The 56,152-nt window shown below is 71.5% G+C and carries 50 protein-coding genes, 7 tRNA genes and 3 pseudogenes (1 of these 60 cut by a window edge); 42 read left to right on the forward strand and 18 right to left on the reverse strand.

Annotated elements, in window-relative coordinates:
• Positions 1–94 (forward strand): annotated as a pseudogene (locus tag ABZ154_RS23515) (NADH-quinone oxidoreductase subunit H); the annotation flags it as partial.
• 10 nt (positions 95–104) lie between these two features.
• On the opposite strand, the pseudogene ABZ154_RS23520 reads toward ABZ154_RS23515, so the two are convergent.
• A pseudogene (locus tag ABZ154_RS23520) lies at positions 105–1,094 on the reverse strand (serine/threonine-protein kinase); the annotation flags it as partial.
• A 594-nt stretch (positions 1,095–1,688) separates the two neighbouring features.
• Between ABZ154_RS23520 and ABZ154_RS23525 the strand changes: the two are divergent.
• From ABZ154_RS23525 to ABZ154_RS23535, 3 genes are all read left to right on the forward strand, one after another.
• Complete coding sequence (locus ABZ154_RS23525; protein ID WP_015607417.1) at positions 1,689–1,895, forward strand: hypothetical protein; 207 nt, start codon at positions 1,689–1,691, stop codon at positions 1,893–1,895.
• Between the two features lie 314 nt (positions 1,896–2,209).
• The gene (locus tag ABZ154_RS23530; RefSeq protein ID WP_356835623.1) at positions 2,210–3,409 is read left to right on the forward strand and encodes a phosphotransferase; all 1,200 of its coding nucleotides are present in this window, start codon (positions 2,210–2,212) and stop codon (positions 3,407–3,409) included.
• A gap of 66 nt (positions 3,410–3,475) precedes the next feature.
• A complete protein-coding gene (locus ABZ154_RS23535; RefSeq protein WP_356835626.1) occupies positions 3,476–3,781 on the forward strand; it encodes a zf-TFIIB domain-containing protein in 306 nt (101 codons plus the stop codon).
• Between the two features lie 53 nt (positions 3,782–3,834).
• Here the strand turns inward: ABZ154_RS23535 and ABZ154_RS23540 are convergent.
• The 5 genes from ABZ154_RS23540 to ABZ154_RS23560 form a co-directional block, all read right to left on the reverse strand.
• A tRNA-Val gene (locus ABZ154_RS23540) sits at positions 3,835–3,909 on the reverse strand.
• Positions 3,910–3,963: 54 nt separating this feature from the next.
• Positions 3,964–4,035: transfer RNA gene (locus tag ABZ154_RS23545), tRNA-Val, on the reverse strand.
• A 19-nt stretch (positions 4,036–4,054) separates the two neighbouring features.
• Positions 4,055–4,126 (reverse strand) — tRNA-Val (locus ABZ154_RS23550).
• 1 nt (position 4,127) lies between these two features.
• A tRNA-Cys gene (locus tag ABZ154_RS23555) sits at positions 4,128–4,201 on the reverse strand.
• 37 nt (positions 4,202–4,238) lie between these two features.
• A tRNA-Gly gene (locus ABZ154_RS23560) sits at positions 4,239–4,311 on the reverse strand.
• Positions 4,312–4,485: 174 nt separating this feature from the next.
• On the opposite strand from ABZ154_RS23560, the gene ABZ154_RS23565 reads away from it, so the two are divergent.
• From ABZ154_RS23565 to ABZ154_RS23575, 3 genes are all read left to right on the forward strand, one after another.
• Positions 4,486–5,538 (forward strand): chorismate-binding protein, encoded by a 1,053-nt coding sequence (locus tag ABZ154_RS23565; RefSeq protein WP_356835725.1) that lies wholly within the window; start codon positions 4,486–4,488, stop codon positions 5,536–5,538.
• Positions 5,535–6,356, forward strand: coding sequence for an aminodeoxychorismate lyase (locus ABZ154_RS23570; RefSeq protein WP_356835628.1), 822 nt, complete (start codon positions 5,535–5,537; stop codon positions 6,354–6,356). The genes ABZ154_RS23565 and ABZ154_RS23570 overlap by 4 nt, the downstream gene beginning before the upstream one ends.
• Before the next feature lie 63 nt (positions 6,357–6,419).
• Positions 6,420–7,256 carry a GNAT family N-acetyltransferase gene (locus ABZ154_RS23575; protein ID WP_356835630.1) on the forward strand — a complete coding sequence of 279 codons (837 nt, stop codon included), beginning with the start codon at positions 6,420–6,422 and terminating at the stop codon, positions 7,254–7,256.
• Positions 7,257–7,283: 27 nt separating this feature from the next.
• On the opposite strand, the gene ABZ154_RS23580 is transcribed toward ABZ154_RS23575, so the two are convergent.
• Complete coding sequence (locus tag ABZ154_RS23580; protein WP_356835631.1) at positions 7,284–7,799, reverse strand: DsbA family protein; 516 nt, start codon at positions 7,797–7,799, stop codon at positions 7,284–7,286.
• Between the two features lie 180 nt (positions 7,800–7,979).
• Between ABZ154_RS23580 and ABZ154_RS23585 the strand changes: the two genes are divergently transcribed.
• Complete coding sequence (locus ABZ154_RS23585) at positions 7,980–8,447, forward strand: hypothetical protein (protein WP_356835634.1); 468 nt, start codon at positions 7,980–7,982, stop codon at positions 8,445–8,447.
• 196 nt (positions 8,448–8,643) lie between these two features.
• A complete protein-coding gene (locus ABZ154_RS23590; RefSeq protein WP_192806729.1) occupies positions 8,644–8,799 on the forward strand; it encodes a hypothetical protein in 156 nt (51 codons plus the stop codon).
• Positions 8,800–8,846: 47 nt separating this feature from the next.
• On the opposite strand, the gene ABZ154_RS23595 is transcribed toward ABZ154_RS23590, so the two are convergent.
• Both ABZ154_RS23595 and ABZ154_RS23600 read right to left on the reverse strand, forming a co-directional pair.
• Positions 8,847–9,443 carry a CGNR zinc finger domain-containing protein gene (locus ABZ154_RS23595; RefSeq protein WP_356835636.1) on the reverse strand — a complete coding sequence of 199 codons (597 nt, stop codon included), beginning with the start codon at positions 9,441–9,443 and terminating at the stop codon, positions 8,847–8,849.
• A gap of 267 nt (positions 9,444–9,710) precedes the next feature.
• The gene (locus tag ABZ154_RS23600; RefSeq protein ID WP_356835638.1) at positions 9,711–10,124 is read right to left on the reverse strand and encodes an SsgA family sporulation/cell division regulator; all 414 of its coding nucleotides are present in this window, start codon (positions 10,122–10,124) and stop codon (positions 9,711–9,713) included.
• A gap of 189 nt (positions 10,125–10,313) precedes the next feature.
• On the opposite strand from ABZ154_RS23600, the gene ABZ154_RS23605 reads away from it, so the two are divergent.
• Together ABZ154_RS23605 and ABZ154_RS23610 are read left to right on the forward strand one after the other, a co-directional pair.
• Entirely contained in the window at positions 10,314–10,769 is a 456-nt protein-coding gene (locus ABZ154_RS23605; RefSeq protein WP_356835640.1) for a TIGR02611 family protein, read from the forward strand.
• A gap of 78 nt (positions 10,770–10,847) precedes the next feature.
• Positions 10,848–10,919 (forward strand) — tRNA-Val (locus tag ABZ154_RS23610).
• Between the two features lie 92 nt (positions 10,920–11,011).
• Here ABZ154_RS23610 and ABZ154_RS23615 read toward each other — a convergent pair.
• Positions 11,012–13,549, reverse strand: a complete 2,538-nt coding sequence (locus ABZ154_RS23615; RefSeq protein ID WP_356835642.1) for a hypothetical protein — start codon at positions 13,547–13,549, stop codon at positions 11,012–11,014.
• A gap of 161 nt (positions 13,550–13,710) precedes the next feature.
• Between ABZ154_RS23615 and ABZ154_RS23620 the strand changes: the two genes are divergently transcribed.
• A tRNA-Val gene (locus tag ABZ154_RS23620) sits at positions 13,711–13,782 on the forward strand.
• A 66-nt stretch (positions 13,783–13,848) separates the two neighbouring features.
• Here ABZ154_RS23620 and ABZ154_RS23625 read toward each other — a convergent pair.
• Positions 13,849–14,574, reverse strand: a complete 726-nt coding sequence (locus ABZ154_RS23625) for a 3'-5' exonuclease (protein WP_356835644.1) — start codon at positions 14,572–14,574, stop codon at positions 13,849–13,851.
• Between the two features lie 194 nt (positions 14,575–14,768).
• On the opposite strand from ABZ154_RS23625, the gene ABZ154_RS23630 reads away from it, so the two are divergent.
• The 3 genes from ABZ154_RS23630 (at position 14,769) to thrS (ending at position 18,690) form a co-directional block, all read left to right on the forward strand.
• Positions 14,769–15,362: a DUF4365 domain-containing protein gene (locus ABZ154_RS23630; RefSeq protein WP_356835646.1), complete on the forward strand. Its 594-nt coding sequence runs from the start codon at positions 14,769–14,771 to the stop codon at positions 15,360–15,362.
• Positions 15,362–16,615 (forward strand): hypothetical protein, encoded by a 1,254-nt coding sequence (locus ABZ154_RS23635; RefSeq protein ID WP_356835648.1) that lies wholly within the window; start codon positions 15,362–15,364, stop codon positions 16,613–16,615. The genes ABZ154_RS23630 and ABZ154_RS23635 overlap by 1 nt, the downstream gene beginning before the upstream one ends.
• Before the next feature lie 98 nt (positions 16,616–16,713).
• Positions 16,714–18,690, forward strand: a complete 1,977-nt coding sequence (thrS, locus tag ABZ154_RS23640; RefSeq protein WP_356835650.1) for a threonine--tRNA ligase — start codon at positions 16,714–16,716, stop codon at positions 18,688–18,690.
• Between the two features lie 30 nt (positions 18,691–18,720).
• Here thrS and ABZ154_RS23645 read toward each other — a convergent pair whose 3' ends face one another.
• Positions 18,721–19,398 (reverse strand): potassium channel family protein, encoded by a 678-nt coding sequence (locus tag ABZ154_RS23645; protein ID WP_356835652.1) that lies wholly within the window; start codon positions 19,396–19,398, stop codon positions 18,721–18,723.
• A 66-nt stretch (positions 19,399–19,464) separates the two neighbouring features.
• Here ABZ154_RS23645 and ABZ154_RS23650 point away from each other — a divergent pair, with 66 nt between their 5' ends.
• Complete coding sequence (locus tag ABZ154_RS23650) at positions 19,465–20,025, forward strand: HIT domain-containing protein (protein ID WP_356176872.1); 561 nt, start codon at positions 19,465–19,467, stop codon at positions 20,023–20,025.
• A gap of 64 nt (positions 20,026–20,089) precedes the next feature.
• Here the strand turns inward: ABZ154_RS23650 and ABZ154_RS23655 are convergent, their stop codons facing one another.
• The gene (locus tag ABZ154_RS23655; RefSeq protein WP_356835654.1) at positions 20,090–21,760 is read right to left on the reverse strand and encodes a hypothetical protein; all 1,671 of its coding nucleotides are present in this window, start codon (positions 21,758–21,760) and stop codon (positions 20,090–20,092) included.
• 154 nt (positions 21,761–21,914) lie between these two features.
• Positions 21,915–24,146, reverse strand: a complete 2,232-nt coding sequence (locus ABZ154_RS23660; protein ID WP_356835656.1) for an elongation factor G-like protein EF-G2 — start codon at positions 24,144–24,146, stop codon at positions 21,915–21,917.
• Positions 24,147–24,484: 338 nt separating this feature from the next.
• Between ABZ154_RS23660 and pgsA the strand changes: the two genes are divergently transcribed.
• From pgsA to ABZ154_RS23740, 16 genes and pseudogenes are all read left to right on the forward strand, one after another.
• Positions 24,485–25,165 (forward strand): phosphatidylinositol phosphate synthase, encoded by a 681-nt coding sequence (gene pgsA / locus ABZ154_RS23665; RefSeq protein WP_356835658.1) that lies wholly within the window; start codon positions 24,485–24,487, stop codon positions 25,163–25,165.
• Positions 25,162–26,073, forward strand: a complete 912-nt coding sequence (locus ABZ154_RS23670) for a phosphatidylinositol mannoside acyltransferase (RefSeq protein ID WP_356835660.1) — start codon at positions 25,162–25,164, stop codon at positions 26,071–26,073. The genes pgsA and ABZ154_RS23670 overlap by 4 nt, the downstream gene beginning before the upstream one ends.
• Positions 26,070–27,230, forward strand: coding sequence for a glycosyltransferase family 4 protein (locus ABZ154_RS23675; RefSeq protein WP_356835662.1), 1,161 nt, complete (start codon positions 26,070–26,072; stop codon positions 27,228–27,230). The genes ABZ154_RS23670 and ABZ154_RS23675 overlap by 4 nt, the downstream gene beginning before the upstream one ends.
• 59 nt (positions 27,231–27,289) lie before the next feature.
• On the forward strand, positions 27,290–27,838 hold the full coding sequence (locus ABZ154_RS23680; protein ID WP_356835664.1) for a hypothetical protein: 549 nt from the start codon (positions 27,290–27,292) through the stop codon (positions 27,836–27,838).
• Positions 27,839–28,097: 259 nt separating this feature from the next.
• On the forward strand, positions 28,098–29,018 hold the full coding sequence (gene pdxS, locus ABZ154_RS23685) for a pyridoxal 5'-phosphate synthase lyase subunit PdxS (RefSeq protein ID WP_356835666.1): 921 nt from the start codon (positions 28,098–28,100) through the stop codon (positions 29,016–29,018).
• 6 nt (positions 29,019–29,024) lie between these two features.
• Positions 29,025–29,657 carry a pyridoxal 5'-phosphate synthase glutaminase subunit PdxT gene (gene pdxT / locus ABZ154_RS23690; RefSeq protein ID WP_356835668.1) on the forward strand — a complete coding sequence of 211 codons (633 nt, stop codon included), beginning with the start codon at positions 29,025–29,027 and terminating at the stop codon, positions 29,655–29,657.
• Positions 29,658–29,718: 61 nt separating this feature from the next.
• A complete protein-coding gene (locus ABZ154_RS23695; RefSeq protein WP_097869224.1) occupies positions 29,719–30,471 on the forward strand; it encodes a YebC/PmpR family DNA-binding transcriptional regulator in 753 nt (250 codons plus the stop codon).
• Positions 30,472–30,626: 155 nt separating this feature from the next.
• Complete coding sequence (ruvC, locus tag ABZ154_RS23700) at positions 30,627–31,250, forward strand: crossover junction endodeoxyribonuclease RuvC (RefSeq protein WP_356835669.1); 624 nt, start codon at positions 30,627–30,629, stop codon at positions 31,248–31,250.
• On the forward strand, positions 31,247–31,873 hold the full coding sequence (gene ruvA / locus ABZ154_RS23705) for a Holliday junction branch migration protein RuvA (protein WP_356835671.1): 627 nt from the start codon (positions 31,247–31,249) through the stop codon (positions 31,871–31,873). The genes ruvC and ruvA overlap by 4 nt, the downstream gene beginning before the upstream one ends.
• Positions 31,874–31,902: 29 nt before the next feature.
• Positions 31,903–32,991 (forward strand): Holliday junction branch migration DNA helicase RuvB, encoded by a 1,089-nt coding sequence (ruvB, locus tag ABZ154_RS23710; RefSeq protein ID WP_356835673.1) that lies wholly within the window; start codon positions 31,903–31,905, stop codon positions 32,989–32,991.
• A gap of 166 nt (positions 32,992–33,157) precedes the next feature.
• A complete protein-coding gene (gene yajC / locus ABZ154_RS23715; RefSeq protein WP_356835675.1) occupies positions 33,158–33,649 on the forward strand; it encodes a preprotein translocase subunit YajC in 492 nt (163 codons plus the stop codon).
• A 149-nt stretch (positions 33,650–33,798) separates the two neighbouring features.
• The gene (secD, locus tag ABZ154_RS23720; protein ID WP_356835677.1) at positions 33,799–35,559 is read left to right on the forward strand and encodes a protein translocase subunit SecD; all 1,761 of its coding nucleotides are present in this window, start codon (positions 33,799–33,801) and stop codon (positions 35,557–35,559) included.
• A gap of 1 nt (position 35,560) precedes the next feature.
• Positions 35,561–36,670: a protein translocase subunit SecF gene (gene secF, locus ABZ154_RS23725; RefSeq protein WP_356835679.1), complete on the forward strand. Its 1,110-nt coding sequence runs from the start codon at positions 35,561–35,563 to the stop codon at positions 36,668–36,670.
• Positions 36,670–37,221, forward strand: a complete 552-nt coding sequence (locus ABZ154_RS23730; RefSeq protein WP_356835681.1) for an adenine phosphoribosyltransferase — start codon at positions 36,670–36,672, stop codon at positions 37,219–37,221. The genes secF and ABZ154_RS23730 overlap by 1 nt, the downstream gene beginning before the upstream one ends.
• Before the next feature lie 148 nt (positions 37,222–37,369).
• Positions 37,370–39,976, forward strand: a complete 2,607-nt coding sequence (locus ABZ154_RS23735; RefSeq protein ID WP_356835682.1) for a bifunctional (p)ppGpp synthetase/guanosine-3',5'-bis(diphosphate) 3'-pyrophosphohydrolase — start codon at positions 37,370–37,372, stop codon at positions 39,974–39,976.
• 125 nt (positions 39,977–40,101) lie between these two features.
• Positions 40,102–40,410: pseudogene (locus ABZ154_RS23740) on the forward strand (transposase); the annotation flags it as partial.
• 76 nt (positions 40,411–40,486) lie between these two features.
• On the opposite strand, the gene ABZ154_RS23745 reads toward ABZ154_RS23740, so the two are convergent.
• Both ABZ154_RS23745 and ABZ154_RS23750 read right to left on the reverse strand, forming a co-directional pair.
• Entirely contained in the window at positions 40,487–41,716 is a 1,230-nt protein-coding gene (locus tag ABZ154_RS23745; RefSeq protein ID WP_356835684.1) for a DUF349 domain-containing protein, read from the reverse strand.
• Between the two features lie 205 nt (positions 41,717–41,921).
• Positions 41,922–42,716 carry a peptidylprolyl isomerase gene (locus ABZ154_RS23750; RefSeq protein WP_356835686.1) on the reverse strand — a complete coding sequence of 265 codons (795 nt, stop codon included), beginning with the start codon at positions 42,714–42,716 and terminating at the stop codon, positions 41,922–41,924.
• A 148-nt stretch (positions 42,717–42,864) separates the two neighbouring features.
• Between ABZ154_RS23750 and ABZ154_RS23755 the strand changes: the two genes are divergently transcribed.
• From ABZ154_RS23755 to ABZ154_RS23770, 4 genes are all read left to right on the forward strand, one after another.
• On the forward strand, positions 42,865–43,554 hold the full coding sequence (locus ABZ154_RS23755; protein WP_356835687.1) for an MBL fold metallo-hydrolase: 690 nt from the start codon (positions 42,865–42,867) through the stop codon (positions 43,552–43,554).
• Positions 43,555–43,574: 20 nt separating this feature from the next.
• Positions 43,575–44,837, forward strand: coding sequence for a histidine--tRNA ligase (hisS, locus tag ABZ154_RS23760; RefSeq protein WP_356835689.1), 1,263 nt, complete (start codon positions 43,575–43,577; stop codon positions 44,835–44,837).
• Positions 44,838–45,111: 274 nt separating this feature from the next.
• A complete protein-coding gene (locus ABZ154_RS23765) occupies positions 45,112–45,750 on the forward strand; it encodes a vitamin K epoxide reductase family protein (RefSeq protein WP_356835691.1) in 639 nt (212 codons plus the stop codon).
• 52 nt (positions 45,751–45,802) lie between these two features.
• Positions 45,803–47,167 carry a replication-associated recombination protein A gene (locus tag ABZ154_RS23770; RefSeq protein WP_356835692.1) on the forward strand — a complete coding sequence of 455 codons (1,365 nt, stop codon included), beginning with the start codon at positions 45,803–45,805 and terminating at the stop codon, positions 47,165–47,167.
• A 16-nt stretch (positions 47,168–47,183) separates the two neighbouring features.
• Here ABZ154_RS23770 and ABZ154_RS23775 read toward each other — a convergent pair whose 3' ends face one another.
• On the reverse strand, positions 47,184–47,885 hold the full coding sequence (locus ABZ154_RS23775) for a DUF2470 domain-containing protein (RefSeq protein WP_356835694.1): 702 nt from the start codon (positions 47,883–47,885) through the stop codon (positions 47,184–47,186).
• Positions 47,886–48,073: 188 nt separating this feature from the next.
• Here ABZ154_RS23775 and rpsD point away from each other — a divergent pair, with 188 nt between their 5' ends.
• On the forward strand, positions 48,074–48,688 hold the full coding sequence (gene rpsD / locus ABZ154_RS23780; RefSeq protein WP_015607373.1) for a 30S ribosomal protein S4: 615 nt from the start codon (positions 48,074–48,076) through the stop codon (positions 48,686–48,688).
• Between the two features lie 17 nt (positions 48,689–48,705).
• Here rpsD and ABZ154_RS23785 read toward each other — a convergent pair whose 3' ends face one another.
• The gene (locus ABZ154_RS23785; RefSeq protein WP_356835697.1) at positions 48,706–50,910 is read right to left on the reverse strand and encodes an AAA family ATPase; all 2,205 of its coding nucleotides are present in this window, start codon (positions 50,908–50,910) and stop codon (positions 48,706–48,708) included.
• 258 nt (positions 50,911–51,168) lie between these two features.
• Here ABZ154_RS23785 and ABZ154_RS23790 point away from each other — a divergent pair, with 258 nt between their 5' ends.
• The 5 genes from ABZ154_RS23790 to mltG all read left to right on the forward strand — a co-directional run.
• Positions 51,169–51,627 (forward strand): DUF948 domain-containing protein, encoded by a 459-nt coding sequence (locus tag ABZ154_RS23790; RefSeq protein ID WP_356835699.1) that lies wholly within the window; start codon positions 51,169–51,171, stop codon positions 51,625–51,627.
• A gap of 7 nt (positions 51,628–51,634) precedes the next feature.
• The gene (locus ABZ154_RS23795; RefSeq protein WP_356835700.1) at positions 51,635–51,997 is read left to right on the forward strand and encodes a DUF6167 family protein; all 363 of its coding nucleotides are present in this window, start codon (positions 51,635–51,637) and stop codon (positions 51,995–51,997) included.
• A complete protein-coding gene (alaS, locus tag ABZ154_RS23800; protein WP_356835702.1) occupies positions 51,997–54,666 on the forward strand; it encodes an alanine--tRNA ligase in 2,670 nt (889 codons plus the stop codon). Before ABZ154_RS23795 ends, alaS begins: the two co-directional genes overlap by 1 nt.
• Before the next feature lie 8 nt (positions 54,667–54,674).
• Positions 54,675–55,148 carry a Holliday junction resolvase RuvX gene (ruvX, locus tag ABZ154_RS23805; protein ID WP_356835704.1) on the forward strand — a complete coding sequence of 158 codons (474 nt, stop codon included), beginning with the start codon at positions 54,675–54,677 and terminating at the stop codon, positions 55,146–55,148.
• Between the two features lie 101 nt (positions 55,149–55,249).
• A protein-coding gene (mltG, locus tag ABZ154_RS23810) for an endolytic transglycosylase MltG (RefSeq protein ID WP_356835706.1) crosses the window boundary here: on the forward strand, positions 55,250–56,152 show its 5' portion. The gene runs 876 nt beyond the window's last position; 903 of the gene's 1,779 nt are visible here — the first part of the coding sequence; the start codon lies at positions 55,250–55,252; its stop codon lies beyond the right edge, outside the window.

Below are 56,152 nucleotides of genomic sequence, written 5' to 3' on the forward strand. Positions count from 1 at the left end.
CCAGCTCCTCTCCTACGAACTCCCGATGCTCCTCGCGGCCGCCTCCGTCGCCATGGCGGCCGGCACTGTCTCGCTCACCGGAATCCTCGCGGCGCGCCCCCGGCCCCCGCACGCGACGGCGCCGGACGCCGGCCCTGCTGCGGCCCGCCCGCCGAGGAAGGACCCTCCGCGCGGCGGGTGTGCTGCTCGGTGTGCGGGCCGTCGAGACGGCCGGTGGGCCGGTCCGCGTCCTGCGCCGAACGCTGGGCGGGCGGCCGGCTCTCGTGCAGACCCTGCGCCTCGCGCGCCGCGATCTCCTTGAGCCGCATGGACAGTTGCAGCGTGCTCGGCCGCTCCTCCGGATCCTTCGCCAGGCAGGCGCGGATCAGGGGGGCCAGAGCGTCGTGCACCCCGTGGAGCTGCGCCTCCTCGTGCACCACGCGGTAGAGCATCACCTCGGAACTGCCGTGCCCGAAGGGGGAGTCGGCCATCGCCGCGTACGCCAGGGTCGCACCGAGCGAGAAGACGTCCGTCGCGGGGGTCACCGCCGCGCCCCGGACCTGCTCGGGGGCGAGGAAGCCGGGCGACCCCACCGCCGTACCGACATGGGTCAGCGTGCTGGCCCCGGTCGCCCAGGCGATGCCGAAGTCGATGATCCGGGGGCCCTTGGGGGAGAGGAGGATGTTCGAAGGCTTCAGATCCCGGTGCACCACGCCCGCCTCGTGCACCGCGACCAGGCCCTCGGAGAGCGCCGCGCCGATCGAAGCCACCTCGGCCGCGGCCAGGGGGCCTTCCTCGGCGACCTTGTCGTGCAGGGACGGGCCGGGGACGTACTGCGTCGCGAACCACGGGCGGTCCGCCTCCAGATCGGCGGCCACGAGCCGGGCGGTACAGCCGCCCCGGATCCGCCGCGCGGCGGACACCTCGCGCGCGAACCGCGAACGGAACTCCTGGTCCTCCGCCAGGTCGGGGCGGATCACCTTGAGCGCCACCCGCTGACCGCGCCGGTCGGAGCCGAGGTAGACCACGCCCATGCCGCCCGCGCCGAGCCGTCGGTGCAGCCGGAACGAGCCGACGAGACGCGGGTCCTCGCGCCGGAGCCGCATCATCGCCATCGTCTGCCCATCCCCGCTGCCTGGTCCGCCTGACGAGGCACAGCTTACGTACCCCGCGCCCGGTGCGCTCAGAGGCCGCGCCCTCTCCGGGGATTCGATTGCCCGTGCACGGCGGTAGAGGTGAAGGGCGGTCAGGGGGCGGCTGTTCCGGGCCCGTCGGCCTGAGCCGGGCTGCAAAGGGCCCTCGAACATGGGGCGTTGGATCGAGCCATGATGGCCGGGACGAGTCGGTCGGGGAGAGCGCGGATACCACCCGGACGTACATGGTGACGGTCCTGAGGGGCTGTCGCGGAACGCGACGCACCCTCCTTCGGAGGGTGCGGGGAGTGAGTGAAGTCACCCGACGGCACCCTTCCCGGGGGTGGTGGCCCCCCTGTGCCCCCTCCGGGATGACCCCAAGGCCGTGTGGACCGTCTCCACCCAGGGGAGTACGCCGACCACCGACGGCTCATCCTCCGGGAGGCCCGGGATTCGGTACGCGGGCATGACGCCCCGTGCTCGCCGGTTACCTAATGTTGAGATCAAGCGGCGGGCGCAGCACTCGTCCCCCGAGGTCACACGCCCGTCGCTCCACATCAGGTCAGGAGAGGAACCATGTCGGACACGGCAACGCGGACGATGATCCGCACGCAGGGACGCAAGGCCTACGCCTCGTTCGGCGCCCGCCCGTCCGGCACCCGGCACCCCTTGGTGGCGACGGCCATGGTTCTTCCCCTGGCGGCCCTGCTCGCAGTCGCCTTCGGCGGCTGGGACGCGGTGGTCACACAGGCGTCGTCCGTGGCTGTGATGCTGGGGCGCTGAGCGGCGCCCGGGGTCCGGAAGAGCGGTCCGGGCCCAGGTATCAGGCCAACAGCCCCGTGGGGACGGGGGTGCGGCGGACGGCAGCGTTTGTCCGGTCAGCTGGGGAGCTGACCGGGCATCGCGCTGTTCGGGCCGTGTTCCGCGGGCCGCTTTCCCCGGAGGGCGCAGAAGGGGACACGCCGGTACGAACCGGGCGAGGCCAGCGCCTGCGCCCCGCCCGGCGGGCTCCACCGCCTTCCACCCCCGGCTGCGGCGTACGCTCAGCAGGGACCGGTGGCAGGGCCGGGACCGACCGCTGCCGGGAGCCGTTGCGTATGACCTCGACCTCAGTCGACCGTGAGTCACCCACTCCCGAGCCCGCAGGGCGCGCCGATCCCGAGGCCGCCGGGCCGGTCGACCCCGGGCGCGCTGCTCCCGGGCGGCCCGCTCTCGGGTCTGCCCCTGCCGGGTCGCCCGCCGCTTCCGGGCGGCCCGCATCCGGTCCTGTCACTCCCGGGTCGCCCGGTCCCGAGCGAGTCACTCCCGGGGCCGCCTCCCGCGGGCCGGTCATCCGCGAGCTGGGCGCCCTGGCCCACCGCCTCCGCCACTCGCGGGGAACCCCGCCCGGGGCCCCCTGCGCCTGCGAGCCGCCCCAGCTCCTGGCCGACCGGCCGGACGGCACCGTGGTCGGCAGCGGTCCGGTCGTGGCCAAGGCGCACGCCGCCGACATCGACCGCGACGCCCTGGCGGCCCGCCTCGCCCTGGCCTCGGCACCGGAGCTGGCCGGCATCCTCCTCCCGCCGCTCACCGCCGCGGGTCCGGCCGATACGTCGGGGGCCTTCCCCCGCCCGGTCACCTTCTGGCCGTACGGCACCCCCGTCGACCCCAGGGACCCCGACGCGGCCCCCTGGGCCGAAGCCGCCGTCCTGCTCGCCCGCCTCCACCGGACCGCCCCTCCGCTCCCCTTGCCGCTCCCGCCGATGCGCGGCCCGGTCAAGGCGGCCCGGGCGGTCGCGCGGATGGTGGCAGCCCTACCCGGCTCCGACGCGGTCGTTCCCGTACAGGCAGCCTGGTACGCCCTGCCTGACTGGGCCCGGGGCGAGGCTGCCTCCCCCGCCGCGCGGTCGGGCTTCCTCTGCCACGGGGACCTGCACCTGGGGCAGCTCGTCCGCCATCCCACCCCGGACGGGCCCTGGTTGCTCATCGATGTGGACGACGCGGGGCAGGGGGACCCTGCTTGGGACCTCGCGCGGCCCGCAGCCTGGTACGCGGCCGGAGTGCTGGCCCCGGAGGACTGGCTGCTGTTCCTGGATGCCTACCGGTCCGCCGGGGGAGCCGCGGTGCCCGCCGCGGGGGACCCCTGGCCGCAACTGGACGTCCCCGCCCGTGCGCTGACCGTCCAGACGGCGGCCGTCGCCCTCGCCAAGTGCGCCGCGGAGGGCCGGGAGCCGGACGAGATGGAGCAGCTGATGATCGATTCCTGTGCCCGAATCGCTACGTTCCCGCCCGAGTTGGCGGGCGGGTCCGCGTCGTAGGCTGAACGGACCGCGGCCGGACAGGCTTTCCGGCGGCGGCACAACGAGGGCGAGGAGCCGAGCCGAATGATGCAGTGTCCCAAGTGTCACGCGCAGATGCAGACGTACAACCGCAACGGCGTCCAGATCGAGCAGTGCAGCGGCTGCCGGGGGATATTCCTGGACTACGGCGAGCTGGAGTCGCTGACCCGCCTGGAGTCGCAGTGGGCCCAGCAGGCGCCGCCCCCGCAGCCCGCCCCACCCGCCTACCCGCAGGCGGCTCCCCCCGCCCACGCCCCCGCCTGGGGCGCCCCGCAGTACGGCCAGCAGCACGGCGGTCACTACGGTCACCGCCGCCAGAAGGGCTTCGGCCGGATGCTCTTCTCCTCCTGACAGCCGCAGGCACGAAAGAACCCCCGGTCGTGGAGACGACCGGGGGTTCTCGGTGGTGCGCGATACTGGGATTGAACCAGTGACCTCTTCCGTGTCAGGGAAGCGCTCTCCCGCTGAGCTAATCGCGCGGGGTGATCCTGCCTGTACTGCCTGTACTGCTGGGTCCTGCTGTATGTGCTACGTGCGCGATACTGGGATTGAACCAGTGACCTCTTCCGTGTCAGGGAAGCGCTCTCCCGCTGAGCTAATCGCGCGGGGATCCTTGCGGACCGGTGGACGATACTGGGATTGAACCAGTGACCTCTTCCGTGTCAGGGAAGCGCTCTCCCGCTGAGCTAATCGTCCTTGGAGGTGGAGACGGGATTTGAACCCGTGTAGACGGCTTTGCAGGCCGTTGCCTCGCCTCTCGGCCACTCCACCAGGGATGGGAGTTCGGGAAGATCCCCCACCTTCTGCGAGCGGACGACCAGGTTCGAACTGGCGACCTCAACCTTGGCAAGGTTGCGCTCTACCAACTGAGCTACGTCCGCTTGTCTTGCCCGGACCGCTTGCGTGTCCCGGCGACGTGTTGAACTCTAGCGGATTCCCGGGCCAGCACAAAAACGCGTTTGCGCAGATGGTCGCCGTAACACCGCCGTGCCGTCGCCCCGACGCAGGTCATCGTGGGCGGTTCTAGACTCGGCAGGGTGTCCCCCCTCGCTCCCATGGCCCGCTTCGGCGGCCTCGTCGCCTCCGGCCTCCAGGATGTGACCAACGACCCCTCGGCTCTCGACTCGTCCGGTTTCTGGGCGGTATGTGCCGACTTCGAAGGCCGTACGGTCTGCGCCCGCTTCTCCTCCGTACGCCGGGAGGAGGTGCCCGCTCCCGTGCCCGGAGCCTGGCTCGGGCCCGCCGCCGGAGAGTGGACGACGTCGCTGGACCGTGCGGCCTACACGGCGGGCGTGCGGCGGATCCGTGCCCACATCGCCGCGGGCGAGGTCTATCAGGCCAACCTCTGCCGGGTCCTCTCCGCACCGCTGCCGGACCCCGGCCGGGCCGACGTCGACGCCCTGACCGCCCTGCTCGCGCGTGGCAACCCGGCGCCGTACGCAGGAACGATCCGCCTGCCTGGCCACGGGGTGGAGGTCGCCACCGCGTCGCCCGAGCTGTTCCTCCGCCGGGACGGGCGGACCGTCGAATCCGGGCCGATCAAGGGGACCGGGCGAACCGAGGACGATCTGCTGGAGAAGGACCACGCGGAGAACGTCATGATCGTGGACCTGGTCCGCAACGATCTCGGCCGCGTCTGCGCGACCGGCAGCGTCACCGTCCCCGACCTCTGTGTGGTGGAGAAGCACCCGGGCCTCGTCCACCTCGTCTCCACCGTGCGGGGCGAGCTGGCCGAGGGGGCGGGGTGGCCGGAGCTGCTCGCGGCGGCGTTCCCGCCCGGATCCGTCACCGGGGCGCCGAAGTCCAGTGCGCTGCGGATCATCGAGGAGCTGGAGCGGTCCCCGCGCGAGCCGTACTGCGGCGCGGTCGGCTGGGTCGACGCCGACCGGGCGACGGCCTCCCTGGCGGTGGGCATACGGACGTTCTGGATCGACCGGGCCGGCTCCGTGCCCCTTCTGCGCTTCGGCACCGGCGCCGGCATCACCTGGGGCTCCGACCCGGAGCGCGAATGGGACGAGACCGAGCTGAAGGCGTCGCGGCTGCTCGCTGTAGCGTCGGGCACGTTCGAGCAGACAGGGTTCGAGCAGACAGGAAGGACCGCGTCATGAGGATCTGGGTCAACGGCGGGCTGCGGGACGCCGATGATGCCCGGCTGTCGGTGCTGGACCACGGGCTGACCGTGGGTGACGGCATCTTCGAGACGGTCCGCACCAGCGAGGGCAAGCCCTTCGCCCTCACCCGGCACCTCGACCGTCTCACCCGGTCCGCGCGGGGCCTCGGTCTGCCCGACCCGGACCTGGACGAGGTCCGGCGCGCCGCGACGGCGGTCATCGACGCCAACCCCGTCCCGCTGGGGCGGCTGCGGATCACCTACACCGGCGGGCTCTCCCCGCTCGGCTCGGACCGCGGCACCGCCGGGCCCAGCCTCGTCGTCGCGCTGGACGGGGTGAGCCGCCGCCCGGACACCACCGCGGTGATCACGGTCCCCTGGACCCGTAACGAGCGCGGAGCCCTCACCGGGCTCAAGACCACCTCGTACGCCGAGAACGTCGTCGCCCTCGCCCGGGCCCGCGAGCGGGGCGCCTCCGAGGCGCTGTTCCCGAACACGACCGGCCGTCTCTGCGAAGGCACCGGGTCCAACGTGTTCGTCGTGCTGGACGGCCGCATCCACACCCCGCCGGTCGCCTCCGGGTGCCTCGCGGGGATCACCCGCGCGCTGGCCGTGGAGTGGACGGGGGCCGAGGAGAGCGACCTTTCGATGGAGGTGCTCGCCGAGGCCGACGAGGTCTTCCTGACCTCCACGCTCCGCGACATCCAGGCTGTGCACCGCGTCGACGACCGGGCGCTGGCGGCGGAGCCGGGGCCGGTGACGGCGAAGGCCATGCGGATCTTCGACGAGCGGGCCGGGAGCGACCTGGATCCGTAGGCCCTTTCCGTCCGGGCCGGAAAAGCGCGTGACGTGCGGCCGCCCAGGGGATACAAACCCTTGATGACCACGACACTCCGGCCGTCCGGGCCGCTTCAGCAAGGCGCCGACGGCGCACGGGCGCGCACCTACGACGTGTGCGACAACGGCCGGCCCGTCGGCGCCGTATCGATCAGCACGGACGACGCGTTCGGCGCCTCGGCCGGCGTGGTGCGCTCCCTCAGCGTCGACGAGGCGCGGCGCAGGCGCGGCCGGGGCACCATCGCCGCGCTCGCCGCCGAGGAGGTGCTGCGAGGGTGGGGCTGCACCCATGTACGGACCGAGGTCCCGGCGGAGAACGAGCCCGCCCGGGCACTGGCGGCCGCGCTCGGCTACACCGAACGCAGCCGCAACATGGTAAAGACCCTCGGCCCGGACACCGTCCCTCTCCCCGAGGGCCTCACCTCGCGCCCGATGAGCGAGCAGGAGTACGCGGGCTGGCTGCGGGAGGCGGTGCGGTCGTACGCGCAGGAGTGGACCGACCGGGGCGTACCGCCCGAGCAGGCCCGGCTCAAGTCCGAGGCCGACCACGCCGGCAACCTCCCGGATGGGCTGGCGACCGAGGGTGTGCGGTTCCGGGTGCTGGTCCAGGGCGGTGAGGTGGTCGGCCATATCTGGCTGGCCCTGCGGGAGCTGGAGCCGGGCAGGACCGCCGGCTTCGTCTTCGACGTCGAGGTGCGCGAGGAGCACCGCGGCCGCGGCTTCGGGCGGGCCCTGATGCTCCTCGCCGAGGACGAGACGCGCTCCTGGGGCCAGGACCGGATCGGCCTGCACGTCTTCGCGGCCAACACCCCGGCGCTGCGGCTGTACGAGTCGCTCGGCTACGCGACGACGCGGTACAACCTGGCCAAGGCGCTGTAGGCGGCCTCGGCCGTCCGGGCTCCGGCGTCAGCCCTGTGCGGCCAGGCGGTGGTCGATGATCTCCTCGATCCGCTCGCGCAGCCCCTCCTGGCTCTTGCCGCCGTCCAGCCGTTCGTCGCCGAGCACATAGGTGGGTGTGCCGGTGACCCCGATCGCCTTGCCCTCCGCCTGGTCGGCGTCGACGATCAGCAGATGGCGGCCGTCGATGAGCGCGGTGTCGAACTCCTCGGCGTCCAGGCCCAGTTCGCGGGCCACGTCGAGCAGAACGGGCTCACCGGCCTTCGCGAGGTCCAAGGTCCTGGCCAGGAGCGCCTCGATGTACGGCCAGTCCTGTCCCTGGACGGCGGCCTCCTCGGCGGCCTGCGCCGCGGCGTAGGCGTGCTTGTGCTTCTCCAGCGGGAAGTGCCGCAGCCGGATCTCGACACGGTCGCCGTACCGGGCACGCACGGCGCGCACATCGCTGAGGGCCCGGTGGCAGTCGGGGCACTCGAGATCGCACCAGAGGTCGAGGACGACCGGTGCCGAAGGGGTGGTTTCGCTCATGGAGCCAGTCTTCCAGGCCGTGCCGACAGCTCCCAATCGGCACCTGCGGCCGTGGTGGTGACCGGCACCTGCGGAGGAGCCCGGCCCTGAAATCTCCCTGAAGTGGACCGGTGCCGTGGCCCCTGTGCCGGTCGTCGGTGCAGGATGGAGGGGACGTTTCCCCTGCGCCTGGAGGCCCCGATGCTTGCCGAGACCATCTGTTCAGCGGCGTCGGCGGCGGGCCTGGGCATCGCCGCGATCACCGCGTACCGCAAGCGGTTCCTCACTGCGACCAGGATCGCCGCCTACTCCCTCGTACCCGTCGGGCTCGTCCTGACCGGCGTCGTCGCGTGGGTCTCGGGCATCGCGTTCAAGCCGAGCGTCTGGATCGGCTTCGGCGTGCTCGGCCTCGCCTGGCTGCTCTTCATGGCCACCCGCGCCGTCGAGCGCCGTAGCGGTACCACTCGTGCGGAGCGCAAGGCCGCGCGGGCCGCCGAGCGCGACGAGGCCGTCGCCCCTGGCGCCTCGGCGCCCTCGCTCGGCGCCGGCAGCCAGGCCCGGCCGGCGGCAGCGGCGCCGACGGCGAAGCCGAAGAAGAAGCAGGAGGCCGCCGCGCCCGGCGACGACTTCAGCGACATCGAGGCGATTCTGAAGAAGCACGGCATCTGATAGACGGCATCTGGGAGCCCGGCACCCGAGAAGCACGTGATCCGGACACACACGGTTTTTGCCGGGCCGGACCCGAATGCCTGACGGCATCTCGGACGCCGGAGCGAATTCCGAGGGCCACGGGACGGTGAACTCCCGGTGTAATGGCGTAGGTTGATCGCCAACCGGGTCCCGGGTGAGTCATGATCACCCCGAGATGGTGGACACATCCCGGGGCGAAGCCCCCGCATCCCCTGCCGAAGAGCCCCGTGGCTGCCTCTTCGCGCTTTCCCAGCCACCCCTGATGATCTTCCTGACGGTCATCGGGAGCCTGCTGCTGATGGCGGCCCTGCACGACCTGTTCCTGTTATGACCCGGCCTGTGGCGATCCGGTTGCCCCGCTACCTACGGGCTCGCGACCTAGGCCCCGGCCTCCCGGCGCCGGGCCCGGTACGCGGCGACGTGGAGCCGGTTGCCGCAGGTGCGGCTGGAGCAGTAGCGGCGGGAGCGATTGCGTGAGAGGTCGACGAAGGCGCGCCCGCAGTCGGGCGCCTCGCAGCGCCGCAGCCGCTCCTGTTCGCCGGCCACGATGATGAAGGCCAGGGCCATGCCGCAGTCGGCCGCGAGGTGGTCGGAGAGCGAGGCGTCCGGGGCGAAGTAGTGCACGTGCCAGTCGTAGCCGTCGTGATCGGTGAGCTGAGGTGTGGTCCCGGCCGCGGCGACGAGCCGGTTCACGAGGTCGGCCGCGGTACGGGCGTCGGGCGCGGCGAAGACCTCGGCGAAGCGGCTCCGGACGGCCCGTACGGCGCCCAGGTCCTTCTCGCCGAGGGTGCCGACGGCGCTGATGTGGTGGTGCTCGGCGAAGGCGTACAGCGCCGCGAGATCGGCGAGCCCGTCCTCCGTCCCGTCCCCGGGTCCGCCCGTCGGGCCGTCCTCGGGCGGCTCGCTCTCCGGTGCGGTGTTCACGAGATCGACCACCGTGTCGAGGGCGATCCGGGTGTCGTGAGGGATCAGCACGCTTCGCTCCCTGGCCTCCGGCCGGCGGGCGCCTGCCGATGGCGGCTGACTCTACTGGCTCACCCGGCCGCGCCCCGGCCCGGTGCGGGCCTGCGGGAGCACGGGAGCACCCACACGCCACCGGCCTGCTCCGAGAGCCCTGGCGCACGCGCAGGCGCCGTCGCCGCGGTGGATTCCGCGGCGCCGGCGCCGGTGCCTGCCTTATGTGGTTGTCCGCGCGACGCCGTCTCCCCGAGTCGGACGGCGCCGGGCAGCTCTCGGCCTGGCTCAGCTCTCGGCCAGGATGTGGGAGAGCTCCGTGTCGAGATCGAAGTGACGATGCTCGGTGCCGGGCGGAACCGCGACGTCGGTCCTTTTCAGGAACGACTCCAGGGCTCGCGCCGGAGCCTCGAGCAGGGCTTCGCCCTCCGGGGAGCTCAGTGCGATGCAGACGACGCCTTGACCGTGACTTCGAGATGGCCAGACGCGGACGTCTCCGGTGCCGGTGGGCCGGTGCAGCCCTTCGGCGAGGAGGTCACGGGCGAAAACCCACTCGACCGTCTCCTCCGCTCCGGTGTGGAAGGTGGCGTGCACGGCATAGGGATCGGCCGTATCATACCGCAGGCCCGCGGGTACAGGCAGTGAGGACTCGCTCGACACAACGAGGCGCAGGTGCAGCTCGCAGCTGACCGTGGTGTTCATAAGCGCCAGGGCCTTTCGCTCAGTGTGCGCTCGGGGATTCGCACGTCGGCGAAATCGACATGCCACCTACGGTGGCGTTGTAAACCCCTCTGACCCATTTGTGATGCTTCGGGTCCCTCGCCCAGCGGTGTGTAACTTTGAGTCATGCGCCCATTCAAGTGACGACGGCGGTCGGGTAGGTTGAGCTCCATGAATGCGGAGAGTGACGAGCGGATCGAGGCCGCCGGGAAGGCGGCCCCGGGGTCCGCTGCGGGGGGCGCGACCACGGGGGAACGCGAGCTGGGCTCGCGGGCGCCGGGCTTCATCAAGGCGTCCAGGCCGCTGCACCTGAGCTGGCAGGTCGGCGTCTTCGTCGTCGGCCTGGGCGTCGTGGTGGCCGGTGTGCTGATGCTGGTGCTGCCGGGGCCCGGCTGGCTGGTGATCTTCGGCGGCATGGCGATCTGGGCGACCGAGTTCGTCTGGGCCCAGCTGGTGCTGCGCTGGACGAAGCGCAAGGTCACCGAGGCCGCCCAGCGGGCGCTGGATCCCAAGGTCCGGCGGCGCAACATCATCCTCACCACGGTGGGCCTGGTGATCATGGCGGTGCTGGTCGGGATCTACGTCTGGAAGTTCGGCCTCGCCCTGCCGTGGACGGTCGGCGAGTAGGACCGCGGACGGTCGGCGAACAGCGCCGGGGACGGTCCAGGAGCACCGCTGACATGGGGTAATGTTTGCGGTGCGCCCGGGCGATTAGCTCAGTGGGAGAGCGCTTCGTTCACACCGAAGAGGTCACTGGTTCGAACCCAGTATCGCCCACCCGGAACAGAGCCCCCGAGACTTTCGAGTCTCGGGGGCCTCTGCGTTCCCGGCCGCAGGACCCCACGGGATCCTGCGGCCGGGAACACCGCTCACCGCATCCGGCCCAGCAGGTCCTTCAGCTTGCGTGCCTCGCGCAGCCGCTGCTCGTACGTGGCCCCCGCGGCCAGCAGCAGCAGTCCGGCCAGCGCCGGCGGCAGCCAGCGCGGCAGGGCGCCGGCCACCTGGACGACGTACGGAGCGAGCTCGTGCAGGGTGTCCAGGGCCAGCACCGCGCCGCCGAGCAGCAGCAGCGCCTGCAGCCGGAACTTCGCCCCCAGCAGCGTGATCACCAGCGCCGCGACGCCCAGCAGCAGCGGCCGAAGCCAGTCGGGGTCGGTCCAGGCCACGGCCAGGCTCGGCAGCAGCGTCGCGGCGAGCGCCGGCCCGTACGCCGTCCACGAAGATGCCTCGGAGTCCTTGCGCCGTCGCAGTACGCCGACCACCAGCGCGGGCACCGTCACCGGCAGGGTGTACGCCTCCGGCGCCGACACCTCCGACGCCGCCAGCCGGACCCAGGTCGCCGCCACGAACAGCGCCGCCGCCACGTACCCCGCCGCCGGCCGCCGCTCCGGGCGCACGGCCGCCCCCGCCGCCAGCACCCCGCACAGGGCGAGCACCAGGGCCAGGAACGGGGCCTCCTGTGCCGACAGACCCACCGCGACCAGCGCACCCAGCGCCCCGGTCAGCTCCACCGGCAACGCCACCGGGTGCAGCCGCAGCCGCGCCCCCAGCAGCACCGTCACCGCGGGCGCCACGAGCAGCAGCGGCGCGGCCTCGTGCGGGGCGAGCTCCAGGGAGCGGGCCGCACACCCGGTCAGGACCGTGCCCCACACCACCGCGGCCACCGCGCACACCGCCTGCTCCACCACGGCCCGCGTCCGCAGCGCCGCGCCCGCGAACAGGACCACCAGCGCCCCGAACACCGCGTACGTCGCCGCCTCCGCGGCCAGCGACAGCAGCCCCACGCTCACCGCCCCGCCGACGGCGCCCACGAGCGCGGTCACTGCCACGGCCGACCGGCCACCGCCCGCGGCCCCCGCCCCGGCACCCTCGGCCTCGGCCTCGGCCGTCCCCGCGTCCCCGGCGCCCCGCTCCGCACCCCGGACCGCCACCAGCAGCAGCCCCGCCACCAGCACCGTCTCCAGGGCCACCGCGACCGGGTACGGCACCCCCAGCGTCGCCGCCGCCAGCAGCAGCGTCCCCCAGCCGAGGGCCAGCGCCCCCGCGCCCGCCGCACCGCGCGCCGCCGCCCCCGGCGTGCCCAGCGGAGCGGCGACCCGCACCAGCGACGGCCACCAGCGGTACGCCGCCCGGAGCAGCCCGGCCACCACCGCGAGCACCACCGGAGCCGCAGCCGTCTCCGACCACCGCATCGACTCCCCGAGCGCGCCCCGGAACCCGTCCGGCGCCCCCGCCCACACCTCGGCGACCAGCTCGACCGGCCCCAGCAGCACCGCCGCGACCGGAGGCACCGCCCACAGCAGCGCACCGGCCACCACCGCGCCCGCCGCCGCCAGCGCCCCACGCCCCGCGCTCCGCGGCAGCGGTGTCCGTACGACGGACAGCAGAGCCAGGCCGCAGAGCAGATACACCGGAACGTGCCATGCGCCCGGCACCGCCGCCCGCAGCACGCCGCCGACCGCCGCCACCGCCGCCAGACCGGCCACCACGCCGCCCAGCTGCGCGTAGCCGTTCGGAGCGCGCCACGCCCCGGCCAGGGCCGCCACGGCCGCCGTCAGCAGCAGCGTGCCCGGCAGTACGGCCCCGAGCGGTCCGTCGGCCGTCAGGGACTCCGCGAGCCCCGTCAGCAGCGCGGCGGACCCCATCACGGCCAGGCCGACGCCCGCCGTGACCCGCACGCCGAGGCCCTTGCCCCACAGCGCGATCGCGCCGTCCAGTACGGCCGTCGCCAGCAGCGCCCAGCCGACCACGATCGCCGGGGCACCGGCCGCCCAGGCGCCCAGCAGCAGCGGCCACTGGACGAAGAACACGGCCGCGGGCAGCGGCAGGTGCAGCTTGCCCAGGGCCAGGCCGTAGGCCGTCCAGAGCGCCGCGAGCACCGCCGAGGCCACGGCGGTGAAGGTGAGCCCGTCGGCGTCCGGCGCCGCGACCGCGTGGACCGCGTAGGCGTCCAGCAGCGTGAGGACCAGGGCGAGCGCCGCCAGCGCCTCCGCCGTGGCCGCGAGCTTCCGGCGCAGCAGGACCACCGGGGCCGCGAGGGCGGCCAGGGTCACCAGCGCCAGGACGGCCGACCGGCCGCCGATGCCCATGGAGCCCCAGCTGACGAGGGTGAACGCGACGGCCGCGACCGTCAGCAGCAGACCGCCCAGCGTCAGCAGCACGTTCTGCGCGCTGCGCGGCGGCCCGGACGGCTTCGCGGTCCGCGGCGCGGACCCCCACGGCTGCCCCGGCGCCCAGCCGTGGCCGACGGGCGGCGTACTCCAGCGCGGTGCGTTCGGCGCCTGCGGCTGCAACGCGCTGACCAGCCAGGCGCGACGGGTCAGCAGCTGGGCCCGGCGGGCGTCCAGCTGAGTCAGTTCTCGGTCGAGGAGCGCCAGTTCCTCGGCGGGCGGCGGCACATGTTCCATGTTCGGGAGTGTGGCCCCGGCCCTCCGCCTCGTACATGCGCTCGGATACTCAGTTTCCGCGTTTCCGCGCCTGTGTACGTGCCGCGTGCGCCCCGGGGCCCGCCCGGCCGGAAGCGGTTTGAACGAAGCCCGCCGAGCCCTGTATGGTTCAACCCGTTCCCGGGCGATTAGCTCAGTGGGAGAGCGCTTCGTTCACACCGAAGAGGTCACTGGTTCGAACCCAGTATCGCCCACCGGGGAAAGCCGGTCCGACAGCATCACGCGGACCGGCTTTCGCATGTCCCGACCCGTTGAACCCCCTACGCCGCCGCGGGCAGCTCCGGGCGCAGCGGCCACGCCGGATCCACCGACTCCGGTGTCCCGCTCTTGGCGAACCACGCCTCCAGGCCACGCGCCTGCGCCGCGTGCCAGGTGGCCTGGAGGTCGTGCAGCTCGGCGGGGGAGAGCCGCTCCAGCCGGGACTGGAAGCGCCGGCATATCGCGCGCACCAGCTCCAGCGAGGCCGAGGCGTCCGCCGCCGCGTCGTGGGCGCCGTGGAGGGGCACGTCGTACAGCTCGCAGAGATCGGTGAGCGTGCGACGGCCCTTGCGGTAGCGGTCCAGGTGTTTGTCCAGCACCCGGGGGTCCACCACCCGCAGCGGCACGTCGGCCATGTACCCGGCCAGTGACGAGGCCCGGTGCCGCTTCAGCTCGCGGTCCAGCAGGGTCAGGTCGAACGGTGCGTTCATCACGACCAGCGGGCGGCCCGTCGCGCAGCTCTCGGCCAGCGAACGGGCGATCTCGTCCATCACCGGTGCGGGCCAACGGCCGTTGCGCTGAAGGTGATCGTCGGTCAGACCGTGGATCTCGGTCGCCCCCGCGGGCACCGGGATCCCCGGGGCGACCAGCCAGCGGGTGACGCGGACGCGTCCGCCCGTCGTGTCCTGCGCGACGAGAGCGGCCGAAACGATCCGGTCCTGCTCGACGTCCACGCCTGTCGTCTCCGTGTCAAAAGCGGCCAGCGGCCCTTCGAACCAGTGCATCATCCCCGAACTCCTCGCACCCGCACGGCAGATGGAGTGATTCCTCTGCCCGATATCGGTGATACCCGTGCTGTTTGCCTGATACGCCGTTTGCGGGCGTTCTCCTGCGGTGACAACACAGGTGAGGGGGAGGGAAGTTGCTCCTCGATCACCTCCTGCTTCAGATCTGACGGCACGTCCGGAAGGCATACGGGGCCATGGCGCTCGCGCAGCCCGATCCAGAAGGGCCCGCCCGCGCCGAAGGGTTCGGGCCGGTGGAGCAGCGGAACGACGCACCGCTGCGCGGCTCCCTCGCCACCACCGCCTGCATGGAGACCCTCCAGGTGGGCTATCTGCACGCCGTCGCGGCGGCGGCGGGATGTTCACTGTCCCAGCCCTTCCCCGACAACGGCATCGACTGGCACGTCAGCCACGGGGCCGCCGCCCACACCGTCGACGACGAAGTGACCATCAAGGTGCAGCTCAAGTGCACCTACCAGATACCGCCGCACCCGGCGGGCGGGGCGTTCTCCTTCACGCTCGACAACGCCCATCTCGTCAAGCTCGCCCGCACCCCGGTCTCGGTGCACAAGATCCTGGTGGTGATGCTCGTGCCCCGCAGCCAGGACGAGTGGCTGAGCGCCGGGCCCGGCAGTCTGGATCTGCGGCACTGCTGCTACTGGACCAACCTGGCCGGTCACGCGGTGACGGGCCGGCACCGGACCACCGTGCGCGTCCCGACCTCACGGATCTTCGACGACCGCGCACTCTGCGACATCATGGCCCGGGTCGGGGCCGGAGGGAGACCCTGATGCACCGGTCGATGGACGAACCCACGGGCCCGGTGGAGCTGTTCGGCGCCCGGTCGCACCCTGCCGTGAGCAGGGAGTACGCCGTCCCGGACGGGGACGGCGCCCCACTCCCCGACCCGGCGGTGCTCACCGCGCTCCTGCACCGGTACGGCTGGCAGCGGCGCGGGGGAGCGGCCGGGCGCTACAGCCGCTGGTCCCCGCCCGGACCGGCCGCCGGCGCCAGCCTGCTGGTGCCGGAGAGCGCGGCCTTCCCCGACGCCGAGGACCTGCTGGCCGAGGCGCTCACCGCGCTCTCCCGCAGCGCCGCCCCGTCCGCCCGGGACATCCTGGTCTCCCTCGCCGTCCCCAGCGACGAGGTCCGCTGGTGGCGGGAGGTCCCCGAATCGGCGGCCGGGGCGGCGGGCGCCTGGGGGTGGGCGGAGGCGGATGAGCTGCGGTCGGCGGCCCGGCAGATCCTCCTGGCCGGGGCGCTCGCGGCCCGCGGCCGGGCCGGCTACCACGGGGCCCGGCACCGCAGGAAGGCCCGGGCGGCGCTGGACGGCACCCTCATCGGGCCCGCGCCGGGCGGGCGCCGGCTCACCGCCTTCGTCCCCGTCGAGTCCGGACGCGCCGTCGCCGTCCAGCTGTGCCACGCCCTGCACGCCACCCGCGAGGCGGTGGACTACCAGCGGGCCACCGGAGGCATGGAGGCCTTCGACAGTGCGGTGGCGGCTGGTGTCAGCCGGGAGCTGACCGAGGCGCTGGTGGCCCTGGTGCGCGGCACCGAGGGGGCCGGGATCGACGTGCGCTGGGCGCCCGCCGCCGGCACCCCGGACGGCTGCCCGGCCCGCCCCGCACCGGTCGAGTTCTCCCCGGGCGACCTGCCCGCCCTGCGCTCCGCCGGGGCCCGCTATCTCCGCGAGGAGCCCGCCGTCCCGGTCCGGATCACCGGTGCGGTGGTCCGGCTGCGCCGCTCGGGGCCGCGGGGCGCCGGGATCGTACGGCTGCGGGTGCTGGCGGGGGCGGAGGTCGCGCACGTGCGGGTGGAGCTGGACGAGGAGGCATACCGGATCGCGGGCCACGCCCACCTCGTCGGGCTGCCGCTGCGGGTGGAGGGGCGGCTGGAGCGGCGGGGCGGCTTCCGGCGGCTTACCGGGGCGTCGCAGGTGGCACCCGTCCAGGTGGACGAGGCCGAGCGGGACCGGCTGATGAAGTCGCTCCAGGAGAACGTGGACTTCTTCGAGGAGGCGTGCGCGGGGGAGGAGCCCTTGTGACGAGGGGTAAGGCGTTCGCATCGGAGGCGTGGGGCTCGGTACGATTCGTATTGCTTGGCCATACGAAGGCAAGCGACCCCCTCAGTCAGGAGAGACCGGTGTCAGACGTCCGTGTGATCATCCAACGCGATTCCGAGCGGGAAGAGCACGTGGTGACGACGGGCACGACGGCCGGCGAGCTCTTCCCCGGTCAGCGCACCGTCGTCGCCGCGCGCATCGGCGGCGAGCTGAAGGACCTCTCCTACGAGCTCCAGGACGGCGAGAGCGTAGAGCCGGTGGAGATCTCCTCCGAGGACGGCCTCAACATCCTGCGCCACTCCACCGCGCACGTCATGGCCCAGGCCGTGCAGGAGCTCTTCCCCGAGGCCAAGCTCGGCATCGGCCCGCCGGTCAAGGACGGCTTCTACTACGACTTCGACGTCGAGAAGCCGTTCACGCCCGAGGACCTCAAGGCCATCGAGAAGAAGATGCAGGAGATCCAGAAGCGGGGCCAGAAGTTCTCCCGCCGCGTGGTCTCCGACGAGGCCGCCCGCGAGGAGCTGGCCGACGAGCCGTACAAGCTGGAGCTCATCGGCATCAAGGGCTCCGCCTCCTCGGACGACGGCGCGGACGTCGAGGTGGGCGGCGGCGAGCTGACCATCTACGACAACCTCGACCCCAAGACCGGCGACCTGTCGTGGAAGGACCTCTGTCGCGGTCCGCACCTGCCGACCACCCGGTTCATCCCGGCGTTCAAGCTGATGCGCAACGCCGCCGCGTACTGGCGCGGCAGCGAGAAGAACCCCATGCTCCAGCGCATCTACGGCACCGCCTGGCCGACCAAGGACGAGCTGAAGGCGCACCTGGAGTTCCTGGAGGAGGCCGCCAAGCGCGACCACCGCAAGCTCGGCAACGAGCTGGACCTCTTCTCCTTCCCCGACGAGATCGGCCCCGGCCTCGCGGTCTTCCACCCCAAGGGCGGCGTCATCCGCCGGGCCATGGAGGACTACTCGCGCCGCCGCCACGAGGAGGAGGGCTACGAGTTCGTCTACAGCCCGCACGCCACCAAGGGCAAGCTCTTCGAGAAGTCCGGCCACCTGGACTGGTACGCCGACGGCATGTACCCGCCCATGCAGCTCGACGACGGGGTGGACTACTACCTCAAGCCGATGAACTGCCCGATGCACAACCTGATCTTCGACGCGCGTGGCCGCTCCTACCGCGAACTGCCGCTGCGCCTCTTCGAGTTCGGCACGGTGTACCGGTACGAGAAGTCGGGCGTCGTGCACGGCCTGACCCGCTCGCGCGGCTTCACACAGGACGACGCGCACATCTACTGCACCAAGGAGCAGATGGCCCAGGAGCTCGACCGCACGCTCACCTTCGTGCTGAACCTGCTGCGTGACTACGGGCTCACCGACTTCTACCTGGAGCTCTCCACCAAGGACCCGGAGAAGTACGTCGGCTCGGACGAGACCTGGGATGAGGCCACCGAGACGCTCCGCCAGGTCGCCGAGAAGCAGGGTCTGCCCCTGGTCCCGGACCCGGGCGGCGCCGCGTTCTACGGCCCGAAGATCTCCGTGCAGTGCAAGGACGCCATCGGCCGGACCTGGCAGATGTCGACCGTACAGCTCGACTTCAACCTGCCGGAGCGTTTCGACCTGGAGTACACCGGCCCCGACGGTTCCAAGCAGCGCCCGGTCATGATCCACCGTGCTCTGTTCGGTTCCATCGAGCGCTTCTTCGCCGTGCTACTGGAGCACTACGCGGGCGCTTTCCCGGTCTGGCTCGCCCCGGTCCAGGCGGTCGGCATCCCGATCGGCGACGCCCACATCCCCTACCTCCAGGAGTTCGCCGCCAAGGCGCGCAAGCAGGGACTGCGGGTGGACGTGGACGCCTCCTCCGACCGGATGCAGAAGAAGATCCGCAACCAGCAGAAGGCCAAGGTGCCCTTCATGATCATCGCTGGTGACGAGGACATGGCCAACGGTGCCGTCTCCTTCCGTTACCGCGACGGTTCGCAGGAGAACGGCATCCCGGTCGACGAGGCCATCGCCAAGATCGCGAAGGCGGTCGAGGACCGCGTACAGGTCTGAGCACCTTGTCGGGGCACGGCCCCCTGAGCGCTACCCGCGCTCCGGGGGCCGTTTCCCGTCCTCCCGGGAGAACACCTGGATCAGCCACGACGAGAACGACCCCGTCACCGCTCCCAGCAGCGCGAGACCGCATGCCATCAGCCCCGCCGCCACCGTCCGCCCCCAGAAGGTGATCGGTGCGGCGTCCCCGTAACCGACCGTCGAGAGCGTCGCGCACGCCCACCACACCGCGTCCCCGAACGTCCGGATGGAGGCGCCGGGGGCCGTGCTCTCCAGGCGGTACACGGTGAGCGCGGCGGAGAAGCCGAGCAGGACGGCGCTCAGGCTCGCGTACGACATCACCCGGGCGTACAGGTTCAGCCGCGGCCGGTCGCGGCGCCTCTGCACCGCCGAGTAGACCTTGACCATCCGCAGCGGGCGCAGCAGCGGCAGCAGCAGCACCAGGGTGTCGAGCCGGTGCGTGGGGACGAAGCGTGCGCCCTGGCCGCTGAGGTGCAGCCGTACCGCGTAGTCCGCCAGGAACAGCAGCCACGTCGACCAGACCAGGATGAGGGAGATGTCGTGCCACGGCTGGGCGTCGCGCGGGGCCAGGACCCGGACCGCGTACCCCGCCAGGAAGAGCAGCGAGGCGGCGAGGAGCGGGATCTCGGTGCGCTGCTCCCAGTGGGTCGGCCGGGTGGGGGCCTCGGGGGCGGATCGCTGGCTCATCCCCTCAGCATCGCCGGGCGGGCTGGGGCACGGCCCCGGCGACACGCTCCGCGCGGGTGACGCAATATGCTGATCGGCATGACGAGTGAGCCGGAGCAGCAGATCGGCGTGGGGACGCCGGACGCGTTTCAGCGTCTGTGGACGCCCCATCGGATGGCGTACATCCAGGGTCAGGACAAGCCGAGCGGCCCGGGCGCCGAGGACGGCTGCCCGTTCTGTTCGATTCCGGCGAAATCCGACGAGGACGGGCTCGTGGTGGCGCGCGGCGAGCACGTCTACGCGGTGCTGAACCTCTACCCGTACAACGGCGGGCACCTCATGGTCGTCCCCTACCGGCACGTCGCCGACTACACGGAGCTGGACGGTCCGGAGACGGCGGAGCTGGCGGACTTCACCAAGCGGGCGATGGCGGCCCTGCGCGCCGCCTCCGGGGCGCACGGCTTCAACATCGGGATGAACCAGGGCTCGGTCGCCGGCGCCGGGATCGCCGCCCACCTGCACCAGCACCTGGTGCCGCGCTGGGGCGGGGACACCAACTTCATGCCGGTCATAGGCCACACCAAGGTGCTGCCGCAGCTGCTGGGCGACACCCGGGCGATGCTGGCCGGTGCCTGGCCGGCCGGCTGAGCGGACCGTCCCGTACATGGGGAAGGCCCACCGTGTCGGGGGCCCTTCCCCATGTACGCACCGACTACGCGTCGTAGACGTCGGCCTTGCGCGGGGCCGGGTCCTGGACGAGGCCGCTCAGTATCATCGAGCGGCTGTCGAAGCGCTCGGTGTCCACGCCGTTCTCCGCGAGGACCCGCATCGCCGCCGAGTGGACCACGCGCAGCACCGGCGTGGCCGCGCGCATCGCGTCGTCCGCCATGAAGCGGTGGTTCCACGGCTTGGCGGCCCAGGCATGCCGCAGTCCGAAGGGCTCCGGAAGCACTATCTTCCCGCCCAGGTAGTCCAGCAACGGCGGATACCAGGTGAAGGGCGCCCGCAGGGCGAGCCGGACGACCTCCCTGGCCTCCACCACCGGCAGCTGGATTTCCCGGGTCTCCCAGAACCTGACGGTCTTGTTGACCGTCTTGGTCCGCGCCTCGGGCTTGGCGAAGAACAGCCCGTGCACCGGACCCAGAGCGTGTCCGGTGACCTCGATGCGCAGTGTCTCGTGGAGCACGGTCACCGTGATCATCATCGTGATGACGAGCTGGCCGTCCCAGAGGGTGAACTGCACGCCCAGGTAGTGCCGGTCACCGCTGCCGAACTGCTGGTGGTTGCAGATCCGCTGTATCTCGTGCGGCTTCACCTGGAAGGTCGCGACGTCCTCCCCTTCGGGGCGGGAGACGGAGTCGGCGTTCTCGCCGATGGGGGAGACGATCCAGTGCTTCACGGACGGCTTGGGGAAGCCGCCGGTGTTGAGCGGGCCGCGCTCCAGCATCTTCAGCTGGTCGTGGATGATCCGGATCAGGTCCCAGCTGCGGAACTGGTGGATCTCCTTCGTCGGGTCCTTCGGGGTCAGCTCCTCGGCCAGCTGCCAGCTGCCCCACCGGGTGCCCATGCCGAGGATGCCCTTGGGGCCGGCGTAGAAGACGGCGTTGGACTGCTGCTCGGCGGTGAGCTTCTCCAGCCCCTGGCGCAGCGCCTCGCGCGCGGTCTCGTTGGGGTTCTTCGGCACCGCCTCCGGGATCTTGGCGATGACCCCGGTGCCGGACAGCAGCCCGTCCCAGCGGGCCCGCAGATCCCTCGCGGAGGTCTCCGCGATCCGCTTGGCGAGGAACCAGCCGATCAGCGGGGCGACGATCGCCCCCCGGACGTAGAGGGTCCAGAACCCGTCCGTCGGCAGCTTCCACAGCAGGACCAGCGCACCGACTCCGAACGCGGCGAGCAGCACTGTGCCGACCGCCCGGAACGCGCCGTCCTTCGACTTGGCGAGGGCGTCCTTGATGCGGAAGGCGATGACCCAGGCGATCATCCCCGGCAGGAACAGGAAGCCGAACACCGCGGTCACCATCGTGAGCCGGGTGTCGCGCGCCTTGCGGAGGTTGGTCGCCGACAGACAGTGCTCCACCACCGTCTGCGGATCGGTGCCGAAGGACTGGATGAGCGCCTTGCGGGAGCCGCCCAGCATGCGTTCCTGTACGGCGCGGGAGAAGGCCTCGCCGAGATTCGGCTTGAAGTAGTCGGACTTGAAGAGCTTGGAGGCCCCCGCCTTCACCGCGGATTTGTGCCACTCGCTGTTGGCGTCGAGGATCTTCTCCACCGGGGTGTCGCGGTACGCGGCTGACGCCAGGGCGTTGGTCGCCACCGACTGGCCGGCGGACCCCTGGATCGGGATCTGCGCCCCGGGTGAGAAGTCGAATACGTCGTTGGCCACTGTCGCCCCCACTCGCCGCACGGTCTGCTCCTGCGGGTGTGCCCAACTACCGTACGCGGCATACCTTCTGAGCTGCGACCACAGCGTATCGTCCGGACCCCCGCACCGTCCGTCACCCGCCGGGACGCGGGGGGTGTTTGCGACAGTGCGCCGGTCACGCGCCGGGTGATCCTTCCTCCTGCTCCGCGCGGACCCGGTCGGAGAGCTGCGGCGGCATCGCCTCGAACCGGGCGTGCGTACGGTCGAACCGGCCGGTGCCATGGGTCAGGGAGCGCAGGTCGAGCGCGTACCGGCCGATCTCCGCCTCCGGCACCTCGGCCCGTACGAGAGTGCGCCCGCCGGGACTCTGCTCGGTGCCCGCCACCCGGCCGCGCCGCCCCGACAGGTCGCTCATCACCGGGCCCACGTAGTCGTCCGGGACCAGCACGGTGACCTCGCAGACCGGCTCCAGGAGCTGGATACGGGCGTTCGCCGCGGCCTCGCGCAGGGCGAGCGCCCCCGCGGTCTGGAAGGCGGCGTCGGAGGAGTCCACCGAGTGTGCCTTGCCGTCGAGCAGCGTGACCCGTACGTCGACGAGCGGATGCCCGGCGGACAGCCCCCGGGCGGCCTGGGCCCGTACGCCCTTCTCCACCGACGGGATGAACTGGCGGGGCACCGACCCGCCGACGACCTTGTCCACGAACTCGATGCCGCTGCCCGCCGGCAGGGGATCCACCTCGATCTCACAGATCGCGAACTGCCCGTGTCCGCCGGACTGTTTGACATGCCGTCCGCGCCCGGCCCCCCGCCCGCCGAACGTCTCGCGCAGTGCGACCCGGTGCGGCTCGGCGTCGACCTGGACGCCGTAGCGGTTGCGCAGCCGCTCCAGGGCGACCTCCTGGTGGGCCTCGCCCAGGCACCACAGGACGACCTGGTGGGTGTCCGGGTTCTGTTCCAGGCGCAGAGTGGGGTCCTCCGCGATCAGCCGCGCCAGAGCGTGGGAGAGTTTGTCCTCGTCCGCCTTTCCGTGCGCCCGCACGGCCGTGGGGAGCAACGGGTCCGGGGCCGACCAGGGTTCGATGAGGAAGGGGTCGCCGGAGGCGGAAAGGGTGTCGCCGGTCTCCGCCTCGCCCAGCCGGGCCACACAGACCAGGTCACCCGCGACGCACCGGTCCACCGGATGCTGCCGCCGGCCGAACGGCGAGGCCAGGGCCGTCACCCGGACCTCCGCCTCGTGACAGGGGCGCGGCTCCTGACCCGCCGCGTCCAGGCCGTGGCCGCACAGGTGCACGGTGTGGTCGGGCCGCAGGGTGCCGGAGAAGACCCGCACCAGCGAGACCCGGCCCGCGTACGGGTCGGACGACGTCTTGACGACCTCCGCGAGCAGCGGGCCCTGCGGGTCGCAGGCCGGGGCGGTCCGGGGCTCGCCGGATGGTGTGGTGACGACGGGCGGGGTGCGCTCCAGCGGGGTCGGGAAGCCGCGCGTGATCAGTTCCAGCAGCTCCACCGTGCCGATACCCTGCCGGGCGCCATCGGCCGCGGGCGCGGCGGCCAGCACGGGAAAGAAGGTGCCCCGGGCGACGGCCCGCTCCAGATCCGCGACCAGTGTCGATATGTCGATACCGTTGCCTCCGTCGTCGAGGTACCGCTCCATGAGCGACTCGTCCTCGCTCTCGGCGATGATCCCCTCGATCAGCCGGTCGCGGGCCTCCTTCAGCGGTGCCTCCTGGTCGGGCGCGGGCGGCAGCTCGGCCCGCTCCCCAAAGGAGTGGTCCAGGATCCGCTGCGTGAGCAGCCCGGTCAGTCCGGTGAGCGGGGCATGCCCGTCGGCGCCCTCGGGGCCGAGGACCGGCAGACAGAGGGGGAGTACAGCATCGGGGTCGTCGCCGCCGAACGTCTCCGAGCAGATCCGCGTCATCTCCTCGAAGGAGGTGCGCGCGGTGTCGAGATGGGTGATGACGATCGCCCGGGGCATCCCGACGAGCGCGCACTCCTCCCACACCGCCTGCGTGGTCGCGGCCACGGACTCGGCCCCCTGGGCCGCCGAGACGACGAAGAGGGCCGCGTCCGCCGCCCGCAGACCGGCCCGCAGCTCCCCGACGAAATCGGCGTATCCGGGGGTGTCCAGCAGGTTGACCTTGCAGCCGTCCCACGCCACCGGGACCACCGAGAGGTGGACGGAGCGGTGCCGGCGCCGCTCGATCCCGTCGTGGTCGGAGACGGTCGCCCCGTCCTCGACCCGGCCCGCCCGGTTGAGCGCCCCAGCGGTCAGGGCCAGGGCCTCGGCCAGCGTGGTCTTGCCCGATCCGCTGTGGCCGACCAGCACCACGTTCCGTACGGCGGAGGGGTGGCCTGCCGCCGGTACTCCTCCGGCGGCCCCGGGGGGTGCGTGCGTCTTCTCGCCCATGGTGTGCCTCCCGGTGGGTGACGCGGTGCGGGGAGCGATGGTGACGGGTACGGGAAGGCCGCTCGCGGCGGCCTCGGCGACGCCCGCGGTCCTTCGAGCTTGGCACCCGGGCGCCGACGCGTCCATACGTCGCGCGGCGGCCTGCCGACCCCGGCCGGTGAGCCCTCACGGCCCGGGCCCGGAGGCAGCGGGCCCCTCTCGGCCCGGATCCCGACGGAGGCGGTCCGGTGACACCCCTGCGGGCGGGTGCCCGTCCGGTGGAGGGCACCGGTCGTGACTACGATGGGCCAGCCGGTGGCCGAAGGGGCCGCTCGGCCAACCGAACCCTCGGGAAAGCCATGCTGAACAAGTACGCGCGTGCATTTTTCACGCGTGTCCTCACACCGTTCGCCGCCCTGCTGCTCCGCCTCGGGGTCAGCCCCGACGCGGTCACTCTTATCGGCACGGCCGGAGTGATGGCAGGTGCGCTGGTCTTTTTCCCGATGGGGGAGTTCTTCTGGGGCACCATCGTCATCACGCTCTTCGTCTTCTCCGACCTCGTCGACGGCAACATGGCCCGGCAGGCCGGGATCTCCAGCCGCTGGGGCGCGTTCCTCGACTCCACGCTGGACCGGGTCGCCGACGGGGCGATCTTCGCCGGCTTCGCCCTCTGGTACGCGGGCAGCGGTGACGACAACATCCTGTGCGCCGTCGCCATCTTCTGCCTGGCCAGCGGCCAGGTGGTCTCGTACACCAAGGCGCGCGGCGAGTCGATCGGCCTGCCGGTCGCGGTGAACGGGCTGGTGGAGCGCGCCGAACGCCTGGTCATCTCGCTGGTGGCCGCCGGCCTCGCCGGACTCCACGCGTTCGGCGTCCCCCACATCGACATCCTGCTCCCGATCGCCCTGTGGATCGTCGCCGCGGGCAGCCTGGTGACGCTGATCCAGCGCGTGGTGACCGTGCGCCGCGAGTCCGCGGAGGCCGACGCGGCCGCCGCCGTCGACGGTGCGGCGGAGCAGGGCAGCGGGGCCGACCGGTGAGCGCTCTGAAGGGCCGGATCACCGACGGCCTGTACGGGCTCGGCTGGGGCGCCGTGAAGAAGCTGCCCGAGCCCGCGGCCGCCGCCCTCTTCCGCACCATCGCCGACCAGGCCTGGAAGCGGCGCGGCAAGAGCGTGCTGCGCCTGGAGTCGAACCTGGCGCGCGTCGTCCCGGACGCCAGCCCGGCGCGGCTGGCCGAGCTGTCCAAGGCCGGGATGCGCTCGTACATGCGGTACTGGATGGAGTCGTTCCGGCTGCCGACCTGGAGCCCGCAACGGATCAAGGACAGCATCGACGTCACCGGCACCGACCGGCTGGCCGAGGGCCTGGACGCCGGGCGCGGTGTCATCGTGGCCCTGCCGCACCTGGCCAACTGGGACCTCGCCGGCGCCTGGGTCACCACCGACCTGAAGGTGCCGTTCACCACCGTCGCCGAACGCCTGGAGCCGACCACGCTCTACGACCGCTTCGTCGCCTACCGCGAGGGCCTGGGCATGGAGGTCCTGCCGCACAGCGGAGGGGCAGCCTTCGGGACCCTCGCCCGGCGGCTGCGTGCGGGCGGCCTGGTCTGCCTGGTCGCCGACCGGGACCTCTCCGCCTCCGGGGTGGAGGTGTCGTTCTTCGGTGCCACCGCCCGGATGCCCGCCGGCCCGGCCCTGCTCGCCCAGCAGACGGGCGCGATGCTGCTGCCGGTGACCCTCTCGTACGGCAGCACGCCGGTGATGAAGGCGCTCATCCACCCTGCGGTCGAGGTGCCGCAAGAGGGCACCCGCGCGGAGAGGACCGCCACCATGACCCAGCAACTGGCCGATGCCTTCGCCCTCGGTATCGCCGAACACCCTCAGGACTGGCACATGCTCCAGAGGCTCTGGCTGGACGACCTGGACCCCCGGGGGGAATCCACGTGAAGATCGGCATCGTCTGCCCGTACTCCTGGGACGTGCCGGGCGGCGTGCAGTTCCACATCCGGGATCTGGCCGAGCACCTCATCGGGCTCGGCCACACCGTCTCCGTCCTGGCTCCGGCCGACGACGAGACACCGCTGCCCCCTTACGTCGTCTCGGCGGGCCGGGCCGTCCCGGTCCCGTACAACGGCTCCGTCGCCCGGCTGAACTTCGGCTTCCTGTCGGCCGCCCGGGTACGCCGCTGGCTGCACGACGGCACCTTCGACGTGATCCACATCCACGAGCCGACCTCCCCGTCGCTCGGCCTGCTCGCCTGCTGGTCGGCGCAGGGCCCGATCGTGGCCACCTTCCACACCTCCAACCCGCGCTCCCGGGCGATGATCGCCGCGTATCCGATCCTCCAGCCCGCCCTGGAGAAGATCAGCGCGCGGATCGCGGTGAGCGAGTACGCGCGGCGCACCCTGGTCGAGCACCTCGGCGGGGACGCCGTGGTCATCCCGAACGGCGTCGACGTCGGCTTCTTCGCCAGGGCCGAGCCGAAGGCCGAGTGGCAGGGCCGGACCCTCGGCTTCATCGGCCGCATCGACGAACCCCGCAAGGGGCTGCCGGTCCTGATGAAGGCCCTGCCCGCCATCCTCGCCGCCCACCCCGAAGCCCGGCTGCTGGTCGCCGGGCGCGGCGACGAGGAGGAGGCGGTGGCATCACTGCCGAAGGAGCTGCGCGAGCGCGTCGAGTTCCTCGGCATGGTCAGCGACGAGGACAAGGCCCGGCTGCTGCGCAGCGTCGATGTGTACGTGGCCCCGAACACGGGCGGCGAGAGCTTCGGCATCATCCTGGTCGAGGCGCTGTCGGCGGGTGCGCCGGTGCTCGCGAGCGACCTGGACGCCTTCGCCCAGGTGCTGGACCAGGGGGCGGCGGGTGACCTCTTCACCAACGAGGACGCCGACGCGCTGGCCACCGCCGCCATCCGGCTGCTGGCCGACCCGGAGCGCCGGGCCGGACTGCGGGAGCGGGGCGAGGCCCACGTACGGCGCTTCGACTGGTCGACGGTCGGGGCGGACATCCTCGCGGTGTACGAGACGGTGACGGACGGGGCCGCCTCGGTGGCGGAGGACGAGCGGTCCGGGCTGCGGGCCCGGTTCGGGCTGGCGCGGGACTGAGGACGGGCCGGGGCCTCCCGTTGAAGTAGAGCGGCGCGGCGACGGTAGCGTGTGCGACCGTGACCGTAACCCTCATCGTCTGGATCGTCGTCGCCCTCATCGCGATCGGCGTCTACCTCAGCTGGACCGCCGGCCGCCTGGACCGCCTGCACTCCCGGATCGACGCCGCCCGCGCCGCACTCGACGCCCAGCTGCTGCGCCGCGCCTCGGTCACCCAGGAGCTGGCCACCTCCGGCGTCCTGGACCCGGCCGCCTCCATCGTGCTGTACGAGGCCGCGCACGCCGCGCGGCAGGCCGAGGAGGACCACCGCGAGGTCGCCGAGAGCGAGCTGAGCACCGCCCTGCGCGCCGTCTTCGGCGAACCGGCCCAGGTGGAGGCGGTGAAGGAGGTCCCCGGCGGGGAGGACGCGGCCACCGAACTGGCCGCCGCCGTACGCCGCGTACCGATGGCCCGGCGCTTCCACAACGACTCCGTGCGCGCCGCCCGGGCCCTGCGCCGGCACCGCACCGTGCGGCTGTTCCGGTTGGCCGGCCACGCACCGTTCCCGCTCGCCTTCGAGATGGACGACGCCCCGCCGGTGGCCCTGGCGGACCGCCCCGGGACCTGAATCCGGACCGTCCGGGTATCTGGGGCCGGACCGCCCCGGGACCTGAGACCGGACCGCCCCGGGACCTGATTCCGGACCGTCCGGGTACCTGGGGCCGGACCGCCCCGCGCATGACACCGGACCGCCCCGGGACCTGATCCGGAGACGGGTCCCGGGCCAAAACGATCCACGGCCTGTCCATTGGCCCTTGCTGTGGACTGGTCGCACAGCGTTTGCTCAGCGGTGCAGTATCCAGCGTCTTTTCACCGAGTGAGGTCCCGTGTCCACGCTTCCCAGCACCCCGCAGTCCGCCGAGTCCCCCGTCATCGGCACCGCCCGCGTCAAGCGCGGCATGGCCGAGCAGCTCAAGGGCGGCGTGATCATGGACGTCGTCGACGCCGAGCAGGCGAAGATCGCCGAGGACGCGGGCGCCGTGGCCGTCATGGCCCTGGAGCGGGTCCCGGCCGACATCCGCAAGGACGGCGGCGTGGCCCGGATGTCCGACCCCAACATGATCGAGGAGATCATCGCGGCCGTCTCCATCCCGGTCATGGCCAAGTCCCGCATCGGCCACTTCGTCGAGGCCCAGGTGCTCCAGTCCCTCGGCGTCGACTACATCGACGAGTCCGAGGTCCTGACCCCGGCCGACGAGGTCAACCACAGCGACAAGTTCGCCTTCACCACCCCCTTCGTCTGTGGCGCCACCAATCTGGGCGAGGCCCTGCGCCGCATCGCCGAGGGCGCGGCCATGATCCGCTCGAAGGGCGAGGCCGGCACCGGCAACGTCGTCGAGGCCGTCCGCCACCTGCGCCAGATCAAGAACGAGATCGCCCGCCTGCGCGGCTTCGACAACAACGAGCTGTACGCCGCCGCCAAGGACCTGCGCGCCCCCTACGAGCTGGTCAAGGAGGTCGCCGAGCTCGGCAAGCTGCCGGTCGTGCTGTTCTCCGCCGGTGGTGTGGCCACGCCGGCCGACGCCGCGCTGATGCGCCAGCTCGGTGCCGAGGGCGTCTTCGTCGGCTCCGGCATCTTCAAGTCCGGCGACCCGGCCAAGCGCGCCGCCGCCATCGTGAAGGCCACCACCTTCTACGACGACCCGAAGGTCATCGCGGACGCCTCCCGCAACCTGGGCGAGGCCATGGTCGGCATCAACTGCGACACCCTGCCCGAGTCCGAGCGCTACGCCAACCGCGGCTGGTAACCACTGATGAGCGACACCCCTGTGATCGGCGTCCTCGCGTTTCAGGGCGACGTACGGGAACACCTGATCGCCCTGGCCTCGGCCGACGCCCAGGCCAGGCCGGTCCGGCGTCCCGAGGAGCTCGCCGAGGTCGACGGCCTGGTCATCCCCGGCGGGGAGTCCACCACCATGTCCAAGCTGGCGGTCCTCTTCGGCATGATGGAGCCGCTGCGTGAGCGGGTCCGGGCCGGGATGCCGGTCTACGGCACCTGCGCCGGGATGATCCTGCTCGCCGAGAAGATCCTGGACCCTTCCCCGAGCTCTCAACTCCGTCCGGGCAGGGGACACCCCACTTCGGGCCAGGAGACCGTCGGCGGCATCGACATGATCGTGCGGCGCAACGCCTTCGGCCGGCAGAACGAGTCCTTCGAGGCCGCGGTCGAGGTCGACGGGATCGAGGGCGGCCCGGTGGAGGGCGTCTTCATCCGCGCCCCCTGGGTGGAGTCCGTCGGGGCCGAGGCCGAGGTCATCGCCGAGCACGGCGGCCACATCGTGGCCGTACGGCAGCGAAATGTCCTCGCCACGTCGTTCCATCCCGAACTGACCGGCGACCATCGCGTGCACGCTCTGTTCGTGGACATGGTGCGCGCAGTGAAGTGAGCGGACCCCGGTAGGATCTCTCGGGTTCGACTCGATTTTGGTGACGCGAAGGAGAAGGCAGATGTCCGGCCACTCTAAATGGGCTACGACGAAGCACAAGAAGGCCGTGATTGACGCCAAGCGCGGCAAGCTCTTCGCGAAGCTGATCAAGAACATCGAGGTCGCGGCGCGCTCCGGCGGCGTGGACCCCGATGGCAACCCGACCCTCGTCGACGCCATCCAGAAGGCGAAGAAGAGCTCCGTCCCGAACAAGAACATCGACTCCGCGGTCAAGCGCGGCGGCGGTCTCGAAGCGGGCGGCGCCGACTACGAGACGATCATGTACGAGGGCTACGGCCCCAACGGTGTGGCGGTGCTCATCGAGTGCCTCACCGACAACCGCAACCGTGCCGCATCCGACGTACGTGTCGCGATGACCCGGAACGGCGGCTCGATGGCCGACCCGGGCTCCGTCTCGTACCTCTTCAACCGCAAGGGCGTCGTGATCGTCCCCAAGGGCGAGCTGGCCGAGGACGACGTCCTCGGTGCCGTGCTCGACGCGGGTGCCGAGGAGGTCAACGATCTCGGTGAGACCTTCGAGGTGGTCAGCGAGGCCACCGACATGGTCGCGGTGCGCACCGCCCTCCAGGAGGCGGGCATCGACTACGACTCCGCCGAGGCCAACTTCCTGCCGACCATGCAGGTCGAGCTGGACGAAGAGGGCGCGCGCAAGATCTTCAAGCTCATCGACGCGCTGGAGGACAGCGACGACGTGCAGAACGTCTTCGCCAACTTCGACGTGTCCGACGAGGTCATGGAGAAGGTCGACGCCTGAGGCGCGAGTGGCACAGCTCGGTAGGACGGGCCGACGGGGACACATCCCGTCGGCCCGTCGTCTTGTCGGATGCGACGGATTGTCAGCGCGAGCCGATAGCCTGCGGGAACAGATGAACGAGTAGGCAGAGCGAGCGGCGAGGGCAGGGGGGCTCCATGCGGGTGCTGGGCGTTGACCCGGGGCTGACCCGGTGCGGTGTCGGCGTGGTCGAAGGGGTCGCGGGCCGCCCGCTGACCATGATCGGCGTCGGCGTCGTGCGCACCTCCGCCGACGCGGAGCTCGGCGACCGGCTCGTCGCGATCGAGCGTGGGATAGAGCAGTGGCTGGACGAGCACTCCCCGGGTTACGTGGCAGTGGAGCGGGTCTTCGCCCAGCACAACGTCCGTACGGTGATGGGCACGGCCCAGGCCAGCGCGGTGGCCATGCTCTGCGCCGCCCGCCGCGGCATCCCCGTCGCCCTGCACACGCCCAGCGAGGTCAAGGCCGCCATCACCGGATCGGGCCGCGCGGAGAAGGCGCAGGTCGGAGCCATGGTGGCCCGGCTCCTGAGGCTGGACGCACCCCCCAGGCCCGCCGACGCCGCCGACGCCCTCGCGCTCGCGATCTGCCACATCTGGCGCGCGCCCGCGCAGAACCGGCTCCAGCTGGCGGTCGCCGCCCACCGCACCCCGGGCGCGTCCCGTACGCAGCCCACGCCCGGCATCTCCCGTACGCCTGGCATCTCCCGCACGTCCGCCGCATCCCGCACGCCTCGCACGCTGAAAGGCCCCACCGCATGATCGCCTTCGTCTCCGGCCCGGTGGCCGCCCTCGCCCCGGCCACGGCCGTCATCGAGGTCGGCGGTATCGGCATGGCCGTCCAGTGCACCCCGCAGACCCTGGCCGGCCTGCGCATCGGTCAGGAGGCCAGGCTCGCCACCTCCCTCGTCGTGCGGGAGGACTCCCTCACGCTGTACGGCTTCGCCGACGACGACGAGCGCCAGGTCTTCGAACTGCTCCAGACCGCCAGCGGCGTCGGCCCCCGGCTGGCCCAGGCCATGCTCGCCACCCACAGCCCCGACGCGCTCCGCCTCGCCGTCTCCACCGGCGACGAGAAGGCCCTCACGGCCGTCTCCGGCATCGGGAAGAAGGGCGCCCAGAAGCTGCTGCTCGAGCTCAAGGACCGGCTCGGCGCACCGGTCGGCGCGCACATCGGCCAGCAGGGCATCGGCACCCCCCACGCCTCCGGCTGGCGCGACCAGCTCCAGGCCGCGCTCATCGGCCTCGGCTACGCGAGCCGCGAGGCCGACGAGGCCGTCCAAGCCGTCGCCCCGCAGGCCGAGGCCGCCGTCGCCGAGGGCGTCGCACCCCCCGTGCCGCAGTTGCTGCGGGCCGCCCTGCAGACTCTCAACCGCGCACGCTGACCGGCACCGAACCACCGAAGAGGCCCTTGATGAACTGGGACGAGACCGGCTCCGAGACCGACGAGCCGACCGGGCCCGTCTTCGACGACCGGCTGGTCGACGCCGGCCACCTCGACGGCGAGGACACCGCGGTCGAGGCGGCCCTGCGCCCCAAGGACCTGGACGAGTTCGTCGGCCAGGAGACGGTCCGCGAACAGCTCGACCTGGTCCTCAAGGCGGCCCGCGCCCGCGGCGCCACCGCCGATCACGTGCTGCTCTCCGGCGCCCCCGGCCTGGGCAAGACGACCCTCTCGATGATCATCGCGGCGGAGATGAACGCCCCGATCCGGATCACCTCGGGCCCCGCCATCCAGCACGCCGGCGACCTCGCGGCGATCCTCTCCTCCCTCCAGGAGGGCGAGGTCCTCTTCCTCGACGAGATCCACCGCATGTCGCGGCCCGCCGAGGAGATGCTCTACATGGCGATGGAGGACTTCCGCGTCGACGTCATCGTCGGCAAGGGCCCCGGCGCCACCGCGATCCCGCTGGAACTGCCGCCGTTCACCCTGGTCGGCGCGACCACCCGGGCCGGGCTCCTGCCGCCCCCGCTGCGCGACCGCTTCGGCTTCACCGGTCACATGGAGTTCTACGCCCCCGCCGAGCTGGAGCGCGTCATCCACCGTTCCGCCCGCCTCCTGGACGTCGAGATCGACGTCGAGGGTGCCGCCGAGATCGCCGGACGCTCCCGGGGCACCCCCCGTATCGCCAACCGCCTGCTGCGCCGCGTCCGGGACTACGCCCAGGTCAAGGCCGAGGGCACGATCGACCGGTCCATCGCGGAGGCGGCCCTCAAGGTGTACGAGGTTGACGCCCGGGGTCTCGATCGGCTGGACCGTGCGGTGCTCGGCGCGCTGCTGAAGCTCTTCGGCGGCGGACCGGTCGGCCTGTCCACCCTCGCGGTCGCCGTGGGGGAGGAGCGCGAGACCGTCGAGGAGGTCGCCGAACCCTTCCTCGTACGGGAAGGACTGCTGGCCAGGACGCCGCGCGGCCGGGTGGCGACGCCGGCGGCCTGGGCACACCTGGGGCTGGTTCCGCCGCCCCACGGAGCAAAGGGACAACAGGGCCTGTTCGGGGCGTGATGCGTCACAGGTTCGCGCGCACAGGAACCACGGTGCCATGCTGGGCGTTGTTCCAACGATGCGGACTCGCTTAGACTCCGCCGATGCCGCCCTTAAAGGTCGGTGTACCCACCCCCGTATATACAGGCCGCATGCCAGCGCGGTCGTGCGAAGGAATTCCCGTCCCGTGGATATCTTGACTCTCCTCCCCTTCATCGTGCTCATCGGGGCCATGTTCCTGATGACCCGCTCCGCCAAGAAGAAGCAGGCGGCAGCCGCGCAGATGCGCAACGCCATGCAGCCCGGTACCGGCGTCCGGACGATCGGGGGCATGTACGCGACCGTCAAGGAAGTCCACGACGACACCGTCATCCTCGAAGTCGCCCCCGGGGTGCACGCCATCTACGCGAAGAACTCGATCGGTGCCGTCCTGGACGACGCGGAGTACAACCGCATCGTGCACGGCGACGACGAAGAGCTGGACGCGGACGGCACGGTCGTGCCCGACGACGCCTCCTCGCTGACCGGTGAGCCCGACGTGGACAAGGCGGACGTCGCCAAGATCGACCTGGGCAAGGACGAGGCGGCCGACAAGGACGCCGAGACCGAGACCGAGGACGCGGCGGCCAAGGACGCCAAGGGCGAGGGCAAGACCGACGGCGAGTCCGACACCAAGTAGTTCTCACGGTCCCGGGGACGTCGCGCGCCCACCGGCGCGCGGCGTCCCCGGGACCGTGCAGGTCGTCTGCGGGGGCGGGTCCCCACAACACTTCGTGGCCGCTCGGGCGCGTACCGGCGCGGGGCGGTTGGACAGGGAGAAACGAGAAGGTGGCAGCACCCAAGAAGGGCCGAGGGCCGTCCGGCGGTCAGGGGAGGCCGGGGCGTTCCCTGGTCATGATCCTCATCGCCATGGTCGCGCTCACCGGCGGGATGTTCCTGTCCGGGCACACCACGCCGCGGCTGGGCATCGACCTGGCCGGCGGGACGTCGATCACGCTCGAGGCGCAGAACCAGCCCGGCAAGCCGAACGCGATCAACAAGACCAATATGGACACCGCGGTCGGGATCATCGAGCGGCGTGTCAACGGTCTGGGCGTCTCCGAGGCCGAGGTCCAGACCCAGGGCGATCGCAACATCATCGTCAACATCCCCAAGGGGACGAACTCCAAGCAGGCCCAGGAGCAGGTCGGCACCACCGCCCAGCTCTACTTCCGGCCCGTTCTGACGGTGGCGGCGAGCGGCCCCGAGCAGCCGGCGCCCACCGGCACCGCGACACCGACTCCGTCGGGCAGCGCCACGCCGAGCGGCGATGCGTCTCCCGATGGCGAGGACAAGGGCGACAAGGCCACCCCCTCCGCGAGCGCCACCACGCAGGGCCGCGCGGTCACCGAAGGCCTGAAGAAGGCCCCCACCCCGACCCCCACGGACTCCGGCGAGCCCAAGCCGTCCGACACCCCTGAGGCCTCTCCCTCGGCTGACCCGGCGACGGCGAAGCTCCAGGAGGAGTTCGCCAAGCTCGACTGCACCGATCCCGAGCAGCGTTCGGCGGCGGGTAAGAACGCCCTGCCCACCGACTCCATCGTCGCCTGTGGCTCGAACGTCCCCGGCAGCTACGAGAAGTACGTGCTCGGCCCCGCCGAGGTCTCCGGCAGCGACGTCGACGACGCCGAGGGCGCCATCGACCAGCAGACCGGCGAGTGGATCGTGTCGATGGAGTTCACCTCCAAGGGCGCGAAGAAGTTCCAGACGATCACCAGTCGGCTCTCGCAGCAGCAGCCGCCGATGAACCAGTTCGCGATCGTCCTGGACGGCGAGGTCGTCTCCGCACCCTCGGTGCGCACGGCGCTCAGCAAGAACGCCCAGATCTCCGGCAGCTTCAACCAGCAGTCCGCCGAGGACCTCGGCAACATCCTCTCCTACGGAGCGCTTCCGCTGACCTTCGAGGAGGTCAGCGTCACCACCGTGACCGCCGCCCTCGGCAGCGAGCAGCTCAAGGGAGGCCTGATCGCCGGTGCCATCGGTCTCGCGCTGGTCGTCATCTACCTGGTCGCCTACTACCGCGGCCTGGCGTTCATCGCGCTGCTGAGCCTCCTGGTCTCCGGCATGCTGACGTACACGATCATGGCCTTGCTGGGCCCGGCCATCGGCTTCGCGCTGAACCTGCCGGCGGTCTGCGGTGCCATCGTCGCGATCGGCATCACAGCGGACTCGTTCATCGTGTACTTCGAACGCGTGAGAGACGAGATCCGCGAGGGCCGCACGCTGCGCCCGGCCATCGAGCGCGCCTGGCCCCGGGCCCGCCGCACCATCCTGGTCTCCGACTTCGTGTCGTTCCTGGCGGCCGCGGTGCTCTTCCTCGTCACCGTCGGCAAGGTCCAGGGCTTCGCGTTCACGCTCGGCCTGACCACGCTGCTGGACGTCGTCGTGGTGTTCCTCTTCACCAAGCCCCTGATGACGCTGATGGGCCGGACCAAGTTCTTCTCCCAGGGCGGTCCCTGGTCCGGTCTGGACCCGAAGCGGCTCGGCGCCCAGCCCCCGCTCCGCCGCTCGCGCCGTGTCAGCGCTTCCACCGAACCGAAGGAGGCGTGAGATGTCGCGACTCGGCAATCTCGGCGCCCGGCTCTACCGAGGCGAGGTCGGTTACGACTTCATCCGTAACCGCAAGATCTGGTACGGCGTCTCGATACTGATCACCATCACGGCCATCATCGGCGTGGCGGTCGGCGGCCTGAACATGGGCATCGAGTTCAAGGGCGGCGCGGTCTTCACGACCGACAGCAAGGCCCAGATCTCGACCTCCCAGGCCACGGACGTGGCGACCGAGGCCTCCGGTCACCAGGCCATCGTCCAGGAGCTCGGCAACGGCGGTCTGCGTATCCAGATCACCGAGGTCGGCACGGCCAAGGCCAACGAGATCAAGGAGACCCTCTCCGAAGAGCTGGGTATCCCGGCCGAGGAGATCAACGCCGACCTGGTCGGCCCCAGCTGGGGTGAGCAGATCGCCAACAAGGCCTGGACGGGCCTGGTGGTCTTCATGGTCCTGGTGGTGCTCTATCTGGCGATCGCCTTCGAGTGGCGGATGGCCGTCGCCGCCCTCATCGCGCTGATCCACGACATCACCATCACGGTCGGTGTCTACGCTCTGGTGGGCTTCGAGGTCACTCCGGGCACGGTGATCGGTCTGCTGACCATCCTCGGTTACTCCCTGTACGACACGGTGGTGGTCTTCGACAGCCTCAAGGAGGGCCAGAAGGACATCACCAAGCAGACCCGCTTCACGTACAGCGAGATCGCCAACCGGTCGATCAACAGCACGCTGGTCCGCTCCATCAACACCACCGTGGTGGCGCTGCTGCCGGTGGCCGGCCTGCTCTTCATCGGTGGCGGTGTCCTCGGCGCCGGCATGCTGAACGACATCTCGCTGTCGCTCTTCGTCGGCCTCGCCGCCGGTGCGTACTCCTCGATCTTCATCGCCACCCCGCTCGTCGCCGACCTCAAGGAACGCGAGCCGCAGATGAAGGCGCTGAAGAAGCGGATCCTCGCCAAGCGCGCGGCCGCCGCCGCCCGGGGCGAGGCCCCCGAGGACGACGGCCCCGCCTACCGGCAGGACCAGGCCCCCGAGGACGTCGAGACCGCGGGCGCCGTGGTGGGCCAGCGTCAGCAGCCCCGCGGCCACGGCCGCACACCGGGGAAGCGCTGATGACCAGCACCACCGAATCCACCAGGGAGCTGCTGCTCAGCCGGATCCGCGACGTCGCGGACTATCCGAAACCGGGCGTGGTGTTCAAGGACATCACCCCGCTGCTGGCGGACCCGGTGGCCTTCACGGCGCTCACCGACGCCCTCGCGGAGCTGTGCGTCCGGCACGGCGCCACGAAGATCGTCGGCCTGGAGGCGCGCGGCTTCATCCTGGCCGCGCCCGTCGCCGTCCGGGCGGGCATCGGCTTCGTACCGGTCCGCAAGGCCGGGAAACTCCCCGGCGCCACGCTCGCCCAGGCCTACGAGCTGGAGTACGGCAGCGCGGAGATCGAGATCCACGCCGAGGACCTCGACCCCGAGGACCGGATCATGGTCATCGACGACGTCCTGGCCACCGGCGGCACCGCCGAGGCCTCGCTGGAGCTCATCCGGCGGGCCGGCGCCCAGGTCGCGGGCGTCGCGGTCCTCATGGAGCTCGGCTTCCTCGCGGGCCGGGCCCGGCTGGAGCCGGGGCTGCGGGGCGCTCCGCTGGAAGCGCTGATCACGGTCTGAGAACCCCCGAGCGGAAAGGGCGGGTACCCGGGAACATCCGGGTGCCCGCCCTTCGTTCTCCAAGCTCTCACCGTCCCCGGGCGAGGACCCGCCGGGGGATCGTTACCATGGGCTCTCCGGGTAACCCGGATCCGCACGAGGAGCGCTCTTGCCAGACGAGGCCCAGTCAGCCGCCGCCCCGCAGCCCGATAAGCCCGCGGCGGCCCCCGCCACGCCCGGGAAGGCCGCGCCCTCGAACGCGCCGAAGCCCGCGCCCCCGGAGCCCGAGGCCGGTCCCGCGCGCCCTCAGCCCTCCGTGAAGCCTGCCGAACCGACGCAACCGGCCACCCCTGCCGGCCCGGAGCCCAAGGCCCAGCCTCCCGCCGGGCCGGCCGCCGCACCTCAGCCGAAGCCCCCGGCCCCCACCCCCCCGGCTCCCGTGAAGCCCGCCGTGCCGGCCGGTGCCGCCCCCCGCTCCGGCGGCTCCTCCAACCGGGTGCGGGCCCGCCTCGCCCGACTGGGCGTACAGCGCTCCAGCCCGTACAACCCGGTCCTGGAACCCCTGCTGCGTACGGTCCGGGGCAACGACCCCAAGATCGAGACGGCCACCCTCCGCCAGATCGAGCGCGCCTACCAGGTGGCCGAGCGCTGGCACCGCGGCCAGAAGCGCAAGAGCGGCGATCCGTACATCACGCACCCCCTCGCCGTCACCACGATCCTCGCCGAGCTGGGTATGGATCCGGCCACCCTGATGGCCGGGCTGCTGCACGACACCGTCGAGGACACCGAGTACGGCCTGGACACCCTCAAGCGCGAGTTCGGCGACCAGGTCGCCCTCCTCGTCGACGGCGTCACCAAGCTGGACAAGGTCAAGTTCGGCGAGGCCGCGCAGGCCGAGACCGTGCGCAAGATGGTCGTCGCCATGGCCAAGGACCCCCGCGTCCTGGTCATCAAGCTCGCCGACCGGCTGCACAACATGCGCACCATGCGCTACCTCAAGCGGGAGAAGCAGGAGAAGAAGGCCCGCGAGACGCTGGAGATCTACGCCCCGCTGGCGCACCGGCTGGGCATGAACACCATCAAGTGGGAGCTGGAGGACCTCGCCTTCGCGATCCTCTACCCCAAGATGTACGACGAGATCGTCCGCCTCGTCGCCGAGCGGGCCCCCAAGCGCGACGAATACCTCGCCATAGTGACCGACGAGGTCCAGTCCGACCTGCGCGCCGCCCGCATCAAGGCCACCGTCACCGGCCGCCCCAAGCACTACTACAGCGTCTACCAGAAGATGATCGTGCGAGGCCGCGACTTCGCCGAGATCTACGACCTGGTGGGCATCCGCGTCCTCGTCGACACGGTCCGCGACTGCTACGCGGCGCTCGGCACCGTCCACGCCCGGTGGAACCCGGTGCCCGGGCGGTTCAAGGACTACATCGCGATGCCCAAGTTCAACATGTACCAGTCGCTGCACACCACGGTGATCGGTCCCAGCGGCAAGCCCGTCGAGCTCCAGATCCGTACGTTCGACATGCACCGCCGCGCCGAGTACGGCATCGCCGCGCACTGGAAGTACAAGCAGGAGGCCGTCGCGGGAGCCTCCAAGGTCCGCACCGACATCCCCAAGAACACCGGCCGCGGCCAGGACACCGTCAACGACATGGCGTGGCTGCGCCAGCTCCTGGACTGGCAGAAGGAGACCGAGGACCCCAGCGAGTTCCTGGAGTCCCTGCGCTTCGACCTCTCGCGCAACGAGGTCTTCGTCTTCACGCCGAAGGGCGACGTGATAGCGCTGCCCGCCGGCGCGACCCCCGTCGACTTCGCGTACGCCGTCCACACCGAGGTCGGCCACCGGACCATAGGAGCACGCGTCAACGGGCGGCTCGTCCCGCTCGAATCGACCCTCGACAACGGCGACCTGGTGGAGGTCTTCACCTCCAAGGCGGCCGGCGCCGGACCCTCCCGGGACTGGCTCGGCTTCGTCAAGTCGCCGCGCGCCCGCAACAAGATCCGGGCGTGGTTCTCCAAGGAGCGCCGGGACGAGGCCATCGAGCAGGGCAAGGACGCCATCGCGCGGGCGATGCGCAAGCAGAACCTGCCGATCCAGCGCATCCTGACCGGCGACTCCCTGGTCACCCTCGCCCACGAGATGCGCTACCCCGACATCTCCTCGCTGTACGCGGCGATCGGCGAGGGCCATGTCGCGGCGGCCGGCGTCGTGCAGAAGCTGGTGCAGGCGCTCGGCGGCCACGACGAGGCCAACGAGGACCTCGCCGAGTCCACCCCGCCATCGCACGGCCGCAGCAAACGCCGCGCCAACGCCGACCCCGGCGTCGTCGTCAAGGGCGTCGAAGACGTCTGGGTCAAGCTGGCCCGCTGTTGTACGCCCGTCCCCGGCGACCCGATCATCGGCTTCGTCACCCGGGGCAGCGGCGTCTCCGTGCACCGCGCCGACTGCGTCAACGTGGAGTCGCTCTCCCAGCAGCCCGAGCGGATCCTCGAGGTCGAATGGGCCCCCACCCAGTCCTCGGTCTTCCTGGTCGCCATCCAGGTCGAGGCGCTGGACCGCTCCCGGCTGCTGTCCGACGTCACCCGGATCCTCTCGGACCAGCACGTGAACATCCTGTCGGCGGCCGTCCAGACCTCCCGCGACCGGGTGGCCACCTCGCGCTTCACCTTCGAGATGGGCGACCCGAAGCACCTGGGCCACGTCCTGAAGGCCGTACGCGGCGTGGAGGGCGTCTACGATGTCTACCGGGTCACCTCGGCCCGCAGGCCGTAGCAGCGGCACCCGCAGGTCGTAGCAGCGTCAGCGGAGAGGCCCCGGTACGCGATGCGGATGCCGTTGGTCCCTCGCAACCGTCCACGACGGCGTGACGGTCCCGGACATCCATGACTCGCCGGCGACGCGGGACTGCCCGCGACGAACACCAAACCGTGCGAACGGCCCGGGTTGAGCAGCGAACCGATACCTGGAAAGAGCGATACAGGATCCGCGCCGGCGTCGAGGGCGCCATCGCCCGAGCCGTCAACCGCTGCGACCTACGCAGATCCCGCTACCGCGGCCTTGCCAAGACCAGCCTCCAGCACCAACGCGCCGGCGCCGCAGTCAGCCTCGCTCGCATCGACGCCCACCTCACCGGCACCCCCCGAGCCCGCATCCGCACCAGCCACTTCGCAGCACTTCGCCCCGCCGACCACAAGGTCGACGGGGCGAAGCAGGAAGGCCCCGGATTAACCAACAGCATCCGCGATTGCGTACCGGTCCTTCTGGCAGCCCTCAGCCCCGGCTTCAGCCGCCGAACTCCTCCAGGCCCTTCAGGGCCTGGTCCAGCAGCGCCTGCCGGCCCTCAAGCTCCTTGGCCAGCTTGTCCGCGCGGGCGTTGTTGCCCGAAGCGCGCGCGGTGTCGATCTGGCCGCGCAGCTTGTCCACGGCGGCCTGGAGCTGACCGGTCAGACCCTCGGCGCGGGCCCGCGCCTCCGGGTTCGTCCGGCGCCACTCGGATTCCTCGGACTCCTGGAGCGCCCGCTCCACCGCCTGCATCCGGCCCTCGACCTTGGGCCGGGCGTCACGCGGTACGTGGCCGATGGCCTCCCAGCGCTCGTTGATGCCCCTGAAGGCGGCCCGGGCCGCCTTCAGGTCCTTCACCGGCACCAGCTTCTCGGCCTCGGTGGCGAGATCCTCCTTGAGCTTGAGGTTCTCGCCCTGCTCGGCGTCCCGCTCCGCGAAGACCTCGCCGCGGGCGGCGAAGAAGACGTCCTGGGCGCCGCGGAAACGGTTCCACAGGTCGTCCTCGGCCTCGCGCTGGGCGCGGCCCGCCGCCTTCCACTCGGTCATCAGGTCGCGGTAGCGCGCGGCCGTGGTCACCCAGTCCGTGGAGCCGGACAGCGCCTCGGCCTCGGTGACGAGCTTCTCCTTGGCCTTACGGGCGTCCTCGCGCTGGGCGTCCAGCGCGGCGAAGTGGGCCTTGCGCCGCTTGGAGAACGCCGAGCGGGCGTGCGAGAAGCGGTGCCACAGCTCGTCGTCCGACTTGCGGTCCAGGCGGGGGAGACCCTTCCAGGTGTCCACCAGCGCCCGCAGCCGCTCACCGGCCGACCGCCACTGCTCGCTCTGCGCCAGCTCCTCCGCCTCGGCGACCAGCGCCTCCTTGGCGTGCTTGGCCTCGTCGGTCTGCTTGGCCTTGAGGACCTTGCGCTCCTCGCGCCGCGCCTCGACCGTCGCCACGAGCGCGTCCAGCCGCTTGCGCAGCGCGTCCAGGTCGCCCACCGCGTGGTGCTCGTCCACCTGCTGCCGCAGGTGGTCGATCGCGGTCGTCGCGTCCTTCGCGGACAGATCGGTGGTCTTCACCCGCCGTTCGAGGAGGCCGATCTCGACCACGATGCCGTCGTACTTGCGCTCGAAATAGGCCAGAGCCTCCTCGGGGGAACCGGCCTGCCACGATCCGACGATCTGCTCGCCGTCGGCTGTACGCACGTACACGGTGCCCGTCTCGTCGACGCGGCCCCACGGGTCGCTGCTCACAGCGCCTCCTCCACCTGATGCCTGCGAGGGGGTTCGCCCCCCGGGCATCGTCCACAGTTTCCTCGGGCGGGCCTCGCCCGCCCTGCACAACGCCAATCTAGGCGACCGGCCGCCCGGCTGTCCGCACTCAGCGCGGCCGAAATTATCCGCTCCCGCCCGGCGGCCCGGGGTGCGAGACCCCCCACCCCGGGGCCGTGCGGCCGGATCAGCTCTTCTTCACGGTCGCCTTCTCGATCTCCACGGCCTTCTTCGGCGCACCGTCGCCCGCGCCGCCCTCGACGCCCGCGGCGCCGACCTTCTCCACGTTCTTCAGGGAGGCCTTGTCGAGCGTGCCGAACGGGGTGTAGGTGGGGGGCAGCTTCGTGTCCTTGTAGACCAGGAAGAACTGGCTGCCGCCGGAGTCCGGCTGGCCGGTGTTGGCCATCGCCACCGTGCCCGCCGGGAACGTCACGGTGCCGTCGTCCCCCGCCTTGCCGAGGGCCGTGAGGTTCTCGTCCGGGATGTTGTAGCCGGGACCGCCGGTGCCGTCACCCTTCGGGTCACCGCACTGCAGGACGAAGATGCCCTGCGTGGTGAGGCGGTGGCACTTCGTCCCGTCGAAGTAGCCCTTGTCGGCGAGCGCCTTGAAGGAGTTCACCGTCTGCGGGGTCTTCGCCGCGTCCATGGCGAACGCCATGTCGCCCTGGCTCGTCCCCAGCGACATTGTGTACGTCGCCCTCTTGTCGATCTCCATCGGCGGCAGGGGAGCCTTGCTCTCGCTCTCCGAGGGCGTCGGCTCCGGGCTCTGGCTCGCGGCCGCTTCGGTCTTCTTGTCGTCCTTGCCGTCGTCCTTGCCCGCCACGACGAACGCGCTCACCCCGACGACGGCGACCACGGCCACCGAGGCCGCGACGATCGCGGTGATGCGCCTCGTCCGGTGACGGGCTTCCTCCCGGCGCTTCTGCTGGCGCTCGAACTTCTCCCGGGCGAGCTGCCGCCGCCGCTGTTCGCTGCTGGACACCGGTTGGGCTCCTTGTTACGTCGTGAGATCGGGGCTGGGCTGCCCGTACCGTATATGGGTTACCTGTGTCATGAGGAGCGCCGGTAGGCTCTGATCTGCTGCATCCTTCACCGCTGCCGCATCCTCCGGACGAACATTAAGGACGATCGTGCTCATTGCCGGGTTCCCCGCCGGGGCCTGGGGGACCAATTGCTACCTGGTCGCCCCCGCCGCCGGTGAGGAGTGCGTGATCATCGACCCGGGCCACCAGGCCGCCCAGGGCGTCGAGGAAGCGCTGAGGAAGCATCGGCTCAAGCCCGTCGCCGTCGTGCTCACCCACGGCCACATCGACCACGTCGCCTCGGTCGTCCCCGTCTGCGGCGCCCATGACGTCCCCGCCTGGATCCACCCCCAGGACCGCTACATGATGAGCGACCCGGAGAAGGCGCTCGGCCGCTCCATCGGGATGCCGCTCATGGGCGAGCTGACCGTGGGGGAGCCGGACGACGTCAAGGAGCTGACCGACGGCTCGAAGCTGACCCTGGCCGGGCTGGAGTTCGGCGTCTCGCACGCGCCCGGCCATACCAAGGGGTCGGTGACGTTCGGGATGCCCGGGGCCGCGGACATTCCGCCGGTCCTCTTCTCGGGCGACCTGCTCTTCGCCGGCTCCGTCGGACGTACCGACCTGCCCGGCGGCGACCACGCCGAGCTGCTCGAGTCGCTGGCCCGTGTGTGCCTGCCGCTCGACGACTCGACCGTGGTGCTGTCCGGCCACGGCCCCCAGACGACCATCGGCCGCGAGCGAGCCACCAATCCGTTCATGAACGGTCTGGACGCGTCGCCGCGCCGAGGACTGTAGAAGACGAGAGACGCAACCACGTGAGCACCTTCCAGGCCCCCAAGGGCACGTACGACCTGACCCCGCCGGATTCCGCGAAGTTCCTGGCGGTGCGCGAGGCCATCTCCGCTCCCCTGCGCGACTCCGGCTACGGCTACATCGAGACACCCGGCTTCGAGGACGTCGAACTCTTCGCCCGCGGTGTCGGTGAGTCCACCGACATCGTCACCAAGGAGATGTACACCCTCACCACCAAGGGCGGCTCCCAGCTGGCGCTGCGCCCCGAGGGCACCGCCTCCGTGCTGCGCGCGGCTCTGCAGGCCAACCTCCACAAGGCCGGCAACCTCCCCGTCAAGCTCTGGTACTCCGGCTCGTACTACCGCTACGAGCGCCCGCAGAAGGGCCGCTACCGCCACTTCTCGCAGGTCGGCGCCGAGGCCATCGGCACCGAGGACCCGGTCCTGGACGCCGAGCTGATCATCCTGGCCGACCAGGCGTACCGCTCGCTGGGCCTGCGCCAGTTCCGCATCCTGCTGAACTCGCTCGGCGACAAGGAGTGCCGCCCCGTCTACCGGGAAGCGCTCCAGACCTTCCTGCGCGACCTCGACCTCGACGACGAGACCCGCCGCCGCATCGAGATCAACCCGCTGCGCGTCCTGGACGACAAGCGGCCCGACGTACAGAAGCAGCTCACCGACGCGCCCAAGCTCCGCGACTACCTCTGTGACGCCTGCAAGGCGTACCACGAGGAGGTCCGCTCGCTGCTGACGGCAGCAGGGGTCGTGTACGAGGACGACGAGAAGCTCGTCCGCGGCCTCGACTACTACACCCGCACCACCTTCGAGTTCGTCCACGACGGTCTCGGCTCGCAGTCCGCGGTGGGCGGCGGCGGCCGCTACGACGGCCTCTCCGAGATGATCGGCGGCCCCGCCCTGCCGTCGGTCGGCTGGGCCCTCGGCGTGGACCGCACGGTCCTCGCCCTGGACGCCGAGGGCGTCGAGCTCGCCCTCCCCGTCACCACCAGCGTCTACGCCGTCCCCCTCGGCCAGGAGGCACGCAGGGCCCTGTTCACCGTCGTCACCGAACTGCGCCGCGCAGGCATCGCCGCCGACTTCGCCTTCGGCGGCCGCGGCCTGAAGGGCGCGATGAAGAGCGCCAACCGCTCGGGCGCGCGCTACACCCTGGTGGCCGGCGAACGCGACCTGGCCGAGGGAGCCGTCCAGCTGAAGGACATGGAGTCCGGCGAGCAGAGCGCGGTGCCGCTGGCCGAGGTCGTCGCGGAGCTGACGAAGCGGCTGGGCTGAGACACGGCGGAACGGGGCGCGGCGGGGGAGGGCTTCACGCTTCCTCGCCGCGCTTCCTCGTTGCGCGCCCGGCCCCCTACGTCAACACGGAGAGGCGCGCTTCATCCCGCCAAACCGTTTCCGCCCCAGGCGGCCCGGACCGTGCCGGACGCCCGCCGGTGGGCCGGGACCCGCCCACCGGCCGTACATCTTTATGTCCGCCGAACGGCTGCCCCGTCCGGAGGTGCGGCACAATGACCGTGCCCGGCTGACGACTCAGTGATGGAACGGCGATATGACGACTGCAGCGGTAGACCACCACTCCCCGTCCGACCAGGACGAGGACGGCGGCAAGCGCACCTTCGGTGCCGGACGGGGACTCGCCCTGCTCCTGGTGATCACCGGCGCGGCCGGTCTGCTGGCCTCCTGGGTCATCACCATCGACAAGTTCAAGCTGCTGGAGGACCCCTCCTTCACGCCCGGCTGCAGCCTCAACCCGGTCGTCGCGTGCGGCAACATCATGAAGAGCGAGCAGGCCTCGGCGTTCGGGTTCCCCAACCCGATGCTCGGCCTGGTCACGTACGGCATGGTCATCGCCATCGGGGTGGGCCTGCTCGCCGGCGCCCGCTACCGGAGCTGGTTCTGGCTCGGCCTCAACGCGGGCACCCTGTTCGGCGTCGGCTTCTGCACCTGGCTCCAGTACCAGTCGCTGTACAACATCAACTCGCTCTGCCTGTGGTGCTGCCTGGCCTGGGTCGCGACGATCATCATGTTCTGCTACGTGACCACGCACAACGTCAAGCACCGCATCCTGCCCGCGCCCGCCTGGCTGCGGAACGGGCTGACCGAGTTCTCCTGGGTGCCCCCGGTGCTGTGGATCGGAATCATCGGAATGCTGATCCTGACGCGCTGGTGGGACTTCTGGACCAGCTGAGAGGCACCCGCCGACCGGGGCACTGTCAGTGGGGTCGCATAGGCTTCATGACGTGGAGCCCGACCTCTTTACCGCAGCCGCCGAAGACCGCCAGGAGAAGGACCCGTCCAGCAGCCCCCTCGCTGTCCGGATGCGTCCGCGCATCCTCGACGAGGTCGTCGGCCAGCAGCATCTGCTGAAGCCGGGCTCGCCGTTGCGCCGGCTCGTCGAGGGGAGCGGCGGTCCGGCCGGTGCCTCGTCGGTGATCCTGTGGGGTCCGCCCGGCACCGGGAAGACCACCCTGGCGTACGTGGTCAGCAAGGCCACCAACAAGCGCTTCGTGGAGCTCTCCGCGATCACCGCGGGCGTCAAGGAGGTCCGGGCCGTCATCGAGAGCGCGCGCCGCGCCACCGGTGGCTTCGGCAAGGAGACCGTCCTCTTCCTGGACGAGATCCACCGCTTCTCCAAGGCCCAGCAGGACTCCCTGCTCCCCGCCGTGGAGAACCGCTGGGTGACCCTGATCGCCGCCACCACGGAGAATCCGTACTTCTCGATCATCTCGCCGCTGCTGTCGCGCTCCCTGCTGCTCACCCTGGAATCGCTGACCGACGACGACCTGCGTGATCTGCTGCGCCGGGCGCTGACCGACGAGCGCGGGCTCGGCGGATCCCTCACCCTGCCCGAGGACGCGGAGGCGCATCTTCTGCGCATCGCGGGCGGCGACGCGCGCCGGGCGCTCACGGCCCTGGAGGCGGCGGCCGGTGCGGCGCTCGCCACGCACGAGGCGGAGATCACGCTGGAGACGGTCGAGGCCACCGTCGACCGGGCCGCCGTGAAGTACGACCGCGACGGCGACCAGCACTACGACGTGGCCAGCGCGCTCATCAAGTCCATCCGCGGCTCCGACGTGGACGCCGCCCTGCACTATCTGGCGCGGATGATCGAGGCGGGGGAGGACCCCCGGTTCATCGCCCGCCGGCTGATGATCTCCGCCAGCGAGGACATCGGCCTCGCCGACCACACCGCCCTGCCGACGGCGGTGGCGGCCGCCCAGGCCGTCGCGATGATCGGCTTTCCGGAGGCGGCGCTGACCCTCAGCCACGCCACGATCGCCCTCGCTCTCGCGCCCAAGTCCAACGCGGCGACGCTCGCGATCTCCGCCGCGCAGGAGGACGTGCGCAAGGGGCTCGCGGGGCCCGTCCCGGCCCATCTGCGCGACGGCCACTACAAGGGCGCCGCCAAGCTCGGCCACGCCCAGGGCTACGTCTATCCGCACGACGTCCAGGGCGGCATCGCCGCCCAGCAGTACGCCCCGGACGCGGTTCGCGACCGGCAGTACTACACCCCCACCCGGCACGGCGCCGAGGCGCGGTACGCGGACGTGGTCGAGCGGGTCCGCGAGCGCCTGGGCCGTACAGGCGGCGCGGCCCCGTCCTGACCCGCCGGTCCCGGGATCAGGACGCGGCCGCCTCGAAGAGGGTGTGCATCGCCCGGCGCAGCTCGGTGACGTCCCGTACCGGCTCCGGAAACTCGAAGCGGGCGTCGAAGCACGACCCCTTGTCCTCCACGAAGCGCACCCGCAGCCCGAAGCGGTCCAGCGCCACCGGCACGGCGGTGGGCCGGTGGGAGGAGCAGGCCCGCGCCGTGCGCTCGCCCAGCAGCCCGCACAGGGTGCGCATCTGCTCGTCGTGGGCGGAGTACAGGTGCTGGAGCAGCTCCGCCTCGTGGCCGCCGAGCGGATCGGGGGCGGCGTCCCGGAAGTCCTCCGCCTCGACGTCCTCGGCGCCCCAGAGGTCGTCCACGTACGCCTCGCCGAATTCGAGGCGCAGCATCATGCGGCCCGGTTCCGCGAGGCCGGGCACGGAGGTGAGCCAGCCGGAGACCCAGGCGCGGCCGCGGATGCGGTGCGGTACGGAGACCGGGGCGACGTCCGTGATCTGCAGCACGGCCGTCAGCTCGTCGCCCTGCGCGTGCGTCGCGGCCCGTACTGCTGGGCTATCCGCGGGGAATTCGAGGAAGAGGTCACCCTCGGGCCCTACGCTCCTGCTGTCCGGGACCAGGGCTTCGGCGCGGGCCGGATCGAGCCCCGGTACGACGAGCAGCGCGGAGCAGGTACTCTGTACGAGAGTTCGTGTGCGCTCGGCTGCTGACGGCATCCGAGTGTTTTCAAGCCCGCTGGGACGCGGCTGACCACGATCAGATCGGCCTTCCGTCGTAGCAGCACCTCTCTGGGTGCTGCCGCTGTCTGTGCTGTCCGTGACGTGAGTGGTGTTCCCAGGGCGAGACATGCGATCTCCTTGAGTAAGGTAAACCTAACCTAACCCACAACGGAGGTCTGGAGAACGTGCCTAACCAGTCGCGTCCCAAGGTCAAGAAGTCGCGTGCCCTCGGCATCGCTCTGACGCCCAAGGCTGTCAAGTACTTCGAAGCTCGTCCGTACCCGCCGGGCGAGCACGGCCGTGGCCGCAAGCAGAACTCGGACTACAAGGTCCGTCTGCTGGAGAAGCAGCGCCTGCGTGCGCAGTACGACATCAGCGAGCGCCAGATGGCGCGCGCCTACGACCGTGCCAAGAAGGCCGAAGGCAAGACGGGCGAGGCGCTGGTCGTCGAGCTCGAGCGCCGTCTCGACGCCCTGGTCCTGCGTTCGGGCATCGCCCGCACCATCTACCAGGCCCGTCAGATGGTCGTCCACGGCCACATCGAGGTCAACGGTGGCAAGGTCGACAAGCCGTCCTTCCGCGTGCGCCCCGACGACGTCGTCCAGGTCCGCGAGCGCAGCCGCACCAAGGTCCCCTTCCAGGTGGCCCGCGAGGGTGGTTACGACACCGACGGTGAGACCCCGCGCTACCTCCAGGTGAACCTGAAGGCCCTGGCCTTCCGCCTGGACCGGGACCCGAACCGCAAGGAGATCCCGGTGATCTGCGACGAGCAGCTCGTCGTCGAGTACTACGCCCGCTGATCCAGGCGTAGCCGCTCTCACCAGCGTTCCGGCCCGCCCCTCCCTGTCATCCGGGAGGCGGCGGGCCTTCGCGTTCCCCCGGAGGCGGGACCACCGTCCGCCCCGGGCGGATCGCGACGCTCCTGGGCACCGCCACCCCCCAGCGCCCGCTCGACCACGGTGGCGCGATCCAGCCGCTTCCCGGCCCGCAGCCCCGCCTCGTACGCGGCGTCCCCCAGCTCCCGTCGCACCTGCTCCTCGCACTCCACCCGCGGCCGCCCGAAGTGCACCGAGCCGAACAGCGGCAGCCCCACCGAGGGCCAGATCCGCTCCGCCGCCCCCTGGAGCACCGCGGCCTCCCCGGCATCGCCCTCCACCGCCGTCACCAGCGCGAGCAGCTCCAGCGAGAGCGCGGTGGCCAGCAGGTCGTCGAAGGTCCGGCCGATCATCAGGCACTCCCCGAGCATCCGCCGCGCCCGCTCCGGCAGCCCCCGCCGCAGCGCGGCGTACGCCAGGACGTAGAGCGCGTACGCCAGCGCCCACCGCTCCCCATGGTCCTCGCAGACCTCCCGGACCTCCTCGCAGATGTCCGCCGCCGCGTCCAGATCACCCAGGAACGCCACCGCCATGGCCAGCTCCACCTGCGCCATCACCACATTGCTGTTCAGCTCACCGATCTCGCGGTAGCGGCCGAGCGCCTCACGCAGCAGCTCCTCGGCGCGGGCCGGGTCGTCCGTGACGATCGCCAGGCAGCCCGTACGGTGGACCGCGTACGCCATCGCCGTGGCGTCCCCGGACCGCTCGGCCTCCTCCCGGCACTCCTGGAGCGCCGAGATCGCCCCGACCGCGTCGCCCTGGAGCACCGCCACATACCCCAGCACCCACAGCACCTTGAGCCGTGCGGCGTCGTACGGGGTCGGCTCCTCCAGTACGTGCTCCAGCCAGTACCGGCCCTCCGACAGCCGCCCGCACCCGGCCCAGTAGAACCAGAGCGAGCCCGCCAGATGGTGTGCCAGATGGACCTCGTCGGGGCTCTCCATGGAGCACTCCATCGCCCGCCGGAGGTTGGGCAGTTCGGCGTCGATCCGGGCCGCCACCTCCGCCTGGCGCGGCGAGAACCAGTCCAGTTCGCACCAGGTCGCCAGGCCCAGGTACCAGTCCCGGTGCCGTCGCCGCATCCGCCGGGTGTCCCCGGCCGCCGCCAGCCACTCGGCGCCGTACTCGCGGACCGACTCCAGCAGGCGGTACCGGGTGCCCGTCGCACCGTCCTCACGCTCCACCACCGACTGGGCCAGGAGCTCCTCCAGCACGTCGAGCACCGCGTCGGCCGGCAGACCGGCGCCGCCGCAGATGTACTCCGCGGCCTCCAGATCGAACTGCCCGGCGAAGACCGAGAGCCGCGCCCACAGCAGCCGCTGCCCGGGTGTGCACAGCTCATGACTCCAGCCGATGGCCGTACGCAGCGCCCGGTGGCGGGGCGGAGCGCCGCGGCTGCCGCCGGTCAGCAGCCGGAACCGGTCGTCCAGTCGCAGCAGCACCTGGTCGACCGAGAGGGCGCGCAGCCGTCCCGCGGCCAGCTCCAGCGCCAGCGGAATACCGTCGAGGCGGTGGCAGAGCTCCAGGGCGGCCGCCCGGTCCCCGGCCGTCGGCTCCCGGTTCGGCCGCACCGAGCGGGCCCGCTCCGAGAACAGCTCCACCGCGTCCTCGTCGCACATAGGGGCGAGGGTGAACGTCACTTCACCGTCCACCAGAAGAGGGCGGCGCCCGGCCGCGAGCACCCGGAGCCCCGGCGCCCGGCGCAGCAACTCCCGTACCAGGTCGGCGCAGGCGTCGACGAGGTGCTCGAAACCGTCCAGCACCAGCAGCGCCCGGCGCTCGCGGAGGTTCTCGACGAGGACGGTGCGCGGCGGTCTGCCCGTGTGGTCGGTCAGCCCGAGCGCCTCGACCACGGCGTGCTCCAGCAGGCCGGCCTCGCGGACCGGGGACAGATCGGTGAGCCAGACCCCGTCGCAGTACCGTTTCTCCAGCAGCGCGGCGACCCTGCTCACACACCGGGTCTTGCCCACGCCCGCCACTCCGACCACGGTGACCAGCCGGGACTCCTCCAGCAGCCCGCCGAGCGCCGCCAGTTCGTCCTCGCGGCCCACGAACCGGTTCAGCTCCGCCGGGACGTTGCCGACCGGAGCGGTGCAAGGGGAGTCCGGGTCGTCCGGGTTCATGGAAGGGTGCTGCAGGCTTCGCATGAAACACGCAGGGTACTGGCCCGCATGCTCTCCGTACAATCTCGCTTCCGGGCCCCGCCCCCCGCCGCCGGAGAATGCGGCGGGGCCCTCCGGGAATGCGGTAGGGGAGGAGATGTGCGGCGCGATAGGCTCGTGGGACGACGATCGGGCGCACGGGCAGGAGCCGGCCGCACCGACGGAGGCAGGCCCCCCGCGGGGGCCGAAGCGACAAGCAGACAAGCGACGAGCAGAGAGCGGTGCACAGTGTCCGGTGGAGAGGTGGCCGGGATCCTCGTGGCCGTCTTCTGGGCGATCCTGGTCTCGTTCCTCGCCGTGGTGCTGGTGAGGCTCGCCCAGACGCTCAGGGCGACCACCAAGCTGGTGGCGGACGTGACGGAACAGGCCGTTCCGCTGCTGGCGGACGCCTCGGCGACGGTGCGTTCCGCGCAGACCCAGCTGGACAAGGTCGACGCCATCGCGAGCGACGTCCAGGAGGTCACCTCCAACGCCTCCGCGCTCTCCACCACCGTCGCCTCCACCTTCGGCGGACCGCTCGTCAAGGTCGCCGCGTTCGGCTACGGCGTACGGCAGGCCCTCGGCCGCCGCAGCACCTCCGAGCCCGAAGCGGAACCGGCACGGAGCCGCTCCTCCCGCCGCACGGTGATCGTCGGCCGGACCGTACCCTCGGCGCGCGGACGCAAGCGCGAACGCCGAAACACCCGCGGACAGAAGGACTGATCCAGCGATGTTCCGCCGCACCTTCTGGTTCACCGCCGGCGCAGCCGCCGGTGTCTGGGCCACCACCAAGGTCAACCGCAAGCTCAAGCAGCTGACGCCCGAGAGCCTCGCGGCGCAGGCCGCGGACAAGGCGATCGAGACCGGCCACAAGCTCAAGGACTTCGCACTCGACGTCCGCGAGGGAATGGTCCGGCGCGAAGCCGAACTGGGCGGCGCCCTGGGGCTGGAGGCACCGGTCGACCCCGAGCTCCCCGTGCAGCGGCACTACGCCGTCGAGGCGGCCGAGCCCGCCGCGCACCCGGACACGTACCGCACGCTCCCCCGCAACTCGTACGACCACAACTCGAACAACCGGAATGAGGACCACTGATGGAGTCGGCTGAAATCCGCCGCCGCTGGCTGAGCTTCTTCGAGGAGCGCGGTCACACCGCCGTGCCTTCGGCGTCGCTCATCGCGGACGACCCGACTCTGCTGCTGGTCCCCGCGGGCATGGTCCCCTTCAAGCCGTACTTCCTCGGCGAGGCCAAGCCGCCCGCCCCGCGCGTCACCAGCGTGCAGAAGTGCGTGCGCACGCCGGACATCGAGGAGGTCGGCAAGACCACCCGCCACGGCACCTTCTTCCAGATGTGCGGCAACTTCTCCTTCGGGGACTACTTCAAGGAAGGCGCCATCCAGCTCGCCTGGGACGCGCTGACCAACTCCGTCGAGGACGGCGGTTACGGTCTCGACCCCGAGAAGCTCTGGATCACGGTCTACCTCGACGACGACGAGGCCGAGGCCATCTGGCGCGACAAGATCGGCGTCCCCGCCGAGCGCATCCAGCGCCTGGGCAAGAAGGACAACTTCTGGTCCATGGGCGTCCCCGGACCCTGCGGCCCCTGCTCCGAGATCAACTACGACCGCGGTCCCGAGTTCGGCGTCGAGGGCGGCCCCGCCGTCAACGACGAGCGCTACGTGGAGATCTGGAACCTGGTCTTCATGCAGTACGAGCGCGGCGCCGGCGACGGCAAGGAGGACTTCCCGATCCTCGGGGACCTGCCGTCGAAGAACATCGACACCGGTCTCGGCCTCGAACGCCTCGCCATGATCCTGCAGGGCGTGCAGAACATGTACGAGACCGACACCCTGCGCGTCGTCATGGACAAGGCCACCGAACTGACCGGTGTCCGCTACGGCGCCGAGAACGGCACGGACGTCTCGCTCCGCGTCGTCGCCGACCACATCCGTACGTCGGTGATGCTCATCGGCGACGGCGTCACCCCCGGCAACGAGGGCCGCGGCTACGTCCTGCGCCGCATCATGCGCCGCGCCATCCGCAACATGCGGCTGATGGGCGCCTCCGGCTCGGTCGTCAAGGACCTGGTCGACGTCGTGATCGACACGATGGGGCTCCAGTACCCGGAGCTGGTCACCGACCGCCAGCGCATCGAGACGGTCGCGCTCGCCGAGGAGGCCGCCTTCCTGAAGGCCCTCAGGGGCGGTACCAACATCCTGGAGACCGCCGTCACCGAGACCAAGGCCGCCGGCGGCCAGGTCCTCCCCGGCGACAAGGCGTTCCTGCTCCACGACACCTGGGGCTTCCCGATCGACCTGACCCTGGAGATGGCCGCCGAGCAGGGGCTCTCCGTGGACGAGGACGGCTTCCGCCGCCTCATGCAGGAGCAGCGTGACAAGGCCAAGGCCGACGCCCGCGCCAAGAAGACCGGTCACGCCGACCTCTCCGCCTACCGCGAGGTCGCCGACAGCTCCGGCGCCACCGAGTTCACCGGCTACACCAGCGTGGCCGGCGAGTCCACCATCGTCGGCCTGCTGGTCGACGGGGTGCCCTCGCCCGCCGCCACCGAGGGCGACGAGGTCGAGGTCGTCCTCGACCGGACCCCCTTCTACGCCGAGGGCGGCGGCCAGCTCGCCGACACCGGCCGCATCCGGCTCGACACCGGTGCCGTGATCGAGATCCGCGACGTCCAGAAGCCGGTCCCCGGCGTCCACGTCCACAAGGGCGTCGTCCAGGTCGGCGAGGTGACGGTCGGGGCCCCCGTCTTCGCCTCCATCGACTCCACCCGCCGCCGGGCCATCGCCCGCGCCCACAGCGCCACCCACCTCACCCACCAGGCGCTGCGTGACGCGCTGGGCCCGACGGCCGCCCAGGCCGGTTCGGAGAACTCCCCGGGCCGCTTCCGCTTCGACTTCGGTTCGCCCGCCGCCGTTCCCGGCACGGTCCTCACCGACGTGGAGCAGCGGATCAACGAGGTCCTCTCGCGCGAACTCGACGTCCAGGCCGAGGTCATGTCGATCGACGAGGCCAAGAAGCAGGGTGCCATCGCCGAGTTCGGAGAGAAGTACGGTGAGCGGGTCCGGGTCGTCACCATCGGCGACTTCTCCAAGGAGCTGTGCGGCGGCACCCACGTCCACAACACCGCCCAGCTCGGCCTGGTCAAGCTGCTCGGCGAGTCCTCCATCGGCTCCGGCGTACGACGCATCGAGGCCCTCGTCGGCGTGGACGCGTACAACTTCCTCGCCCGGGAGCACACGGTCGTCGCCCAGCTCCAGGAACTGGTCAAGGGCCGTCCCGAGGAGCTCCCGGAGAAGATCGCGGGCATGCTCGGCAAGCTGAAGGACGCCGAGAAGGAGATCGAGAAGTTCCGCGCGGAGAAGGTCCTGCAGGCCGCCGCCGGACTCCTCGAGTCCGCCAAGGACGTCCGGGGCACCGCCCTGGTCACCGGCCAGGTCCCCGACGGCACCTCCGCCGACGACCTGCGCAAGCTGGTCCTGGACGTACGCGGCCGCATCCAGGGCGGCCGCCCGGCCGTCGTGGCTCTGTTCACCACGGCCAACGGCCGCCCGCTCACGGTCATCGCCACCAACGAGGCCGCCCGTGAGCGCGGCCTCAAGGCCGGTGACCTCGTCCGTACGGCCGCCAAGACGCTCGGCGGCGGTGGCGGCGGCAAGCCGGACGTCGCCCAGGGCGGCGGCACGAACCCGGCCGCCATCGGTGACGCCGTCGTCGCTGTCGAACGCCTCGTCACCGAGACGGCGTGACGGGCGGGATGACGCAGATGCGCCGCGGACGACGGCTCGCCGTCGACGTCGGGGACGCCCGGATCGGGGTCGCCTCGTGCGACCCCGACGGGATCCTGGCCACGCCGGTGGAGACCGTGCCGGGACGCGACGTCCCGGCCGCCCACCGGCGGCTCCGCCAGATCGTTGACGAGTACGAGCCGATCGAGGTCATCCTCGGCCTGCCGCGCTCCCTCGGCGGCGGCGAGGGCCCGGCGGCAGCCAAGGTCCGTGACTTCGCCCAGGCGGTCGCCCGTTCGATCGCACCCGTTCCGGTGCGCCTGGTGGACGAGAGGATGACCACAGTGACGGCCACTCAGGGGCTGCGCGCCTCGGGCGTGAAGTCCAAGAAGGGCCGGTCTGTCATCGACCAGGCTGCCGCTGTGGTGATCCTTCAGAACGCTCTGGAGTCCGAACGGGCGTCAGGCAATCCTCCGGGCGAGGGCGTCGAAGTGGTTGTCTGATCGCGATACGGTAACGTTCCGCGCGATGCGTCGGTGGTTCGAACAGACACCGCACAGCGAAGCGAAGAGACGGAACGTCGTCTCGCGGCTCTAGGGGATCGATGACTGAGTATGGCCGGGGCCCCGGCTCCGAACCGTGGCATCCCGGGGACCCCTTGTACGGGGACCAGGGATGGGGAGGCCGGCAGGCTGACCACGGCCAGGGCCAGTACGGCGACCAGCAGCAGTCCTATCCGCAGGACCCGTACGCCCAGAACCACGAGCAGCACCAGGACGCCCAGCAGTACCAGCAGCACCAGGATCCCCAGCAGTATCAGCAGCAGTACGACCAGCAGCAGTATCCGCAGTACGAGCACCAGCATCAGCAGCAGTACGGCGCACAGCAGCAGGACCCGTACGGTCAGCAGCCTCCCGCCCAGCCGCAGTACGACGGCGGCTGGGACTCCGGGCAGCAGGCCGCTGTGCCGTACGGGGCCGAGCCCCAGGACTCGTACTACGCCCAGCAGCAGCCGGCCGGCTACGGCGAATCGCACGACTACTACGGCACGCCCGAGGCCTACCCCCCGCCGCAGCCGCCGGGCCGCCGCGAGACCGAGCACCAGCAGCCCGAGCAGCAGAAGCCGTCGACGGACTGGGACCCGGACGAGCCGCAGGAAGAGACGCATCCCTTCTTCACCGGCGCCGACGAACCCGCCGGCCGCGAACCCCGCGACGACGACGGCGATCCGGACGACGACTCCTCGCGCTCCGCACGCCGGGGCCGCGGAGACGGCGAGCGACGGGGCGGCAAGGGCAAGAAGAAGAGCCGCAACGGCTGCGCCTGCCTGGTCGTCTCCCTCGTCCTGGTCGGCGGCCTCGGGGGAGTGTCGTACGTCGGCTACACGTACTGGAAGAAGCAGTTCGGCGCTCCGGCCGACTTCGCGGGGTCGGGCACCGACGAGCAGGTCGAGGTCGAGATCCCCGAGGGGGCCCTCGGCTACGACATCGCGAACATCCTGCGCAAG

This window comes from Streptomyces sp. NPDC006261, from assembly GCF_040613515.1.
Taxonomy (GTDB): Bacteria; Actinomycetota; Actinomycetes; order Streptomycetales; family Streptomycetaceae; genus Streptomyces.

What these genes read in the sequence shown, in the direction of transcription:
- ABZ154_RS23525 (WP_015607417.1), top strand. Translation starts at nt 1,689, where the DNA reads ATGTCGGACACGGCAACGCGGACGATGATCCGCACGCAGGGACGCAAG.
- ABZ154_RS23530 (WP_356835623.1), top strand. Translation starts at nt 2,210, where the DNA reads ATGACCTCGACCTCAGTCGACCGTGAGTCACCCACTCCCGAGCCCGCA.
- ABZ154_RS23535 (WP_356835626.1), top strand. Translation starts at nt 3,476, where the DNA reads ATGATGCAGTGTCCCAAGTGTCACGCGCAGATGCAGACGTACAACCGC.
- ABZ154_RS23565 (WP_356835725.1), top strand. Translation starts at nt 4,486, where the DNA reads ATGGCCCGCTTCGGCGGCCTCGTCGCCTCCGGCCTCCAGGATGTGACC.
- ABZ154_RS23570 (WP_356835628.1), top strand. Translation starts at nt 5,535, where the DNA reads ATGAGGATCTGGGTCAACGGCGGGCTGCGGGACGCCGATGATGCCCGG.
- ABZ154_RS23575 (WP_356835630.1), top strand. Translation starts at nt 6,420, where the DNA reads ATGACCACGACACTCCGGCCGTCCGGGCCGCTTCAGCAAGGCGCCGAC.
- ABZ154_RS23580 (WP_356835631.1), bottom strand. Translation starts at nt 7,799, where the DNA reads ATGAGCGAAACCACCCCTTCGGCACCGGTCGTCCTCGACCTCTGGTGC.
- ABZ154_RS23585 (WP_356835634.1), top strand. Translation starts at nt 7,980, where the DNA reads ATGCTTGCCGAGACCATCTGTTCAGCGGCGTCGGCGGCGGGCCTGGGC.
- ABZ154_RS23590 (WP_192806729.1), top strand. Translation starts at nt 8,644, where the DNA reads ATGGTGGACACATCCCGGGGCGAAGCCCCCGCATCCCCTGCCGAAGAG.
- ABZ154_RS23600 (WP_356835638.1), bottom strand. Translation starts at nt 10,124, where the DNA reads ATGAACACCACGGTCAGCTGCGAGCTGCACCTGCGCCTCGTTGTGTCG.
- ABZ154_RS23605 (WP_356835640.1), top strand. Translation starts at nt 10,314, where the DNA reads ATGAATGCGGAGAGTGACGAGCGGATCGAGGCCGCCGGGAAGGCGGCC.
- ABZ154_RS23615 (WP_356835642.1), bottom strand. Translation starts at nt 13,549, where the DNA reads ATGGAACATGTGCCGCCGCCCGCCGAGGAACTGGCGCTCCTCGACCGA.
- ABZ154_RS23625 (WP_356835644.1), bottom strand. Translation starts at nt 14,574, where the DNA reads ATGATGCACTGGTTCGAAGGGCCGCTGGCCGCTTTTGACACGGAGACG.
- ABZ154_RS23630 (WP_356835646.1), top strand. Translation starts at nt 14,769, where the DNA reads ATGGCGCTCGCGCAGCCCGATCCAGAAGGGCCCGCCCGCGCCGAAGGG.
- ABZ154_RS23635 (WP_356835648.1), top strand. Translation starts at nt 15,362, where the DNA reads ATGCACCGGTCGATGGACGAACCCACGGGCCCGGTGGAGCTGTTCGGC.
- ABZ154_RS23645 (WP_356835652.1), bottom strand. Translation starts at nt 19,398, where the DNA reads ATGAGCCAGCGATCCGCCCCCGAGGCCCCCACCCGGCCGACCCACTGG.
- ABZ154_RS23650 (WP_356176872.1), top strand. Translation starts at nt 19,465, where the DNA reads ATGCTGATCGGCATGACGAGTGAGCCGGAGCAGCAGATCGGCGTGGGG.
- ABZ154_RS23660 (WP_356835656.1), bottom strand. Translation starts at nt 24,146, where the DNA reads ATGGGCGAGAAGACGCACGCACCCCCCGGGGCCGCCGGAGGAGTACCG.
- pgsA (WP_356835658.1), top strand. Translation starts at nt 24,485, where the DNA reads ATGCTGAACAAGTACGCGCGTGCATTTTTCACGCGTGTCCTCACACCG.
- pdxT (WP_356835668.1), top strand. Translation starts at nt 29,025, where the DNA reads ATGAGCGACACCCCTGTGATCGGCGTCCTCGCGTTTCAGGGCGACGTA.
- ABZ154_RS23695 (WP_097869224.1), top strand. Translation starts at nt 29,719, where the DNA reads ATGTCCGGCCACTCTAAATGGGCTACGACGAAGCACAAGAAGGCCGTG.
- ruvC (WP_356835669.1), top strand. Translation starts at nt 30,627, where the DNA reads ATGCGGGTGCTGGGCGTTGACCCGGGGCTGACCCGGTGCGGTGTCGGC.
- ruvA (WP_356835671.1), top strand. Translation starts at nt 31,247, where the DNA reads ATGATCGCCTTCGTCTCCGGCCCGGTGGCCGCCCTCGCCCCGGCCACG.
- ruvB (WP_356835673.1), top strand. Translation starts at nt 31,903, where the DNA reads ATGAACTGGGACGAGACCGGCTCCGAGACCGACGAGCCGACCGGGCCC.
- secF (WP_356835679.1), top strand. Translation starts at nt 35,561, where the DNA reads ATGTCGCGACTCGGCAATCTCGGCGCCCGGCTCTACCGAGGCGAGGTC.
- ABZ154_RS23730 (WP_356835681.1), top strand. Translation starts at nt 36,670, where the DNA reads ATGACCAGCACCACCGAATCCACCAGGGAGCTGCTGCTCAGCCGGATC.
- ABZ154_RS23765 (WP_356835691.1), top strand. Translation starts at nt 45,112, where the DNA reads ATGACGACTGCAGCGGTAGACCACCACTCCCCGTCCGACCAGGACGAG.
- ABZ154_RS23775 (WP_356835694.1), bottom strand. Translation starts at nt 47,885, where the DNA reads ATGCCGTCAGCAGCCGAGCGCACACGAACTCTCGTACAGAGTACCTGC.
- ABZ154_RS23785 (WP_356835697.1), bottom strand. Translation starts at nt 50,910, where the DNA reads ATGCGAAGCCTGCAGCACCCTTCCATGAACCCGGACGACCCGGACTCC.
- ABZ154_RS23795 (WP_356835700.1), top strand. Translation starts at nt 51,635, where the DNA reads ATGTTCCGCCGCACCTTCTGGTTCACCGCCGGCGCAGCCGCCGGTGTC.
- alaS (WP_356835702.1), top strand. Translation starts at nt 51,997, where the DNA reads ATGGAGTCGGCTGAAATCCGCCGCCGCTGGCTGAGCTTCTTCGAGGAG.
- ruvX (WP_356835704.1), top strand. Translation starts at nt 54,675, where the DNA reads ATGACGCAGATGCGCCGCGGACGACGGCTCGCCGTCGACGTCGGGGAC.